At 62.1% G+C, this 57,432-nt stretch carries 51 protein-coding genes (1 of these 51 running past the window's edge); 30 read left to right on the top strand and 21 right to left on the bottom strand.

Going from position 1 to position 57,432, the window contains the following annotated elements:
• The 4 genes from purD to ACWF6P_RS15535 form a co-directional block, all read left to right on the top strand.
• Nucleotides 1-869: the 3' portion of a phosphoribosylamine--glycine ligase gene (purD, locus tag ACWF6P_RS15550; RefSeq protein ID WP_452621577.1), read on the top strand. The gene continues 388 nt to the left of window position 1, outside the view; the window shows 869 of its 1,257 coding nt (coding positions 389-1,257); its start codon lies off the left edge, out of view; it ends in the stop codon at nt 867-869.
• Between the two features lie 152 nt (nt 870-1,021).
• On the top strand, nt 1,022-2,680 hold the full coding sequence (locus tag ACWF6P_RS15545) for a GMC oxidoreductase (RefSeq protein ID WP_452621576.1): 1,659 nt from the start codon (nt 1,022-1,024) through the stop codon (nt 2,678-2,680).
• Nucleotides 2,681-2,790: 110 nt separating this feature from the next.
• Nucleotides 2,791-3,624, top strand: coding sequence for a helix-turn-helix domain-containing protein (locus ACWF6P_RS15540; protein ID WP_452621575.1), 834 nt, complete (start codon nt 2,791-2,793; stop codon nt 3,622-3,624).
• A 140-nt stretch (nt 3,625-3,764) separates the two neighbouring features.
• The gene (locus ACWF6P_RS15535; RefSeq protein WP_452621574.1) at nt 3,765-4,757 is read left to right on the top strand and encodes an ABC transporter substrate-binding protein; all 993 of its coding nucleotides are present in this window, start codon (nt 3,765-3,767) and stop codon (nt 4,755-4,757) included.
• Between the two features lie 6 nt (nt 4,758-4,763).
• Here the strand turns inward: ACWF6P_RS15535 and ACWF6P_RS15530 are convergent, their stop codons facing one another.
• Nucleotides 4,764-5,219 (bottom strand): MarR family winged helix-turn-helix transcriptional regulator, encoded by a 456-nt coding sequence (locus ACWF6P_RS15530; RefSeq protein WP_452621573.1) that lies wholly within the window; start codon nt 5,217-5,219, stop codon nt 4,764-4,766.
• Between the two features lie 146 nt (nt 5,220-5,365).
• On the opposite strand from ACWF6P_RS15530, the gene ACWF6P_RS15525 reads away from it, so the two are divergent.
• The gene (locus ACWF6P_RS15525; protein WP_452621572.1) at nt 5,366-6,403 is read left to right on the top strand and encodes an ABC transporter substrate-binding protein; all 1,038 of its coding nucleotides are present in this window, start codon (nt 5,366-5,368) and stop codon (nt 6,401-6,403) included.
• On the opposite strand, the gene ACWF6P_RS15520 is transcribed toward ACWF6P_RS15525, so the two are convergent.
• On the bottom strand, nt 6,404-7,054 hold the full coding sequence (locus tag ACWF6P_RS15520; protein ID WP_452621571.1) for a DedA family protein: 651 nt from the start codon (nt 7,052-7,054) through the stop codon (nt 6,404-6,406). It lies immediately after the preceding gene.
• Nucleotides 7,051-7,857, bottom strand: coding sequence for a phosphatase PAP2 family protein (locus ACWF6P_RS15515; RefSeq protein ID WP_452621570.1), 807 nt, complete (start codon nt 7,855-7,857; stop codon nt 7,051-7,053). Before ACWF6P_RS15515 ends, ACWF6P_RS15520 begins: the two co-directional genes overlap by 4 nt.
• A 118-nt stretch (nt 7,858-7,975) precedes the next feature.
• On the opposite strand from ACWF6P_RS15515, the gene ACWF6P_RS15510 reads away from it, so the two are divergent.
• A complete protein-coding gene (locus ACWF6P_RS15510) occupies nt 7,976-8,650 on the top strand; it encodes a response regulator transcription factor (protein ID WP_378547829.1) in 675 nt (224 codons plus the stop codon).
• A gap of 3 nt (nt 8,651-8,653) precedes the next feature.
• Here ACWF6P_RS15510 and ACWF6P_RS15505 read toward each other — a convergent pair whose 3' ends face one another.
• Entirely contained in the window at nt 8,654-10,042 is a 1,389-nt protein-coding gene (locus ACWF6P_RS15505) for a sensor histidine kinase (RefSeq protein WP_452621569.1), read from the bottom strand.
• An 82-nt stretch (nt 10,043-10,124) separates the two neighbouring features.
• Between ACWF6P_RS15505 and ACWF6P_RS15500 the strand changes: the two genes are divergently transcribed.
• Nucleotides 10,125-10,934: a COG4705 family protein gene (locus ACWF6P_RS15500; RefSeq protein ID WP_452621568.1), complete on the top strand. Its 810-nt coding sequence runs from the start codon at nt 10,125-10,127 to the stop codon at nt 10,932-10,934.
• A 50-nt stretch (nt 10,935-10,984) separates the two neighbouring features.
• On the opposite strand, the gene ACWF6P_RS15495 is transcribed toward ACWF6P_RS15500, so the two are convergent.
• The 3 genes from ACWF6P_RS15495 to ACWF6P_RS15485 are packed head-to-tail and all read right to left on the bottom strand — an operon-like array spanning nt 10,985 to nt 17,436.
• Nucleotides 10,985-12,382 carry a serine hydrolase domain-containing protein gene (locus tag ACWF6P_RS15495; protein WP_452621567.1) on the bottom strand — a complete coding sequence of 466 codons (1,398 nt, stop codon included), beginning with the start codon at nt 12,380-12,382 and terminating at the stop codon, nt 10,985-10,987.
• A gap of 20 nt (nt 12,383-12,402) precedes the next feature.
• The gene (locus tag ACWF6P_RS15490; RefSeq protein ID WP_452621566.1) at nt 12,403-15,771 is read right to left on the bottom strand and encodes a serine hydrolase; all 3,369 of its coding nucleotides are present in this window, start codon (nt 15,769-15,771) and stop codon (nt 12,403-12,405) included.
• 54 nt (nt 15,772-15,825) lie between these two features.
• Complete coding sequence (locus ACWF6P_RS15485) at nt 15,826-17,436, bottom strand: ABC transporter substrate-binding protein (RefSeq protein WP_452621565.1); 1,611 nt, start codon at nt 17,434-17,436, stop codon at nt 15,826-15,828.
• A 162-nt stretch (nt 17,437-17,598) separates the two neighbouring features.
• Between ACWF6P_RS15485 and ACWF6P_RS15480 the strand changes: the two genes are divergently transcribed.
• The 5 genes from ACWF6P_RS15480 (at nt 17,599) to ACWF6P_RS15460 (ending at nt 22,830) form a co-directional block, all read left to right on the top strand.
• Entirely contained in the window at nt 17,599-18,759 is a 1,161-nt protein-coding gene (locus ACWF6P_RS15480; RefSeq protein WP_452621564.1) for a pyridoxal phosphate-dependent aminotransferase, read from the top strand.
• A 64-nt stretch (nt 18,760-18,823) separates the two neighbouring features.
• Nucleotides 18,824-19,429 (top strand): TetR/AcrR family transcriptional regulator, encoded by a 606-nt coding sequence (locus ACWF6P_RS15475; RefSeq protein ID WP_003945736.1) that lies wholly within the window; start codon nt 18,824-18,826, stop codon nt 19,427-19,429.
• A 55-nt stretch (nt 19,430-19,484) separates the two neighbouring features.
• Nucleotides 19,485-20,906 carry an adenylosuccinate lyase gene (gene purB / locus ACWF6P_RS15470; protein WP_452621563.1) on the top strand — a complete coding sequence of 474 codons (1,422 nt, stop codon included), beginning with the start codon at nt 19,485-19,487 and terminating at the stop codon, nt 20,904-20,906.
• 66 nt (nt 20,907-20,972) lie between these two features.
• Nucleotides 20,973-21,386, top strand: a complete 414-nt coding sequence (locus tag ACWF6P_RS15465) for an HIT family protein (protein WP_452621562.1) — start codon at nt 20,973-20,975, stop codon at nt 21,384-21,386.
• 55 nt (nt 21,387-21,441) lie between these two features.
• Nucleotides 21,442-22,830 carry a DUF1254 domain-containing protein gene (locus ACWF6P_RS15460; protein WP_452621561.1) on the top strand — a complete coding sequence of 463 codons (1,389 nt, stop codon included), beginning with the start codon at nt 21,442-21,444 and terminating at the stop codon, nt 22,828-22,830.
• Between the two features lie 13 nt (nt 22,831-22,843).
• Here the strand turns inward: ACWF6P_RS15460 and fes are convergent, their stop codons facing one another.
• On the bottom strand, nt 22,844-24,079 hold the full coding sequence (fes, locus tag ACWF6P_RS15455) for an enterochelin esterase (protein ID WP_452621560.1): 1,236 nt from the start codon (nt 24,077-24,079) through the stop codon (nt 22,844-22,846).
• 66 nt (nt 24,080-24,145) lie between these two features.
• Between fes and fepB the strand changes: the two genes are divergently transcribed.
• The 3 genes from fepB to ACWF6P_RS15440 all read left to right on the top strand — a co-directional run bounded on the left by fepB (nt 24,146) and on the right by ACWF6P_RS15440 (nt 27,225).
• Entirely contained in the window at nt 24,146-25,141 is a 996-nt protein-coding gene (gene fepB / locus ACWF6P_RS15450; RefSeq protein WP_452621559.1) for a Fe2+-enterobactin ABC transporter substrate-binding protein, read from the top strand.
• A 147-nt stretch (nt 25,142-25,288) separates the two neighbouring features.
• Nucleotides 25,289-26,566, top strand: a complete 1,278-nt coding sequence (locus ACWF6P_RS15445) for a sensor histidine kinase (RefSeq protein WP_452621558.1) — start codon at nt 25,289-25,291, stop codon at nt 26,564-26,566.
• The gene (locus ACWF6P_RS15440) at nt 26,563-27,225 is read left to right on the top strand and encodes a response regulator (protein WP_452621557.1); all 663 of its coding nucleotides are present in this window, start codon (nt 26,563-26,565) and stop codon (nt 27,223-27,225) included. The genes ACWF6P_RS15445 and ACWF6P_RS15440 overlap by 4 nt, the downstream gene beginning before the upstream one ends.
• 93 nt (nt 27,226-27,318) lie before the next feature.
• Here ACWF6P_RS15440 and ACWF6P_RS15435 read toward each other — a convergent pair whose 3' ends face one another.
• Nucleotides 27,319-28,251, bottom strand: a complete 933-nt coding sequence (locus ACWF6P_RS15435) for a tyrosine-protein phosphatase (protein ID WP_452621556.1) — start codon at nt 28,249-28,251, stop codon at nt 27,319-27,321.
• A 250-nt stretch (nt 28,252-28,501) separates the two neighbouring features.
• On the opposite strand from ACWF6P_RS15435, the gene ACWF6P_RS15430 reads away from it, so the two are divergent.
• From ACWF6P_RS15430 to ACWF6P_RS15420, 3 genes are all read left to right on the top strand, one after another.
• The gene (locus ACWF6P_RS15430) at nt 28,502-29,536 is read left to right on the top strand and encodes an ABC transporter substrate-binding protein (RefSeq protein ID WP_452621555.1); all 1,035 of its coding nucleotides are present in this window, start codon (nt 28,502-28,504) and stop codon (nt 29,534-29,536) included.
• 155 nt (nt 29,537-29,691) lie between these two features.
• Nucleotides 29,692-30,585, top strand: a complete 894-nt coding sequence (locus tag ACWF6P_RS15425) for a phosphoribosylaminoimidazolesuccinocarboxamide synthase (protein ID WP_050655449.1) — start codon at nt 29,692-29,694, stop codon at nt 30,583-30,585.
• Entirely contained in the window at nt 30,582-32,696 is a 2,115-nt protein-coding gene (locus ACWF6P_RS15420) for a S9 family peptidase (protein WP_452621554.1), read from the top strand. The genes ACWF6P_RS15425 and ACWF6P_RS15420 overlap by 4 nt, the downstream gene beginning before the upstream one ends.
• Nucleotides 32,697-32,724: 28 nt before the next feature.
• On the opposite strand, the gene ACWF6P_RS15415 is transcribed toward ACWF6P_RS15420, so the two are convergent.
• Nucleotides 32,725-33,414 carry a response regulator gene (locus ACWF6P_RS15415; protein ID WP_452621553.1) on the bottom strand — a complete coding sequence of 230 codons (690 nt, stop codon included), beginning with the start codon at nt 33,412-33,414 and terminating at the stop codon, nt 32,725-32,727.
• The gene (locus tag ACWF6P_RS15410) at nt 33,411-34,997 is read right to left on the bottom strand and encodes an ATP-binding protein (protein WP_452621552.1); all 1,587 of its coding nucleotides are present in this window, start codon (nt 34,995-34,997) and stop codon (nt 33,411-33,413) included. Before ACWF6P_RS15410 ends, ACWF6P_RS15415 begins: the two co-directional genes overlap by 4 nt.
• A 119-nt stretch (nt 34,998-35,116) precedes the next feature.
• On the opposite strand from ACWF6P_RS15410, the gene ACWF6P_RS15405 reads away from it, so the two are divergent.
• A complete protein-coding gene (locus ACWF6P_RS15405; RefSeq protein ID WP_378448841.1) occupies nt 35,117-36,529 on the top strand; it encodes a cation:dicarboxylate symporter family transporter in 1,413 nt (470 codons plus the stop codon).
• A gap of 131 nt (nt 36,530-36,660) precedes the next feature.
• Here ACWF6P_RS15405 and ACWF6P_RS15400 read toward each other — a convergent pair whose 3' ends face one another.
• The 3 genes from ACWF6P_RS15400 to ACWF6P_RS15390 form a co-directional block, all read right to left on the bottom strand.
• A complete protein-coding gene (locus ACWF6P_RS15400; RefSeq protein ID WP_452621551.1) occupies nt 36,661-37,884 on the bottom strand; it encodes an acyl-CoA dehydrogenase family protein in 1,224 nt (407 codons plus the stop codon).
• Nucleotides 37,881-39,158: an acyl-CoA dehydrogenase family protein gene (locus ACWF6P_RS15395; protein WP_452621550.1), complete on the bottom strand. Its 1,278-nt coding sequence runs from the start codon at nt 39,156-39,158 to the stop codon at nt 37,881-37,883. The genes ACWF6P_RS15400 and ACWF6P_RS15395 overlap by 4 nt, the downstream gene beginning before the upstream one ends.
• Before the next feature lie 125 nt (nt 39,159-39,283).
• Entirely contained in the window at nt 39,284-40,108 is an 825-nt protein-coding gene (locus tag ACWF6P_RS15390) for a sucrase ferredoxin (RefSeq protein WP_452621549.1), read from the bottom strand.
• 277 nt (nt 40,109-40,385) lie between these two features.
• Here ACWF6P_RS15390 and ACWF6P_RS15385 point away from each other — a divergent pair, with 277 nt between their 5' ends.
• The 4 genes from ACWF6P_RS15385 (at nt 40,386) to ACWF6P_RS15370 (ending at nt 44,306) form a co-directional block, all read left to right on the top strand.
• Nucleotides 40,386-41,324: an ABC transporter substrate-binding protein gene (locus ACWF6P_RS15385; protein WP_452621548.1), complete on the top strand. Its 939-nt coding sequence runs from the start codon at nt 40,386-40,388 to the stop codon at nt 41,322-41,324.
• 47 nt (nt 41,325-41,371) lie between these two features.
• Nucleotides 41,372-41,869, top strand: coding sequence for a glutathione peroxidase (locus ACWF6P_RS15380; protein ID WP_003945816.1), 498 nt, complete (start codon nt 41,372-41,374; stop codon nt 41,867-41,869).
• 125 nt (nt 41,870-41,994) lie between these two features.
• The gene (locus ACWF6P_RS15375; RefSeq protein WP_378535379.1) at nt 41,995-42,699 is read left to right on the top strand and encodes a DUF2334 domain-containing protein; all 705 of its coding nucleotides are present in this window, start codon (nt 41,995-41,997) and stop codon (nt 42,697-42,699) included.
• Nucleotides 42,700-42,926: 227 nt separating this feature from the next.
• Entirely contained in the window at nt 42,927-44,306 is a 1,380-nt protein-coding gene (locus tag ACWF6P_RS15370; RefSeq protein WP_452621547.1) for an Ig-like domain-containing protein, read from the top strand.
• A gap of 9 nt (nt 44,307-44,315) precedes the next feature.
• Here ACWF6P_RS15370 and ACWF6P_RS15365 read toward each other — a convergent pair whose 3' ends face one another.
• Nucleotides 44,316-44,963, bottom strand: a complete 648-nt coding sequence (locus ACWF6P_RS15365; protein WP_452621546.1) for an MBL fold metallo-hydrolase — start codon at nt 44,961-44,963, stop codon at nt 44,316-44,318.
• Between the two features lie 165 nt (nt 44,964-45,128).
• Between ACWF6P_RS15365 and purS the strand changes: the two genes are divergently transcribed.
• Together purS and purQ are read left to right on the top strand one after the other, a co-directional pair.
• Nucleotides 45,129-45,368, top strand: a complete 240-nt coding sequence (purS, locus tag ACWF6P_RS15360; protein WP_003945817.1) for a phosphoribosylformylglycinamidine synthase subunit PurS — start codon at nt 45,129-45,131, stop codon at nt 45,366-45,368.
• On the top strand, nt 45,365-46,042 hold the full coding sequence (gene purQ, locus ACWF6P_RS15355; RefSeq protein WP_050655460.1) for a phosphoribosylformylglycinamidine synthase subunit PurQ: 678 nt from the start codon (nt 45,365-45,367) through the stop codon (nt 46,040-46,042). Before purS ends, purQ begins: the two co-directional genes overlap by 4 nt.
• Nucleotides 46,043-46,127: 85 nt before the next feature.
• Here the strand turns inward: purQ and ACWF6P_RS15350 are convergent, their stop codons facing one another.
• Nucleotides 46,128-47,348, bottom strand: a complete 1,221-nt coding sequence (locus ACWF6P_RS15350) for a pyridoxal phosphate-dependent aminotransferase (RefSeq protein ID WP_452621545.1) — start codon at nt 47,346-47,348, stop codon at nt 46,128-46,130.
• 137 nt (nt 47,349-47,485) lie between these two features.
• On the opposite strand from ACWF6P_RS15350, the gene ACWF6P_RS15345 reads away from it, so the two are divergent.
• On the top strand, nt 47,486-48,892 hold the full coding sequence (locus ACWF6P_RS15345; protein WP_378448832.1) for an aminotransferase-like domain-containing protein: 1,407 nt from the start codon (nt 47,486-47,488) through the stop codon (nt 48,890-48,892).
• Between the two features lie 55 nt (nt 48,893-48,947).
• Entirely contained in the window at nt 48,948-49,394 is a 447-nt protein-coding gene (locus ACWF6P_RS15340) for a MarR family winged helix-turn-helix transcriptional regulator (protein WP_452621544.1), read from the top strand.
• A 6-nt stretch (nt 49,395-49,400) separates the two neighbouring features.
• On the opposite strand, the gene ACWF6P_RS15335 is transcribed toward ACWF6P_RS15340, so the two are convergent.
• A complete protein-coding gene (locus ACWF6P_RS15335) occupies nt 49,401-50,609 on the bottom strand; it encodes a macrolide family glycosyltransferase (RefSeq protein ID WP_452621543.1) in 1,209 nt (402 codons plus the stop codon).
• 164 nt (nt 50,610-50,773) lie between these two features.
• Here ACWF6P_RS15335 and ACWF6P_RS15330 point away from each other — a divergent pair, with 164 nt between their 5' ends.
• Entirely contained in the window at nt 50,774-51,064 is a 291-nt protein-coding gene (locus ACWF6P_RS15330; RefSeq protein WP_054800678.1) for a YiaA/YiaB family inner membrane protein, read from the top strand.
• On the opposite strand, the gene ACWF6P_RS15325 is transcribed toward ACWF6P_RS15330, so the two are convergent.
• Nucleotides 51,048-52,139 (bottom strand): sensor histidine kinase, encoded by a 1,092-nt coding sequence (locus ACWF6P_RS15325; protein ID WP_452621542.1) that lies wholly within the window; start codon nt 52,137-52,139, stop codon nt 51,048-51,050. The genes ACWF6P_RS15330 and ACWF6P_RS15325 overlap by 17 nt on opposite strands.
• A gap of 11 nt (nt 52,140-52,150) precedes the next feature.
• Complete coding sequence (locus ACWF6P_RS15320) at nt 52,151-52,864, bottom strand: response regulator transcription factor (protein ID WP_452621541.1); 714 nt, start codon at nt 52,862-52,864, stop codon at nt 52,151-52,153.
• A 211-nt stretch (nt 52,865-53,075) separates the two neighbouring features.
• On the opposite strand from ACWF6P_RS15320, the gene ACWF6P_RS15315 reads away from it, so the two are divergent.
• Both ACWF6P_RS15315 and ACWF6P_RS15310 read left to right on the top strand, forming a co-directional pair.
• Complete coding sequence (locus ACWF6P_RS15315; RefSeq protein WP_452621540.1) at nt 53,076-53,726, top strand: DUF305 domain-containing protein; 651 nt, start codon at nt 53,076-53,078, stop codon at nt 53,724-53,726.
• Nucleotides 53,727-53,838: 112 nt separating this feature from the next.
• A complete protein-coding gene (locus tag ACWF6P_RS15310) occupies nt 53,839-55,917 on the top strand; it encodes a heavy metal translocating P-type ATPase (protein ID WP_452621539.1) in 2,079 nt (692 codons plus the stop codon).
• Between the two features lie 18 nt (nt 55,918-55,935).
• Here ACWF6P_RS15310 and ACWF6P_RS15305 read toward each other — a convergent pair whose 3' ends face one another.
• Both ACWF6P_RS15305 and ACWF6P_RS15300 read right to left on the bottom strand, forming a co-directional pair.
• Complete coding sequence (locus ACWF6P_RS15305) at nt 55,936-56,706, bottom strand: alpha/beta fold hydrolase (RefSeq protein ID WP_452621630.1); 771 nt, start codon at nt 56,704-56,706, stop codon at nt 55,936-55,938.
• A gap of 142 nt (nt 56,707-56,848) precedes the next feature.
• Nucleotides 56,849-57,388 (bottom strand): hypothetical protein, encoded by a 540-nt coding sequence (locus ACWF6P_RS15300; protein ID WP_452621538.1) that lies wholly within the window; start codon nt 57,386-57,388, stop codon nt 56,849-56,851.
• Between the last annotated feature and the right edge of the window lie 44 nt (nt 57,389-57,432).

Raw genomic sequence — 57,432 nt, 5'->3', positions numbered from 1 at the left:
ACGACGCGCTCGACCGCTTCGGACCGAACTGGGTGGTCAAGGATGACGGACTGGCTGCCGGCAAGGGCGTTGTCGTCACGACGGATCGTCTCGCCGCGCGCGATCACGCCGCTGAACTGCTCGAGACCGGACACCCGGTTCTCCTCGAGTCCTTCCTCGACGGTCCGGAAGTTTCGCTCTTCTGCCTCGTCGACGGCGAAACCGTGATCCCGTTGCTCCCGGCGCAGGACCACAAGCGCGTCGGCGACGGAGATTCCGGGCCCAACACCGGCGGCATGGGCGCGTACACACCGTTGCCGTGGCTGCCCGACGAGATGGTCACTCAGATCGTCGACGACGTGGTCAAGCCCGTCGCTGCCGAGCTGGTGGCGCGCGGTAGCAGCTTCTCCGGCCTTCTCTACGCTGGTCTCGCGATCGGCGTCGACGGCCCGGCCGTGGTCGAATTCAACTGCCGGTTCGGTGACCCCGAAACTCAGGCCGTGCTTGCTCTCCTCGAAACGCCGCTCGGCGGTCTACTCAATGCAGCCTCGACCGGAACCCTCGATTCGGTCGGTCCGTTGCAGTGGCGCGACGGTTCCGCCGTCACGGTCGTGATTGCTGCCGAGAACTACCCGGCAACCCCGCGCACCGGCGACGTGATCACCGGAGCAGACGCCGAGGGAGTCCTGCACGCCGGTACCAAGAAGCGTGAAGACGGAGCCGTCGTCTCGGCCGGTGGACGTGTGCTGAGTGTTGTCGGAGTGGGCAAGGATCTGACCGAAGCTCGTGACGACGCCTACGCAAAGATCGCCGACGTCAAGCTTCCCGGCGGTCATTTCCGCAAGGACATCGGACTCGGCGCCGTCGAAGGTCGCATCTCAATTCCCTGACTCGTTCTTTCGGAGGGCCGGTGAACTTTCTGTTCATCGGCCCTTTTCATGGAAAATCAACGGTTCCTCGAAGTTACCCACGAGTATGGACTTCTCGTTCGGTTTCTCCCGGTATATCTCAGCGCGGGGGTCACGGAAAGAGAAGGGCACACTTGAGCATTCGCGCTGGATCCAACGAACGGCACGCACGTACCAATTCCACGCTCTCGCGTAGAAACTTCTTGGCAGCAACAGGATTAGCTGTGGGCGCCGCTGCGCTTTCGTCCTCGTGGACTACGGCGGCCGCTGCGCCCAGGCGAGCACTGAGTGACGGAGACCGTGTCCCTGCGCTCGTGATCGGCAGCGGGTACGGCGGAGCCGTTGCGGCACTTCGGCTGACGCAGGCCGGCATCGACACGCACATGGTCGAAATGGGGAAGTCGTGGACCACACCAGGGTCCGACGGCAAGATCTTCTGCCCGATGCTCTCGCCCGACGGTCGGTCCTTCTGGCTCAGAGACCGTACAGTTCAACCGGTTTCACACTTCTCCGGCGGCTCGGTGGACAAGAACATCAGCCGCTACGTCGGTGTTCTCGACGCCGAGGACTTCGGCGGGATCAAGGTCTACCAGGGCCGAGGGGTCGGCGGTGGGTCGCTGGTCAACGGCGGTATGGCCGTCACACCCAAGCGCAACTACTTCGAAGAGATCCTGCCCGGGGTCGATTCCAACGAGATGTACTCGACGTATTTCCCGCGGGCCAACGCCGCGCTCGGAGTCAACAACATCGACCCGGCATGGTTCGAATCGACCGAGTACTACAAGTTCGCGCGGACCGGGCGAAAAACCGCTGAGAGATCCGGTTACACAACAACGTTCGTGCCGAATGTCTACGACTTCAACTACATGAAGCAGGAAGCTGCAGGCCAGGTCACCAAGTCCGCCCTGGTCAGTGAGGTCATCTACGGCAACAACGCGGGAAAGAAGTCTCTGGACAAGACCTACCTCGCTGCGGCATCCGCCACCGGCAAGCTCACCATCTCAGCTCTGCACGTCGTGACCTCGGTTGCCCCGGCCGCGACCGGCGGTGGCTATCAAGTGGTGATGAATCAGATCAACGAGCAGGGAAACACCGTCGGCACCAAGACGGTGACGGCGGACAAGGTCTTCTTCGCTGCCGGCAGTATCGGCACCAGTAAGCTCCTGGTCGCGATGAAAGCGCAAGGGCAGCTGGCGAATTTGCCGGGTGCTGTTGGACAGGAATGGGGTCACAACGGCAACGTGATGGTGGGGCGCGCCAATCACATGTGGGACGCGACCGGTGCGAAGCAATCTGCGATCCCGGTGATGGGTATCGACAACTGGGCCGATGCATCCGCACCTGTCTTCGCGGAAATCGCACCCTTCCCGGCCGGTACCGAACTGTGGGTCAGCCTGTACTTGGCGATTGCCAAGAATCCGCAACGTGCGCAGTTCCAATTCAACTCGGCAACAGGAAAAGTCGGTTTGAACTGGCAGCGCTCGCAGAACCAGCCGTCGATCGACATGGCGAAGAAGCTCTTCGACAAGATCAACAAGAAGGAAGGCACGATCTACCGGACAGACCTCTTCGGCCCGACGCAGACGTGGGGCGACCAGTTGACGTACCACCCCCTCGGCGGTTGTGTGCTCGGCAAGGCGACCGACGGCTACGGTCGTCTGCCGGAGTACCCGGGTCTGTACGTCATGGACGGATCCCTCGTTCCGGGCAACGTCGGAGTCAACCCGTTTGTCACCATCACCGCTCTGGCCGAACGGAATATCGAGAACATCATTGCGAACGACATGAACTAGAGCGGCAACTCGCGGTCAGGTGCGGTGGGATCGACTTCCACCGCACCTGTTCGGCGTGGGTAGCGGTTACAGTCACCTGGACAGACGACGCTCGATCCAGGGATGTAGACGTGAGGCGGACAAAATCCGAGATCGACGGTGACTGGCTCCGGTGGGGCGTGCCGTCGAACGACGAGTTGGTGGTATCCGAACACGAATTGGACGACGAGCCTGAGGATTTGGTTCTGTGGGGTGGTGCGTCGAGTGCTGATCAGCCGGTGACGTGGGAAACCCACGCACACCGATCGAACGAGATTCTGTTTCCTCGTTCCGGCATTGTGGTTGTACGCTCGGGCGCTCAGATGTGGACGTTGCTGCCGGGCAGAGGGCTGTGGATACCGGCACTGGTTCGGCACTCGGTGCGCGTTGCCGCGGGTGCTCAATTCTTGACCGTGTATTGCGCTGTAGGGCAGGGACCTTCGCTCGGGGATCGCCCGGTTGCGGTGCACGGCACGCCGCTTCTGTACGAGTTGTTTCTTCATCTGAGTGCTCGCGAGATGACGGACGAAGCGAGGCGCCGCGCCGAGCGAGTGTTCTTCGACCTCGTTGTTCCTGGCGACGAGCGCGGAGCGATGAAGATTCCCGATTCGGGGCCGGTCGGCCGGATTGCGCGCGACCTGTTGTCCCAACCGGACGATCCACGCAGTTTCGAAGACTGGGCGAACGAGATCGGTGTCAGTACCAGCACTTTGGCTCGTCGATTCAAAGTGGATACCGGCGTCAGTTTCGGCCAGTGGCGCGTTCTGCTTCGGATGAACGTGGCGATGTCCCTGCTCGGCCAAGGCATTGCGGTGACCGATGTGGCAGAGCAGATCGGATACTCGACGCCGAGTAGTTTCGTCGCAGCCTTCAAGCAGTCCACAGGTGTCACGCCGATGGCATTTCGAAAGAACGCGGACCGCTGATCGGATTTCGACATTCATTGACAAAACTCCGCGATTGCGTCAACTCCTGATCCGCTCTACCGTTAGCCATGTAGGCGAGGCTTACTTTACTTTCCGGGTTCGGGGTTCTCCCGAAACCCGCTCGACAGCATGGGGCAGAAGTGATCGATTTTGTTGCGCCGCGTTCCCAACGCGGTAGCAGGGCCATCTTCATGGCTGTGGCAGTGGCACTTTCGACGGTGCTGGCAGCGTGTGGTACCTCGACGACCGACACGAAGTCCGACGGTGAAGCGTGGACGTATGTAGATGCGCGTGGGCAGCAGATTTCGCTCGACAAGGTCCCCGAACGCATTGTGGCGACGGCGGACACCGCGCCGGTGCTACTCGAATACGGCGTCGTTCCGGTCGGCATCATCGGATTCTCCAGGCTCGACGAATCCACGTTGAATGCATTCGACTTCAGCGGAATCGCCCATGTCAGCGAGACTGACACAGATATCAGTGCCGAGAAACTCCTGGCAGTGGACCCGGATCTCGTCATCGACATCTGGAGTTCGTACAACGGTGGAAACTTCGGCAGCATCTGGGGTGACGATATCGCTCGCGTCGAAGAGGTTGCTCCTATTGCCGGCGTCAAGATCACCGACGGGGCGCAAGCGGCGCTGGACAGCTTCAGTTCGTTGGTCCAGGGTATCGGCGGCACCGACACCTCGCAGGTCTACGCGGCGAAGCGGGAAGAGTTGAGTGCGCTCGGTGACCGGGTGCGCGACTTGGCCACTTCGCGGTCGAATATCTCTGTTGCATACGTGATTCCGTTGGAGTCGAGCCTTGACTACGCGGTGCCGGGATGGACTCCGCTCGGAAGTATTCTCGAAACGATGGGCGTCGAATTTGCGAAGCTCGACAGCGAGGACGGTTTCTGGGCATCGGCGAGTTGGGAAGAGCCGGGCGTCTTTCCGGCTGATCTCCTCCTGATTCCGCCGACTTGGTCGGATGCACCGGAGCTCAATTCGCCGACTTTCACCAGGCTTCCGGCTGTGGTTTCGGGCCAGGTTGCGTCGGTCGAACTTCGTACGGGGTACAGCCTGACGGGCATCACGGAGCAGATGAAGCGTTTTGCCGACGTCTACGAGAAGAGCGGGAAAGTCACCTGAGTGGCATCATCGCGGCGCGTGATCTCGCAATGATCGATTGACCCGGTCGAGGATGTCGATGGCAGCGGTCAATGTGTCGAGGTCGCCCTCGTCGAGGGACTTCAGTTCTTCGGCGAGGACGCCGATGCGTAGTTCGGACCGACGGTCCCGTCGCGCGCTTCGCTCGTCCTTCACGTAAAGCGTGCTCACTCGCCCGTCCGTGGGATCGGGCCGTCGCTCGATCAGGTCTTTGTCGGAGAGTGTGCGCACCAGTGTGCTGACGGTGTTCGGGCGTCTGGAGAGGCGATCGGCGACAGCCCCGATGCGAGTGCCCGGATGGTGCGCAACATCGTGAAGTACTTCGGATTGTGCCTCGGGCAACGTCGCGTCGGTGCCCGATGCGTCCATGTATTCGCGCAGCGCCCGACGTAATTCGAAGGCCGCAGCGATGACTGATCTCGATGCTTCTTCTGCGGTGGGCACGCGATCAGAGTAGCGATCAATCCCGTGTGAGCCACGCCCTGAAACTGTATCTGGCACAGATATAGTTTACAGTTCCCTAAAGGGTAGGCTCACCTAACCATGACGAACATGAAGCAGCCATGCTTCACGACGTACGGGACACGATCATGAATTTTCGAATAAAGTCACGCAGTGCACTGCTGATCGGCGCACTGGCCTTGGTGGCGACTCTCAGTGGCTGCGCGAGTGAGGACGCCTCGACCACAGATCCTGAGATCAGTGCGTCGGCGCCGTCGGACTCTGCGTTTGTCGCTCCGCGAGAAGTCCCCGCCGGCATGGGGAGCGGGAAGTCGGACGGCGAATTTCCCCGCACCGTCTCACACTTCAAAGGGGACACCACGATCGAATCACAGCCGGAGAAGGTTGTAGTGATCTCGACCGGACAGGCCGATGCACTCCTGTCGCTCGGTGTCGTGCCGGCAGGTTCGACCCGTGGTGACGGTGCGGACCTGGTGCCGCCGTACCTGTTGGCCGCATACCCCGAATACCGAACTCAGCTAAGTGATGTCGTCGACGCAGGTGGGCGCTTCACACCGAACTTCGAAGCGATCGTCAAGCTCGATCCAGACCTGATCTTGATGAATGTTGCAGGGAAGGATGCTGATTGGCTGTACGACCAGCTTTCGGCGATCGCACCCACCGTGGCAACACAGGGGACCGGCGTCAACTGGAAGCAGGACTTCCTGCTCGTTGCGGACGGAATCGGCAAGACACAGCAGGCGACGGCACTACTGGATACCTTCAACGCGGATGCCGCAGCTCTCGGTGCTTCCCTCTCGTCGCCGCCGACGGTGTCGTTCACCCGCCAGAACGGAAATCGGCTGCGCATCTTCGGCATTCCTTCGTTCACCGGCAGTATCGCCCAGGATGCCGGCCTGACGCGTCCGGAGTCGCAGCAATTCGACGACACCTCCCGAGACATCAGTGAGGAGGAGTTGAACGTGGCGGACGCTGATTGGATCTTCTACGGAGTGCAGGGCGGGGACCCGGCGGCGTTGACGAACGCGCCGTTGTGGGCGCAGCTACATGGTGTGGTTGCCAACCACGCCGTTGCTGTCGACGACGACGTCTTTTACCTCAATACCGGGCCGACTGCGGCTCGTGAAGTGCTGAAAGTTCTGCAGAGCTCACTGCAGCGGCAGTAGTTACTCGGGAATCTCGATTTGTTCAGCCTGGATGGTCGGTACTCGCAGAGAGCGCAAGTAATTCACAGCGATAGGCAGAATCGAGACGACGACGACAGCGATGAGGATAATTTCGATGTGGGCGCGAACGAACTCGATTCCTCCGAGCATGTAGCCGAGTACCGGAACGAGAACTCCCCAAGCGAGTCCTCCGATGACGTTGTATGTCAGGAAGGTTCGATACGGCATCCGTGAAGTACCCGCCATTACTGGGGTGATGGTTCGGATGACGGGAACAAATCGCGCAAGGACGACGGTACGAGGTCCGTGCTTCTCGAAGAATGCTTCTGCCCGCGCAAGTTGATCGGGACCAAGCCGCTTGGCTCCAGGTCGATCGAAAACCGCAGGGCCCGCTGCGCGTCCGACAAGGTAGCCACATTGGTCGCCGATCACAGCGACGATGGGGATGGTCACGAGGAGAACCCATAGCGGAACGAATGGCTGCTCCTGTGCGACGAGGACACCAGCTGTGAACAAGAGCGAATCGCCGGGAAGAAAAAACCCGAACAGAAGACCGGTTTCGATGAATACCGCCCCAAGCAAACCGATCAGACCGAACGTGGAGAGCAGGGTATCGGGGTTCAGAATTCCGCTGGTGAGTACGAGCGTCATACGAGCGCCCGATCGCGAGAGGCAGAGGAAGTGCGGTCGGTCGTCTTGGAGCGGCCTTCGACGAACCGGAAGACGGCGCCGCCCGCGGTGACCGCAAGCGTCGCGAGAATGGCCCCGGCGATGACATCGGTGAGCCAGTGAACTCCCAAATACAGGCGAGTCAGGGCTACGACGATTGTGACTGTCACGGCGAGGAGCATCAGCAGTCTCTTGACGGCGTGTGTGCGGTGCGCGCTCAGAACGAGGACGACGATGCCGAACAGTGCAGCGGTCCCGGTGACGTGACCAGACGGGAACGAGTGGTCGGTCTCGAGAAGCACCTGGATGTTGGTCGGCGGACGTTCGCGACCGACAAGCGCTTTGACTACCGTGCTGGCGACCGCCGCGGCGCCAACGGTTCCGACCACGATCAAGCCCGGGACCACCGAGCGTGCTCGCCACGAGATGAGTGCACCGCAGGCGATCCCGAGCAGTGCAGTGGCGACAGGGCTGCCGAGATCTGTTACTGCCACTGCGATCTGATCAAGGGCGCCGCTCCGGTGATCGACCATCCAGTCGGTCACCGGCCCGTCGAGGCTTGTCAACCACCCGTTTCGATATACCTGGATCGATAGCGTCACCAGTGCCAGCACGAGTCCACAAGCGCGGAGGACTGTCGAGCGAACGCTGGACGCCCGATAGATCGAACCGAATGCGAACAGCGCTGCGGCCACCACGATTGCGGCAACCGCAATCTCCGCGGTGGTGCTCTCGGTCAGGACTTCGGTAACCACGTTTCGCACGGTCGACACAGTTGCAGGCATGAATGCAGTGTGACGATCCGAAGCTGAAGAAACGCTGAACGGAACTCGGCCTTGGGCCAACTCTCTGCTCTACTGGATGCATCCGAACAACTGCGTGTCGACGAAACGGGGGCCGGTGGTGCGAGTACTGGTGGTCGAAGACGAAGTACGCCTGGCCGAGACGATCCGGCGGGGATTAGTCGCCGAGGGGTTCGTGGCCGCCGTTGAGCACAACGGAGACGACGGATTCGCGACGGCCAGCAGCGAGGAATTCGACGTGATCGTCCTCGACATCATGTTGCCTGGCAAACACGGATACGACATCGTTCGGGACCTACGCGCCCGGGAGATCTGGACGCCGATCCTGATGCTGTCGGCGAAGGACGGTGAATACGACCTCGCCGATGCTTTCGACCTCGGTGCCGACGACTACCTGGTCAAGCCTTTCTCGTTTGTCGTGCTTCTCGCTCGGCTGCGCGCATTGGTACGTCGTGGCGCTCCGCAACGTCCGGCGATACTCACCGTGGGCGACCTGTCTCTCGACCCGGCTAAACATCTGGTCAGCCGAGCGGGAAACGAATTGACCTTGACACCAAGGGAGTACAGCGTTCTCGAGTTCTTGATGCGCAACAACGGAGTTGTGGTCACGAAGACCGAGATCGTTCGGTCCGTGTGGGACACCAATTACGAGGGTGACGAGAACATCGTCGAGGTCTATATCGGTTACCTACGTAAGAAGGTCGACCTGCCGTTCGGAACTCACAGCATCGAAACCGTCCGAGGTGTCGGGTACCGGTTTGTCGGCACCGCCTGATCTTCATCCGTTCGGCACCGGAATTGTCACCTCGAATCGACTTCCGCCACCTGCTCTCTCACTGACGGTGATCGTTCCGCGATGCGCCGCAACGATTTCCGACGCGATGGCAAGTCCAAGTCCGGACCCACCTCCCTGCCTCGACCGTGGCTGATCGAGGCGTACGAAGCGCCCGAAGATTCGTTCGCGTTCTGCTGCAGGGATTCCGGGGCCGTCATCCTCGATCACGATATGGGCATCGTGGCCCGCCTCGGAGCACTCGAGATGCACTAGGGTCTCGGTGTGCCGTACTGCGTTGTCGACCAGGTTGCGCACCATTCGTGTCAACGCTCGGGGGTCTCCGGAGACGCGAACCGGCGCCACGGTGGCGGTGACCGCAACCTCGGAGAAACCGTCGATCCTCTTCTTCTCGGCGAACAAGATGTCGTCCAGGTCGACATCGACGGAGGTACCGATCTTTTCGAGTTCGCTTTCGTCCGAGCGCGCGAGAATCAACAGATCCTCGATCAGCTGCCGCATGCGGCGCGCCTCGGGAAGTAGTGCGTCTTCGATCAACGCGTCGTCGAGGAGATCCGGGCGCCGGTGAGCCAGTTCGAGAGCCGTCGTGATCGTGGACAATGGGCTGCGCAGTTCGTGTGAGGCATCGCTGACAAACCGTTGCTGAGCCAGCGCGCCCTCGTCGAGACGCGCAAGCATGTCGTTCATTGTTGTTGCCAGTCGGGCTATCTCGTCGTTCCCCGCCGGGACGGGCACTCGTTCACCTTGACGCCCACTCGAAATCGATGCTACCCGAGCGCGGATGCGTTCCACGGGAGCGAGGGCTGATCCGACGAGGCGGTAGGTGGCAAACGCCGCCAGTCCCAGTACCAGCGGTCCGACGATGGCGAGTAGAACGGCAACGGTCGTCACCACGGTTTCAACAGGTTCGCGGTCGGCGCCGACGAAGACGGTGACCGGTCCGATCGGTGTCTGAGCGCCTCGCCCGATCAGCCAGTAGTCCTCGTCGTCGGACTTCTTGACTCTTCCGAAGGCGTCCGACTGGTCAGGGCCGAGAATACGTTCGGACAGGAGGCTGCTGTCGGTTCCCGGTGACTGGGCGACTATGCGGTGATCGGCGTCGACGATCTGCACGATTCCGATCTGACTGTCTGTGGACAGAAGTGAAGGGTCGAGGTCTGCCGGGTTCTTCCCGCCGAGTTGCTGGACCAATTGCGTGGCGCGAGCTTCGGAGCTGTCCCGTGCGGACAGATGCAGTGAGTTCGCCAGTACGAAAACCAGTGCAAGCCCGGCGATCACCAGGCAGAAGGCGATCACGAGTGTCGATGCCACGGTCGACCGAGCGCGCACGCTCCACCGGGACGGGTGCAGTATCGACGAGGCAAGATGCTCCATGACGTCCAGTCTGTACTCTCCGGCGCAATCGCGGCGAACGTTCTCAGCTTCCTTTCAACAACCGCGTGCCACGCTGGCCGACATGGCGTTCACGCGTGAAATGGCGAGCAAGGTCCCAGAGGTCACACTGTACTTCTGGCTGATCAAGATTTTGGGCACGACGGTGGGGGAGACTGCCGCGGATTCACTCAACGCGGATCTCGGCATCGGGCTGATCGGCACCGCTGCATTGACTTCGGTGGTCTTGGTCATCGCGCTGATCATCCAGTTCACGCGGAAACAGTATGTACCGTGGATCTATTGGCTGGTGGTAGTTCTGATCAGCGTAGTCGGAACGCTCATCACCGATATTCTGACCGACAATCTCGGTGTACCGCTCGAAGTGAGTACGGGAATCTTTGCGGTTGCGCTGGCCGCTACGTTCGGGATCTGGTTTGCCAGTGAACGGACGTTGTCCATCCACAGCATTCGCACACCGAAGCGCGAAGCGTTCTACTGGTTCGCCATCCTGTTCACATTTTCACTCGGAACGGCGGCAGGAGACTTGATTGCCGAACAGGTGGACCTGGGGTATGCGAAGTCTGCGTTGTTGTTCGGCGTCGTGATCGCCGTAGTGGCTGCCGCTCACTTCGGCCTGAAACTCAATGCTGTACTTGCATTTTGGATCGCATACATTGTCACTCGTCCGCTGGGGGCGTCCATCGGTGACCTGTTGACCCAAGATCGAGATGAGGGCGGATTGGGATTCGGGCCGACGGTGGTGAGCATTGTCTTCACGATCGTGATCGTCGCGCTGGTCGTCTTTCTCACTGTCACCAAAGTCGATGTTCTGCCAGAACCGAGCAATGGTCGGCAGCCCGCAGACGCAAAAACGGGTGACGCGGTCCGGTGAGCCGAAAAGATCGATCGCACCTGTTCGGACCGCGTCACCCGTCTACAGGATCACGCCACTCGCTTGGCGGTACGCCCGCCGAATTCGAGCATCACGGCGCGCCCGGTCTCGTCGGTGACGAAGCGGCCCAACGCCCGGGTGGTGTCGGCGCGAGCAGCGAAGTCATGGTCGTTGACGAAGGCGATCGGGATCGCCGGTGGCCAGACGATGTCCTCGTATTCGCCGAGATCCTGCGCGCTACCCATCCGGATGCCGATTCCCTCATCACCGGGGGCGACGGTCATCGTCAGGCTGCCGGCCTGATACTTGCCCAGGACTGCGTCGACGGCAGAGGGTTCGGGCTCGACCACGTCGAGGGATGCCGGCGCGGGTAGTTCAGTGAGGTTGGCCATGGACCAGTCGACGATCTTCTTGCCGATTCCGCCGCCGAGTGCGTTGGTCAGCACGGTGACGGCGAAGTTCTTCTCGGGCACCGTCATGAACTCGGAGACCTGGAGATTGCTGACGTTTCCGCCGTGCCGCACTACCTGCGTGGTTCCGTACCGAGTCAGCAGCCATCCCAGGCCGACTTCCTCGAACATCATCGCTGCGGGACGCTGCGGCTTCTGCATCAGCAACCGGGTGGACTCGTCGAGTGGCTGTCCTTCGCCGGGGTGTGCGCCGGACAGTGCGTAACGTGCCCAGACGAGTTGGTCCCGCACCGAGGACCACATTCCGCCGCAGGGTGTCATGCCGCGGTCCAGTCCGGTTTCGTTGGACACGAACGGGACACCGTCGCGAATGTAGTGACCGAGTGCAAACCGGTGGGTCATCACGTCCCAGGGCAGGAACGCCGAGTTCTTCATCTCGAGGGGGTCCAGAACGCGCTGCTTGACCAACTCTTCGAAGGTCAGTCCGCTGATCTTGGCCACGACATGTCCGGCGAGGACGAATCCGGAGTTGCTGTAGGAGAAGACTTCTCCGACGGGAAATTCTTGGCGCAGTTCCTTCAGCCGCGAAACCGAGCGTCCCAGTGCGTCTTCGCCCCAGCCTGCCGAGAGGCTGGCGTCGCCGGTGAATCCGCCGGTGTGGGTCAGGAGATGACGCATCGTGACTGTGCGGGTGGCTTCTTCGTCGGCGAAGGTCAGTTCGGGTACGTACTCGACCAACGGGGTGTCGAGGTCGAGCAAGCCGTCCTCGACGAGCGCCATGGCGGCCGTTGCGGCGAACACCTTTGTGGTGGAGCCGATCATGAACATCGTCTTGTCGGTGACCGGGAGCTGGGTTTCGACGCTTTCGATACCGCTGGTGACGACGATGTCCTTGTCACCGTGCACGATGCCGACCGAGACGCCGGGGATGTTCGCCTCGACCCTCCACTGATCGACGAGTTCTTGAAGCTGTTCTTGCATCTTTGATTCCTCGAGTTCGCTGGCGTTCTGTGTTTCGGCGTTCTGTGTTTCCGTCATCGTATGTGTATCGGCCGTCGTCACGCGTTAACCCGTGGTAGGAAGCGGAATCCGACGTACACGCCGTCGCGGTGCGGCCGTACCGTCGTCCAACCGGCGGCTCCCGGTTGACGGGTGGTCCAGGTTCCGGGGATCTGCGACGGTACGAGAGTGGCTACCGCTGCAGGCTTCTTCGGAGCTGTTTCGTCTTCCTCGGGATTCGGGATGACGTCGCCGATCACGGTGATCACGGCTTCGTCAGCGGACTCTCCACGACGGAACTCGATTGCTATTCCGCCCGAGCTGTACTTACCCAGAACCGAATCCGGAATCGACTCCACACTCGCGGGGTTCGGGGCCAGGGCTTGCGGAGGTTCGAGTCCGACCAACGCGGCCGCGGCTTCGGTGAAGAGATCGCGGTAGAGGCCGTCTGCTTTGCCGCCACTGGTCAGCAGTGCAATCGCGACATTGTGGCGGGGGAAGATACGCAGATAGGCATGCTGCCCGATGGTGCTGCCGTCGTGCCCGAAAATTTCTTCGCCCGACCAGGTTTCGTGGAACCAGCCCAAGCCCCAACCCGACTTGTCCGGGAACAGATCGCTGATGTCGATTTCGGGTGTACGCATCGCGGCGGCTGATTCCTCCGACACGATCCGCACGCCGTCGACGCTCTGTCCTTCGAGGAGTCCGAGTTCGGCGAACGTGAGTAGATCTCCGATGCTGGCAGTGATGCAGCCGGCCGGCCCCATCGAGCGCGTGATCGGCCAGACGGGCATCACGACAGAGTTTCCCGTATGTCCTGCTGCCACAGAGTATCTCGGAGCATCTCCGGTCAACGTGAGTGTGTGCTCGAGGCCGAGCGGATCGATGATTCGCTCCTTGAGGATGTCGTCCCAGATGCCGCCGCGAAGAACCTCGACGATACGAGCTGCAAGGACGTACGCGGAGTTCGAGTACGCGAAGCCGTCCTCGAGGGGATGAACCTGACGGAAGTCGCGCAGGCCCTCGACGTAGCGTTCGACGACGTCGTCTCCGCGACCCTTGTCGATGAAGAGGTCACCGTCGATTCCGTTGCGATGGTTCAGAAGTGCGCGAACCGTGATGCGGGCGGCTGTTTCCTCGTCTTGCAGTGCGAAGTCGGGCAGGATCGACCGGACGGTTGCGTCCAGGTCGAGCAAGCCCTCGTCGACCAGCTGCATGACCAGCATCGCGGTCCACACCTTGGTGATGGATCCGATCTGGAACAGGGAGTCGGTGGAGACCTCGACCCCGGTGTCTGCATTGATCACGCCGGAAGCCACAGTCGTCCGGGTGATTTCCTTACCGCTGGAATCGAGTGTGAGAATACCGAATTGAGCACCGGTGACGCCGTAACGCTCACAGAGTACGTCCAGTGAACGCTTCCATGCATCGGCTCCGGCAGACGCGTTGGCCAGGCCGGTCTTGGGCAGCTTCGCCGAGGTGTATCGCTTCACCCACTCGATGAGCCGTGTGCTGTAGTCGATTCGGTGTGCGATCGAGCCGTTGACGAGGAAACCGTGGCTTGCGCCGGGATACGCCACCATTCGGGTGGGGACGTGCTGCTGGCGCAGCGCGGCGAACCAGGCCTCGGCCTGACCCAGCGGGCACCGCTCGTCCGACTTTCCATGCAGGATCAGCGTCGGAGTCACCACGTTCTTCACGGAGGCGAGGGGCGAGGCAGCCAGGAGTTTGGCGGAGTTCTCGGGGACAGTCGTTCCGGTGGCCAGTGAGGCGAGGTGCGGACCGAAATCGCAGACTCCGGCCATGGCGTTGAAATCGCAGATCAGCCCGCCGGCCACCGCCGCGGCAAAGCGATCGGTCTGTGAGGTGAGGTGGCAGGTGCTGTATCCGCCGTAGCTGTACCCGGTGATCGCCAGTCGGTCCCCGTCGACAAGTCCTTCGGCGACAAGAGCGTCGATCGGCTCGAGGAAGTCAGCTTGATCCGAGGTGCCCCAGGCGCCGTTGACGGCGTACATGAAGTCCTCGCCGTACCCGTCTGATCCACGTGGATTGAGGGTCAGGATGCGCCAACCCTGCGCTGCGAGAACCTGGTGGGCGGGGTGATAGGTGTCGGCAACGCCCGTCCATGCGTTGTGCGGCCCACCGTGAATGTCGAGCAGAAGTGGTGCGGCGCCATCGGTTTCGGGAGCGGACAGCAACCAACCGTGCACGGTACGGCCGTCGGAGATGGTGAACTCGCGTTCCTCGGCGGCAAACAGGGTCACCTCGGGAAGTGCTTCTGCGGTGAAGCTTGTCAGCGTGGTGACGGCGCCGCTGTCCAGATCGACGAGTGCGACCTCACCGAAGGACTGCTGCGTGGTGACGATGACGGAGGCGACGCGCGCATCACGGGCAACGGAGAGCGCCGCGACGACCTCGTTGGGATTGGCGACGAGGGAGCGGGAGGTGCCGGTTTCTATGTCGACGGCGTACAGATGCGTCCATCCGCGATCGCGCAGGCAGAACACGATCTCGTCGCCGGTGTTCGACAGGGCCGGTGTGCCACCGGGGTAACCGGGTGCGCCGGGCATCACGTTGCGATCGAGATGAGCGGTGAGGGTGACGTCGACCGGTGTCTCGATTGGGCCGGGGACGGACAGACGGATCAGGTCTGCAGTTCCGACACGGACCTCGGGAGTGCCGATGGCGACAACCGAATCTCCGTGCGGGTGCCAGAGCGTCGAGCCCTGCACCCCGGTGGCGTGGCCGAGTTGCTGCGGCGGAACCGACAGATCGTCGACGAGGATTCGGTAGGCGCTGAACGTGAGGTTCAGATCGCTGTCCGGTTCCAGATTCGCGGTGAAGGAGAGAGCCTTGCCGTCCGGTGACCAGGACGGAACGTCTGCATTCCAATCACCGTCGGTGAGGCGTCGAACTGTCTTCGTCTCCAGTTCGACGGTGTGCAGGTGGCGCCGGAAGGTTCCGAGCCAACCGGCACCGTCCACCTTGTATCCGAGTCGATCGGTGACGATGGGCGCGTTCGGATCGGTGGAGTCCGAACGTGAGACCACGGCGGCGAATGCAACGGCTTTTCCGTCGGGGCTCCAGGCCGCTGCGCCGGCCCCGAGGGGGAGTGATGCTGCTGTGGTGAGGGTTTCGGCCTCGCCGCCGGCGAGCGGGATCAGGTGCAGCTGCGCGGAGTCTCCGACCTTACGGAGGAAGGCAATCGAGGTTCCGTCCGGAGAGAACCGAGGTGCCGAATCCGCGGGCCCCGCAGTGAGGCGGTGAGCCTGGGAATCGCGGGACACCGCCCAGAGCGATGTAGTTGCCTTTCCGGCAACAATTTCCGAGCGAACGAAGACGACCACGGTGCCGTCGGGAGAGATTGAGGTCTCAGTGGGCGTGACCACGCGGTGGAGGTCGTCGAGAACAAATGGACGGTCAGTCATGTAGATCCTTCGAATCGGAGAAATAGATGCAGACGTAAAGCTTTGTCTTCCGGCTTATTTCAGAACGCGGATGCCAGGGCCGGCCAGGGTGCCGCCAATCGGTGCATACAGGGCCGTCGCGCCGTTGAAGAACATGAAGTTCGGCGATGTGGACACCGGAATGACGTCGGACGAGGTGAACAGTGCTTGTTCCGCTTCCTTCCAAACCGAGCAGGATTCCTGCCCGGGCAGAACCGAGGCCTTCGCTGCCAGTTCGGTGTACTTCGGATTGTCGATCGATGCGAAGTTGACACCCGACGGTGGGGTGGGGCCGGCGAAGTACGGAACGAAGATGCTGGGGGTGTCGCTCTGGACGGTCAGTCCGATCGAGATCGACCATGACGTCAGGTCTTTTGCCGCGAATGTGTTGGAGATGATGAAGTTGTTGTCACCTCCGCGAAGCTCTACCTTCGCGCCGAGTTCCTGCCACTGCTTCATTGCGTATTCGGCTGCTGCAGAGGTGGTATCGCGGTAGTTGGCAAAGATGACCGTCAACTGCAGCGCTTGACCGTCCTTGGTCAGGACACCGTCGGATCCGCGCTTCCAGCCGGCGTCCGCGAGAGTCTTCTTCGCCGCGGCCATGTCGAACTTCGGAACTACACCGGTGACGCTGTCGAAGTCGCACGCCCGCGGATCGACTACTGCCAGTGCCGTAGCGCGTGAGCCTTTGCCACCGGTGTTGATGTCTGTGTAATCGTCGAGATCGATCGCCTGCACCAGTGCGGTGCGTACGGCCTCGTCCTTGGTGGGGAGAGCCGCATTGTGGTTGAAGATGAACTGTCCGCTCAGGGTGTTGGACGTCATCGATTCAAGGCCGGAAGCTTCCACACGTTCGATATCCGAGCCGGCAACCGGGGCCGCGTTGACCGTTCCGGTGAGGACCAGGTTCGCCGTCGTCGCGGCGTCGGTCACGACCTTGATCGTGACCGTCTTGGGCACTCCGAGCGTGTCCGATGTGGTTTCGCCGTTCGGTCCCCAGTTGTATCCGTCGCGGCGTTCGAGGGTGACGTGATCGTTGGCCACTACTTCGGTGACCTTGAACAGTCCGGTTCCGTTGCTACTGCCTCGAACACTGGCAGGGTCGTCGAGCGCTGCCTGGCACGCCAACTTGAGAGCGCCGATGCGTTCGAGGAGGAAGGGCGCGGGTTCCGTTGTTTTGATCGTGAGTTCGTCACCGTCAGCGGTTGCTACCGCAGTTTCGGGTACGGATGCTCCCAACCACGGCGAGCCGTTGGTCTTGTCGACGACCCAGTTGATGTTGTTCGCTGCGGTTTGGGCAGTGAAGGTCGTGCCGTCTTCACACGTGATCCCCTTTTTGAGGGTGAAGTTCAGCGAAGTTCCGTTCTCGCTCCATTTTTCGGCTAGATACTGGCCCGCTGCGCGGGTTTTGGGGTCGATGGCCAACAACGAGTCGTTGGTATAGCTGTTGATCGCCTGCGTGGCAGTCAGATTGGTGATCAGGGGATGAAGGTTGCCGGGGTCGGTGTTCACGATCGTCGTGAAGCTGCCGTCCTTCGCGTAATCGCCGGAAGAATTGCCGCCAGGATCAGAGGTGCTTCCGCACGAGGCAACCGTGAGAACGCCGATCGTGACCAGAGCCGCGGTGGGCACTGAGCGAGCTTTCATCTGATGCACCTTTTGATCGAAGGATGTCGTTGATCAATGTTGCGCGACTGACGTGGCCCAGGTCTCGTTGAATCGACTCATGCTGAGTGCCTGAATCTGTCGGATCGTCACAATGGGTGGTCGTCGTTTCTTGCCGCACCACGGTTCGGCTACCGTCGGAGTGTGCGCTCAGAATCTCGTCGATCAGATATCCAGACCTTCCATGTCATGGATGTATGGAAGGCCGCGACCGAACGTCAGCGGACACATGGTGACGTTCTGACGTTGGCTGCCGGTCAACCGTCGACGCCCGCTCCCGCACCGGTACTACGTGCGACGCGAGAGATTCTCGGCACCGAACTACTCGGATACACCGAGACTTTCGGGATCCTGCCGCTGCGCGAAGCTATTGCGCGCTACCACAGTGAGCGCTCGGGAATCGCCGTCGACGCCGAAGACGTGGTGGCGACGACCGGTTCGTCCGGGGCGTTCACCTTGCTCTTCCTCGCCGCGTTCGACGAGGGCGACACCGTGGTGGTTGCTCGCCCCGGATATCCCGCGTACCGCAATACCCTTGCCGCTCTCGGCTGCAACGTCGTCGAACTCGACTGCGGCCCGGCAACTCGATACCAGCCGACGGTGGAAATGCTCGAGGCTTTGCCGTCGCCGCCAGCCGGACTGATCGTCGCCAGCCCAGCAAATCCGACGGGCACTGTGATCTCGCCCGAGGAGCTCGCTGCATTGGCGACGTGGTGCGAGCAGCACGGCACCCTCCTGATCTCGGACGAGATCTACCACGGCATCGGGTACGGCGATCAGCACACGTCGAGCGCCTGGGAGACGTCACGCGAATCCGTTGTGATCGGATCGGTGTCCAAGTACTTCTCGATGACCGGTTGGCGGCTCGGCTGGATGTTGGTGCCGACTTATCTGCGGCGTCCGCTGCAGAGACTTGCGTCGAACATGACGGTGTGTCCGCCGGCGATCTCGCAGTACGCCGCGATCGAGGCGTTCTCGGACGAGGCGAAGGTCGAGTTGGACGGGCACGTTCAGCGGTACGCAGTCAATCGTGAACTGCTGTTGACCGGACTGCCGAAACTGGGCATCTCGGAGTTGGCCCCCGCCGACGGTGCGTTCTACGTCTACGCGGACATCGGCCACCTGTGTGGTGGCGAGGGCGCCACCGCATGGTGTGCGCGGTTGCTGACAGATACCGGGGTCGCATTGGCACCCGGAATCGATTTCGACACCGTCCACGGAAACCGGATGGTCAGACTTTCGTTCGCGGGCGCGACAGCCGACATCCAGGAGGCGCTGATTCGCCTCGAGAAGTGGCTCGGGTAACAAACAGCAGGGTCTTCGAGCTGTTTCGCCATGCGGAGGTGCCCTCTGCTGGCACGATGTCGTGGTGTCTTCTGCAGCTACGCCCAAGGGCGAACGACGTCGCCAAGCTCTGGTGGCGTCCGCTGCTGAACTTTTGCTGGAGGGCGGGTTCGACGCCGTTCGTCACCGAGCGGTGGCAACCAGGGCCGACCTACCACTGGCCTCGACGACGTACTATTTCGACTCACTCGACGATCTGATCGCGTGCGCCGTCGAGCTCAACGGCAACGCCGACATGGAAGCGATGCGCGCCAGAGTGGCTGCGGTGACCCAACGTCGGCGGGGCGCCGAATCAACCGTCGAACTGTTGGTCGAACTGCTGCTCGGCGACGAAGAGAAGCGTCCGGAGAGCCGCGAGCGCTTGATCTCGCGTTACGAACGATTCGTAGCGTGTGCCCGTCATCCCGCGCTTCGTGACGTGCAGTTGCGCCTACGCGCTCAACTTGACGACCTGTTGACCGATGCGCTTCGACGCTCGGGCCGCTCGGCTCCCGAGGGGCAACTGCGTCGTCTCGTCGCGATGGTCGACGGCGCGATGATCACGGCTCTGGGGGAGTACGACCCGGACCCACGGGGGTTGGCCAGGGGAATGCTGTTGGAATCGATCGACGTGATGGCGCCGCCGGTCTAGCTCGGTCACTATCGGGGGTAACAGCACTGCTTGGCCCCCGTTAGACTGGGGCCTCGTGAGCCGCATTCCGAATGTCCTTGCCAACCGTTACGCCAGCCCCGAGCTTGTTGCTCTGTGGTCTCCCGAGTACAAGATCGTGCTCGAGCGTCAATTGTGGGTGGCGGTGTTGCGTGCGCAGGCAGAGTTGGGCATCGACATTCCGGCCGGCGCCATCGACGACTACGAGCGCGTCATCGACAACGTCGACCTGGCGTCCATCGCGGACCGCGAGCGGGTCACCCGCCACGACGTGAAGGCACGCATCGAGGAATTCAATGCACTCGCCGGCCACGAGCAGGTCCACAAGGGCATGACCAGCCGTGACCTCACCGAGAACGTCGAGCAGCTGCAGATCGTGCGTTCACTCGAACACGTTTACAACCACGGCATCGCCGTCGCCGCCCGCCTGGGTGAGCGCGCTGCCGAGTACTCGTCCATCGTGATGGCCGGTCGCTCACACAACGTTGCAGCTCAGGCCACCACCTTGGGCAAGCGTTTCGCTTCCGCCGCCGATGAGCTGCTCGTCGCGCTGACACGGCTGCGCCAGCTGATCGACCGCTACCCGCTGCGCGGGATCAAGGGTCCGATGGGTACTGCTCAGGACATGCTCGATCTGCTCGACGGCGATGCGGCCAAGCTCGATCAGCTCGAAGCGAAGGTCGCCGCGCACCTCGGATTCGCGCACGTACTGACCAGCGTCGGCCAGGTGTACCCGCGTTCCCTCGATCACGACGTCATCTCCGCGCTCGTCCAGGTCGGCGCGGGCCCGTCGTCGTTTGCACACACGATCCGCCTGATGGCCGGCCACGAGCTGGTCACCGAAGGCTTCCAGCCCGGCCAGGTCGGCAGCTCGGCGATGCCGCACAAGATGAACACCCGCTCGTGCGAGCGCGTCAACGGACTTCAGGTGATCCTGCGCGGATACGGCTCCATGGCAGCCGAGCTCGCGGGTGCACAGTGGAACGAGGGCGACGTCTTCTGCTCCGTCGTGCGTCGCGTCGCTCTGCCGGACGCGTTCTTCGCGATCGACGGCATGTTCGAGACCTTCCTGACCGTGCTGATCGAGATGGGTGCCTACCCGGCCGTCATCGAGAAAGAACTGACGCGGTACCTGCCGTTCCTCGCCACGACGCGCGTGCTGATGGCTGCCGTGCGCGCCGGCGTCGGACGCGAGACCGCACACGAGGCGATCAAGGAGAATGCCGTCGCAGTTGCACTGGCGATGCGTGAAGAGGGCAAGGAACCCGATCTGCTCGATCGCCTCGCCGCCGACGACCGTCTGCCGCTCGACCGCGCCGCACTCGACGAGGCTTTGGCCGACAAGGCAGCCTTTGTCGGCGCTGCGTCTGCTCAGGTCGACGCCGTTGTCGCCGAGGTCCGGAAACTTGTCGACGCCAACCCCGAAGCTGCGGCGTACGCGCCGTCGCCGATTCTGTAAGGGCTACGCCCCTGTGCGCCTTTCTGGTAGTCACCACTACCAAAAAGGCGCACAGGGGCGGAGACCATGAACTGCATCTTCTGCTCCATCATCGCCGGTGAGGCCGAGGCGAGTGTCGTCTACGACGACGCGAATGTCCTTGCCTTCATGGATATCCGGCCGTTCACGTCCGGTCATCTCCTGGTCGTGCCCAAGCGTCACGCAAGCGGATTGTCCACGCTCGATGCCGACGACGGTGCCAGGATCTTTGCGGTCGCGCAGAAGATCGCCGCGGCGATGCGTATTGGGTCTCTCCCCATCGACGGAGTGAATCTGCACCTCTCCGACGGAGCAGTTGCGGGGCAGGAAGTCTTCCATGTTCATCTGCACGTCATTCCGCGAAATCGCGGCGACGGCTTCGGCCTGCGCGCACTACCTCGCACACCCAATCGGACAATTCTCGACAGCACGGCAGCTGTCATTCGCGACGCACTGAACTAGCGGTTCACCCGGCGCGGGTGATTCGCGCCGACGTTTTTCCCCGCACCATCTGGTTATGGCCGACATCGAACTGACGTATTCCTCCGGAGTTGTCCCCAGGGACGGAGAGCTTCCCGCTCGCGAAAACATCGCAACGGTGTTCGACGAACTCGACTTCCAGACAGCAGTGCAGGCGTACCTCTGGGCCATCCCCATCGTGTCTTGGGCGCAGTGGATGGACGTGCATACCAACATCTTCGGAGCAACTGCGTCCGATATCGTCGTCTACCGCTCCTATCGTGACCGACTAGGCCTGATCACCGCCAACGCGACGACGCCGTACATCTTGAACTTTTTCGATCTCGGTACAACGGGTCCGTTGGTGATCGAGTTGCCGGCGGGACCGACCGCCGGGGGCATCGCAGATTTCTGGCAACGAGAATTCGCGGTGCTCGGTGAGATGGGCCCCGATGCAGGCAATGGCGGCAAGACCCTGGTAGTCGGCCCAGGCCAGAGTGCCGAGGACACAGGTGAATACACCGTTGTCCACTCCCCGATGATGCACATCATGTTCGGCCTCCGGACGCTCGATCCTGATCCGGTGCGCTCGGGCGAGTTGGTCGATGCCGTGCGGGTATACCCCTACTCCGATCGCGAGAATCCGACTCCCACACGACTGGTCTCACCGGACGGCAAGCCCTGGAGCGGAATTCAGCCGCGCGACCTTCGGTACTGGGAGCTCCTGCACGACATCGTGCAGGACGAACCTGTCGAAGAGCGCGACCGGTTCCCGATGGCGTGGCTTCGGCAGTTGGGGATAGAGAAGGGCAAACCGTTCGCCCCGGACGATCGCTTGCGGAAGATCTTGCAGCGGGCAGTCGAAGTGGGGGAGGTGTTCGCTCAGGCAAATGCGTTTGTCAAGCGATTCCCCGGTTCGCGTTACTGGCCGGATCGTCAGTGGGACTTGGCGATTGTTCTCGACAACTCTGCTCAACGAGGGGACAACTACGACGAGTTCTACGAACGCGCGTCGTGGTTCTACGAGGCGGTCAGCTTCTCCAAGGCGATGAAAAGTACGACGCCTGGACTCGGTCAGGCATATCTGGGTAGTTACTCCGACACCGACGGACACTGGTTGGACGGCGGAAAGCACTACACACTCCACGTACCCGCCGATGTCCCGGCAAAGCTGTTCTGGTCCGCGACGGTCTACTCGATCGACACGCGGTGCCTGATCGACAACGAGCAGGGCCGAGGCGACCGAGGCTCGCGAGATCCCGATCTTGTTGTCAACGATGACGGTTCGGTAGACCTCTACTACGGACCTTCCGCTCCGAACGGAAAGGAATCCAATTGGGTTCAAACCATTCCGGGTGAGCACTGGTTCTCGTACTTCCGCTTCTACGGACCGCTCGAACCATATTTCGATCGGACTTGGAAGCTTGGTGACATCGAGCCGGCGTAGAGCGTGGTCTGTCTCACGGACTGCCGATCAGTTCGACAACGGAGTCCAGAAGGGCACTGCGCCAGCACAACCAGTCGTGGCCGCCGTCAAAGATCCGGTACGACACTTGCGCTCCGGCGGCCTCCAACGCCTGCGCGACGGCTGCGCTGTGCCCGACCATGTCGGACTCATGCCTACCTACTTCGAGGACAACCCGTAAACCGTCCGGTGCACCGTCGCGCTCGATGCGCGCGGCTATGTCTCCACCCGCCGGACCGTCCTCCCCGCGCTTGAGTCCGGTTGGCCACCAGAATGAACCGGATCCACTGGCGACCAGCGCGAAGTGTTCGGGAAACTCGAGTGCTGCGAACATCGAGGCCAGTCCGCCGAAGCTCTGCCCCGAGACCACGGTTCGCGTTCGATCAGACGAGAAGGGCGCGACGGCGCGCACTTGCGGAAGCAGTTCGTGGACCACTGCATTCCAGTATTCGCGGTTGCACGGCAATTCTTGCGAACGGCGTTGATTGTCAACGGAATCGATGGCCAACAGAACACAGGATTTCAGTTTTCCGGTCTGGACCGCGCGATCGAAGGCGGCGCCGGCAGGCATGACCTCGGCCCAGTGGCGACCGTCGAGAAGTATCACGAGTGGACGTTCTTCGAGCGGGGTCAATCCGTCGTCGACGGTCTCGTAGATCCACACCGGCCGTTCGACGCCCAAAGTCGAGCTGTTCCAGGTGAGCTGTACGGATTTCCTGAAAACCGGAGCATCCCAGCCGAACTGGACCGGCGCCGAGGGCATCTCGGCGACGGAGCGTCGTGTGTCCACACCCGCGGAGAGCGGATTGAGTGGGTCGGCAATGCGGTATTCGAGCAGCCCCAACCAGCGGGTGCGGCGGGTCGTGTCCTCCTTGCCTGCTCCCGGATAGTCGAACTCGTCGACTACGGACTTCGGTACCGGGATGATGCTGTAACTGCTGCGCCAGGTGTTCGAGACTTCGGCGGTGTAGAACCACACCGGACTGTCGCCGATCCGCTGCATGACGCTCAGTTGTTCCGCGTGATGGTCGGTCAGCGAATTTGCATCCAGGTAGACGCGTTCGATCTCCGTCTCCTCGGGCTGACGCCAGAGGAAGGTGACTCGAACAGTCTGTGTATCAACACTTTCGATGACCGGCGTGCCTTGTTGCACTATCCGATTCCAGGACGTCTCGATGTCGGGCGAGGCCGCGAGGGTAGCGGACAATTCAGTCACCGCCTGAGTTAGCATGAGCACAGCCTAACCTAATTTGATGGGCTTTTGAATTCGAGGAGTGGTCCGCCAGTGGGCGTCACAATGAAAAAATCGCGCACCGTGAAGGTGCTCTCCGCAGTCTTGGTGGCAGGGTTCGCTCTCGCCGGGTGTAGTTCTGCGGATGCCGATTCCGATCCTGATTCGGCTGCATCGCAGGGTAATTGGCCGCGCACGGTGGAGACACCGAAAGGGCCGGTCGAGATTACGTCGAAGCCGGAGAGGATCGTCTCGACCAGTGTGACGCTGACAGGCACGCTGTTGTCGATCGACGCACCGGTGGTCGCTACCGCATCGACCGGACCGAATACCGACGTGTCGGATGCGCAGGGGTTGTTCACACAGTGGGGCGACATAGCAGAAGAACGCGGACTCGCCGTGTTGCCGATGGGTGGCGCGAACGCGGAATCCGTTCTGGCTCAAAACCCGGACCTGATCGTCGTCTCGGCGACAGGAGGCGACTCCGTCGTCGATCTGTACGAACAGTTCACGGCCATCGCTCCGACGATCGTGGTGGACTACGGCGGAAGCAGTTGGCAGGAAGTGGCCGCTGTGTTGGGTAAGGCGACGGGTCTCGAAGACAACGCCGCGGCCACGGTCGCGAAGTTCGACAGCGCAGTAGAGTCCGCCAAGGCCAAGATCACACTTCCCCCGCAGCCGACCACTGCGCTGGTCTACTACGAGGACGGCAGCGGTGCCAATATCTGGACGCACGAGTCCGGACAGGCGAAGTTGCTCACGGCGATGGGTTTCACGGTCGCCGACATTCCAGAGTCCGCGAAGAGCAGTGAATCGATGGGTAAGCGTAAGGACATCATCCAGGTCTCGTCCGAGAATCTTTACGACGGAATCGCGGGCAACACCCTGATCTTGGTCAGCGCCGACGACGGTGCGGTGAAAGCGGTCGAGGGACTTCCCCTGTTGGCTCAGCATCCGGCGATTCGTGATCATCATGTCTATGCCGTGGGACTCGATACCTTCCGTCTCGATTACTACAGTGCAACCAATATGGTGAACCGCTTGGTCGAGCAGTTCAGCTGATCCGTAAGTACTAGTACTTCCACTCCGAACTAGTCCTTTGGTAGGAACCGAGAATCGAACATTCCCTTCACGTTCGTCGAATGTGTGACCAAGTGGTGCGGGCATGCCACCATGAACGTCAATCATCGGATGCGGAATGGGGAGTGGATGTTCGACTCGGCTGGTCAGAATGCCCCGGGGCAAGCCCTGGCGTCGCGAGGCTGGGGACGTTTCAGCCTGAGCAACCCGGCTACTGCGGCCGTGATCGTCGGTCTGTTGAGCGTGCCCTGGGTGTTTGGCCTCGCCAGTCTCAAGTCGGAATCCGAGACGAGCAATCGAGTGCTGAGCGATCCGGCAACCGTTGTCGGCATCATGGGATTCCTGACGGTGTTGACCATCGTGGCGTGTACGCGCCGTCGGTACCCGATCGCGTACTACCTTCTGACGTTGGCAGGATCCGGCGGGTTGATGCTCTTCCTCGGCAGTCGATCGCTCGGGGCCACACCGCTTTTCTGGTTCGCGATCATGGCAGTGTCCATCCGGGTGACAGGCATGCGCCTGGTCGGACTGCTGGTCCTCGGAATGGCGATGGACGTGATCATAGCGATGTACACCACCGAACGGGACGGGCTGACGGTCGCCGAGGTTCAGGTGGGGGAGTTGCCCCACATGTTCCTCGAGCCGGCGGCAAATACCGTGACGAGTTTTCTGGTCGTCGCAGCCATGGGAAAGATCGTCGCGCGTCTGCGAAAGCAAGCAGTGGAGAACAGTCAGGCAGTAGCGGATCTGCACCGGGACCGCGAACGCAAGATCGCGAATGCCGTTGTCGCCGAACGGCAGGACATGGCACGCGAGTTGCACGACGTCGCGGCTCACCACATGACCGGCATGATCATCCAGGCCCGTGCCGCCGACAAGTTCTTCTCGAGCAATCCCGAACAAGCCCAAGCCCTGCTGGGCGGCGTCATCGAGCAGGGACAGCGGGCACTCAACAGCTTGCGGCAGATCGTGGGGATCCTTCGCCTGGGCGAGGAAGACCCCGACTTCCCGACGCCCATGGTCTCCGACATCGACGAGTTGGTCGATGACTGCCGGCGCACCATCTCGTCGATCTCGCTGGAGAAAGTCGGCCGCTTCGACGACCTGGACAGCGGAGTTCAGTTGACCTGCTACCGCATCGTGCAGGAAGCGCTGTCGAACGTCCTTCGCCATGCGCCGGGCAGTGAGTCGAAGGTGTGTCTGAGCCGAGAAGCCGGCGCGGTGAGGGTGCGGGTGATCAATACTCTGGGAAATTCTCGCCCGGCGTCCGACGGGCAAAACCTCGGAATTGTGGGAATGCGCGAACGCGCGACGCTCATGGGTGGTCAACTGGACGCCGGACCGAATTCGGAAGGTGAGTGGGCTGTGCAGGCACTGGTGCCGGTGAACGGGAGGATCAACGCATGATCGATGTCCTTATTGCGGACGACCAGCAGGTGGTGCGGCAGGGGTTCGAGCTGTTTCTCTCCGGGCACCCCGAGATTCGCGTCGTCGGGCATGCCAAGACGGGAGTCGAGGCGTACGAGCAGGTACGTGCGCTGCGTCCGGACGTCGTGCTGATGGATATCCGAATGCCGCACGGCGACGGGTTGACAGCGACCCGGGAGGTTCTTGCCGAGTTTCCGGCGACCCGCGTCATCGTGATCACCACGTTCGATCTCGACGAGTACGTTTTCGAGGCGCTCGACAGCGGCGCCGCAGGGTTCTTGCTCAAAGACGCCGATCCCGAAGAGCTCTCGTCGGCAGTGTTGACCGTGGCCGAGGGCGGCTCGGTGCTTTCGCCAAGATTGACGTCGAGACTGATCGTGGAGTTCGCGAGGCGCAAGCCGGCACCGATGTCCTCAGCGCGCTCCGGATCGGATCACGGTCTCAGTGCGCGCGAAATGGATGTGGTGCAACTGTTGGCACAAGGCTTGGGAAACAACGACATCGCAGATTCCCTCAGCCTCGAGCAGAGCACGGTGAAGTCGCACATCAGCAACATCTGCAAGAAGCTACAGGTGCGAACCCGGGTGCAGATCGTCATCTGGGCGTACCGAAACAACGTGATCGCCGTATCTCGCTGACGCACGGGACGCTGCGCATCCGGCACGGCACGGGCAGAGAAGCACACGTGCCCCAGGTTCGGCCCCTCGTCGAACCCGGGGCACCTGTGTCGCTCAGCCCAGAAGCTTGGCTTTGAGCGTCATGACCGTCGCCGGGCTCAGGCCCAGGCCCTCGGTCAGATAGCGATCGACCGAGCCGTAGGTCTGGTCCAACTGAGCGAGGCCGGCATCGAGATAGCTTGCCTCGACACCCAATAGAGGCTCCATGTTGACAGCCATCTGCTCGCCCAAGCTCGCCGCGATGCCCGCGCGCGTGGCCTTCATGCCTTCGGCGGTGTACTCGTTGGTCAGCAGGTAGTCGTTCAGAATCACCGAGCGGTCGACGCCGGCGATGCTCAGCAGCAGAAAGGACGTCCAGCCGGTGCGGTCCTTACCTGCAGTGCAGTGGAAGACCTGTGCACCTTCGGTTTCCGCGAGGCCGGTCAGCAACTGCGCGAACCCGGCTCGCTCCGTCGCTCCGGTGACGAAGGCGCGGTTCATGTCCTGCATCATCGATCGTGAGTCCTCGGGGGACTTGATCTTCGCGACCATCTCGGCGATGTTCCCGGACAGGATCGGAATGTTCTCGTACGCAACACCGTCGGGCAGGACGTCCGGCTTGCTGGCGATCTCGGGTGCCGTGCGAAGATCGTAAACCTTTGTCAGTCCGAGCTTTTCGAGAATTGTCATGTCATCGCCCTTGGGCGTGATCGCGTTCGCGCGGTAGAAGACTCCCTTGTTCACGGGTAGACCGAAAGTTCCCGAGTATCCGGCGCCGGTGCCTGCGACATCGCGGAAGTTGTCGATCCCGGTCAGCCGCGGGGCATCTGCAGTTTGCTCGGCACTGCCGAAGCTGCTGGATCCGAAATCCAGTGAGCCGAACTGTGGAGCCGAGGGAGCAGGTTCGCCGTGTGCGATCGAGGCGCCGAAACCGGTGATGAGAAAGCTACTGGTCAAGGCAATGGCCGCGGCAGACCGTAGTGAGCAGGTGCGCGTGGATCGGGACATGTCTGAGCCCTTCGTCGAGCGGTGAGAGTGGCGAGTCGATGAGGTATCGCGAAGGCAAGGTAGCGAGTTCGAGTGTCCGATTCGAGAGGAATCTCGCTTTGCTCCCTCTCAGTGGGAGGCGTGCTGCTCTGAGCGTGAGCGACTCGGGAGGCGCAGTTCATTCCTCGAGACCTGTGTTTGTGCAAACTCTCGCCGCCCTGATATTGGTTAGCCTCACCAAATCAATTCCGGAGTAGTCCGGTGCGTTCAGATGGAGTTCAACATGCGGGTTCAAGGTCTGTCGCGGATTCGCCGCGCAGTGGTGATCGGTGCAGCAGCTGCGCTGGCGGTCGGCGTCGCCGGCTGCAGCAACTCGGAGGAGGCGTCGTCCGAATCGTCGACGACAGCCGCGAGCTCGCAGACCCGTGTCTTCGAAGCACAGAACGGATCCATCGAGATCCCGAGCGACCCGCAGCGGATCGTGGCCTGCGGATACGCAGTTCTGCCGTTGATCCAGGCAGGAGCGAACCTGGCTGCGGTATGTGAGTGGACCCGTGAACTCGGCAACATGGACGACAAGACCAAGGCCGCTTACGAAGCTCTGCCCAAGGTCGCGCCCGACGGCAACGTCTCCCAGCTCAACTACGAGGGAATCGTCGCTGCCGAGCCCGATCTGATCATCATGGGCGTTCCCGCTCGAGTCGAAAGTCAGTTGGACATGGTTCAGCTCAAGGCTGCTGCTCCGGTCGTCTTCCTGGGGCCGACGGTTCCCGCTGATTGGCGAGTGCTAGGCGAGCAGTTCGCCGACGCCGCCAATGTTTCCGACACTTACGGTGAGTTCAAGGGCGAGTACGACGCTCGCACCGCCGAATTGGCCGCGAAGTACAAGGACAAGCTCGGCTCGCTGACCTTCGGAGGCGTGTGCAACGTCTGCAAGCCCGAGGCTGGAACGTTCTCCCGCGAGTACGCGTCTTCGTACACAACCAACCTCTTCGACGGACTCGGCCTGCAGTTCCCCGGCACCCCTGCCGACCCGGCTGACGTCCACGTCGAACAGGTATCCATCGAGAAGATCGGCGAGAATCTCGGAAATGTCGACGTGATCGTCTACGGCCTCAACGCCGACGGCTCGATGTCTCCGCAGCTTCAGGAACTGGTCAATTCCGAGCTGTGGAAGGAACTGCCCGCAGTGAAGGCCGGCAACGTCGTCCAGGTTCAGCATTCGTTGGCAGCGACCTATCAGACGGCTCTTCTGACGCTGGATTCGATCGACGAGGGCCTGTCGAAGCTGCCCGCAAACCAGTAGTTCATCGACTGTGACGGTGGCCTCTCGCCCAGTGGCGAGGGGCCACCTGCATATCCGGATGAGCAGGGCGGACAGCTCTCCGAACGGCGAGGACGCTCACCTGTCCCGGCTACCGGGGTTCTGTACGAACTGCGAACGCCCGATAGGGTGACCGGGTGCGTCCTACACTTGATTCCTACACTCATCTGGCCGGTGGCAAGGTCCGTGACCTTTACACGATCGACGACGAGCATCTGCTGCTTGTCGCGAGTGATCGGATCTCGGCCTACGACCACGTGCTCAGCACGCCGATCCCGGACAAGGGCCGCGTTCTCACCGCGATGAGCGTGTTCTTCTTCAACGTCCTCGGTGGCACCAACCATCTGGCCGGCGAGCCCGACGACGATCGCATCCCGGAAGAGGTGCTCGGCCGGGCTCTCGTCGTGCGCTCCCTCGACATGGTTCCCGTCGAATGCGTCGTCCGTGGCTTCCTCACCGGCTCCGGCCTGGTCGACTACAACAACACCGGCGCAGTGTGCGGCGTCGCGCTGCCCGAGGGCCTTGTCGAGGCGTCGCGGCTGCCCGACCCGATCTTCACCCCGGCGTCCAAGGCGGCCCTCGGCGATCACGACGAGAACATCAGCTTCGAGCAGGTAGTGGAGAAGGTCGGCCTGAAGCTGGCCGTGCAGCTTCGCGAGGACACTCTCGACGTCTACGCCCGCGCCTCCAACTTCGCGGCCGATCGCGGAATCATTCTCGCGGACACCAAGCTCGAATTCGGTCTCGACTCCGCTGGAAACCTCGTGCTCGCCGACGAGGTGCTCACCCCCGACTCGTCCCGCTACTGGCCCCTCGAAGGTTACGAGGCAGGCAAGGTGCAGCCCAGCTTCGACAAGCAGTTCGTCCGCGACTGGCTCACGAGCCCCGAATCCGGTTGGGATCGAAGCTCGGACACGACTCCGCCGCCGTTGCCGCAGGAGATCGTCGATGCGACTCGCGCACGCTACATCGAGGCGTACGAACGCATTTCCGGGTTGTCCTTCGACGATTGGGTCGGTCCCAGCGCATGAGCCTCGTCCCGCCGGTCGCAAAGAAGGTCCCCACCGAACGTACCCATCACGGACACACGTTCGTCGATGACTACGAGTGGCTGCGGGACAAGGACAATGCCGAGGTAGTCGCGTACCTCGAAGCCGAGAACGCGTACACCGACGAGCAGACAGCCGCTCTCGAGCCGTTGCGCGAGAAGATCTTCCAGGAGATCAAGTCGCGGACGCAGGAAACCGACATGTCGGTACCCACACGCATGGGCAAGTGGTGGTACTACTCGCGCAGCGTGGAAGGCAAGTCGTACACCGTCCAGTGCCGGTGTCCCATTGCCGGTGAGGACGACTGGACTCCACCCAACCTGACGCCTGGCGTCGAGCTGGCCGGCGAGCAGATCCTCATGGACGGCAATGTCGAAGCCGAAGGGCACGAGTTCTTTTCACTCGGCGCGTTCTCCATCAGCGAGGACGGCACGTTGCTGGCGTACTCGGTCGACATCGTCGGCGACGAGCGGTACACCTTGCGGTTCAAGAACCTCGAGACCGGCGAAATGCTGGCTGACGAGATTCCCGACACCGCACCCGGTGCCACCTGGGCAATCGACCACAGCCACGTCTTCTACATGACCGTCGACGACTCCTGGCGTCCGGACACCGTGTGGCGTCACAAGCTGGGAACGCCGCAGAGTCAAGATGTTTCGGTCTTCCACGAGCCCGACGAGCGCTACTGGGTTTCCGTGGGTTCGACTCGCAGCGAGAAGTACCTGATGATCTGGGTCGGATCCAAGGTGACCAGCGAAGGCTGGATGCTGGAATCGGCGAATCCGGAAGGCGACTTCCGCGTCATCATCCCGCGTCGCGAAGGCGTCGAATACGGGGCCGAACACGCGGTGATCGGGGGAGAGGACCGCTTCCTCATCCTCCACAACGACGTCGTCGACGGAGTCAAGGCCGAGAACTTCGTGTTGGTGGAAGCTCCGGTATCGGATCCGACGAACATGACGACGCTGATCGAGCACAGTGCCGACGTTCGTCTGGAAGAAGCCGAAGCCTTTGCCGGGCACCTCGTCCTGAGCTACCGCCGCGAGGCTCTCACTCGGGTTGCCGTATGGCCGTTGACGGATGACGGGTACGGCGAACGTCACGAGATCGACTTCGACGAAGAACTCTTCAGCATCGGGATGGGGTCCAACCCGGAATGGGCGCAGCCCACCATCCGGCTCGGCTTCACGTCCTTCATCACTCCCGGGCAGGTGTACGACTACTACGTCGCCAGTGGTGAACTGGCACTGCGTAAGTCGCAGCCCGTTCTCGGTGACTTCGATGCGAGTAATTACGAGCAGCGCCGCGACTGGGCAGTGGCCGACGACGGCACCCGCATTCCGCTCTCGATCGTGAGGCGCATAGGTGCACCCGAGGGTCCGGCGCCGTTGTTGTTGTACGGCTACGGTTCCTACGAGGCGAGCATCGACCCGTCGTTCTCGGTTGCGCGGCTGTCGTTGCTCGATCGCGGTGTCGTTTTCGTGGTTGCGCACGTGCGCGGTGGCGGCGAGATGGGCCGTCACTGGTACGAAAACGGCAAGACGCTCACGAAGAAGAACACCTTCACCGATTTTGTCTCTTGCGCAAGGCATTTGATCGACACCGGAGTCACAGCCGCTGATCGTATGGTTGCCGACGGTGGTAGTGCGGGCGGACTGCTGATGGGCGCTGTCGCCAATCTCGCTCCGGAACTGTTTGCCGGCATTCTCGCCAATGTTCCGTTTGTCGACCCGCTGACGTCGATTCTCGATCCGTCATTGCCGTTGACGGTCATCGAGTGGGACGAATGGGGAGATCCGCTGCACAACAAGGATGTCTACGACTACATGCGCTCGTACAGCCCGTACGAGAACGTGGAAGCCAAGGACTATCCCGCGATTCTCGCAATCACGAGCATCAACGACACCCGTGTTCTGTACGTGGAGCCGGCCAAGTGGGTCGCAAAACTGCGCGCCACGAAGACAGGTGACGCTCCGCTACTTCTCAAGACGGAGATGAGCGCCGGACACGGCGGTGTCAGCGGTCGTTACGAGAAGTGGAAAGAGGTCGCGTTCGAGTTCGCCTGGGTGCTGGACACCGTGGGCGCGAACTAGCTTCTGTGTCAATCAGGTTCTGTGTCAATCAGGTTCTGCGGTAACGAACCTGAGGTCGCCCAGCGCGCCCGTACTCGGTCTCCCGGGTGAGCATGCCGTCGTCTGCCAGTTTTTCGAGGTAGCGCCAGGCTGTCACCCGGGACACCCCGACCGATGCTGCCACCTCGGCGGCGGTCACGGGACCTTCCGAATCTCGGACGGACGCAGCGACGAGTCCGAGCGTTTGAGACGCAAAGCCTTTCGGTGCCGCTGCTCGATCGTCGGATGTTCGTAGTGCGGACATCGCTCGGTCGATGTCGTGCTGGCTGACCGCAGACTCGCCGGCGGGAAGTGCTGCACGATATTCGAGGTAGCGCTCGAGCTTGTCGCGGAACGCTGCGAAGGTGAACGGCTTGAGGAGATAGAGCACGATCCCGCGAGCCACGGCGCTTCGAACCACCTCGAGATCGCGCGCCGAGGTGACCGCGATGATGTCCGGACTCGGGCGCAACCCACCGAGGGCGGAAGCCACGTCGAGGCCGCTGGCGTCGGGCAACCCGATGTCGAGCAGGACCAGGTCGATGCGCTGGTCGGTGGCGTTTGCCGCCGTAACTGCACGCACGGCGGCGTTCCCGGAATGAACCACACCGTGGACCACGAACTCCGGCACGCGTTCGACGTAGGAACGGTGCGCCTGCGCGATCAACGGTTCGTCGTCGACTATCAGGACGCGAATCATCGGGGTGCTTCCGCAACGGGCAGCGGGATGCGGACCACCAGCATCGAGCCCATCGCCGGTTCACTGGACAGCGTGCCGCCGTGCCGTTTCACCACTTGAGAGACCAGTGCGAGTCCGAGTCCGCGAGAGCCGGATTTTGTGGAGTAGCCACGGCCCTTGGCCTTTTCGAGAGCTTCGGGTGTCATTCCCGGGCCGCTGTCGGCGACGGCAACAACCATCATCGAATCCTCTTCCATTACCGTCACTTCCACCCACGGAGACTCGCTCGCGCGTGATGCGTCAATAGCATTGTCCACGAGATTGCCGACCAGCGTGACCAACTCGCGTGCATTGAGTGAAGGCACCGGACCGAGTGCGGTGTCTTCCGTGATGGTCAGGTCGACCCCGCGCTCGGCCGCTTCGCTCATTTTTCCGAGCAACAGTGCGGCCAGCGCCGGCTCGTGAACCGCATTCATCAGACGATCGATCAGCTGCTGAGACACCCGCAATTCGTTGGTGGCGAAGGCCACTGCGTCTTCGTTTCGCCCCAACTCGACCATCGTGATGATCGTGTGCAGACGATTTGCACTCTCGTGGGCTTGAGAGCGAAGCGACTCGGCAAAACTACGTACCGAATCCAGTTCCCCGAGCACGTTCTGCAGTTCGGTGTGATCGCGAATTGTCAGCACGGTGCCAATTCTGTTGCCCTCCCACTCAACCGGGTGTTGGTTGACCACCAGCACACGCTTGTCGGTGAGGTGCACTTGATCCTTGGCGGGCGATGCGTCGTCGACTCGCAAGGTCTCGGGGATGGACGAAAGCGGGACAGGTCCTTCCGGCAGGTCGAGGAGTCGACGTGCTTCGTCGTTGACGATGTCCACTTTCGCGTCCTTGCCCCGGCCTCGGCCGATCACCACCAAACCCTCACCGATGCTGTGCAGGACGGCGTCGTGGTGCTCGAACATGGTGCGGAGTTCGTCGGGAGCCATTCCCAGGGTCTGTCGCCTGATTCGCCGACTCACCAGAAGCGAACTCAAGAGCGCGGCAAGAAGACCGCCGGCAGCAACGAACAGGATGACCGGAACACTTTGGGCGAATTGCTTGCTGATCTGTTCGCGGGTGACACCGGCAGAAACCAGACCGACCAGGGTTCCGCCGGAATCGTAGACGGGAGTGACTGCGCGGATCGACGGCCCCAGCGACCCGGCGTACGTCTCCGTGAAGGTCGCGCCGGCGAGTGCGCGGTCGATGTTCCCGGTGAACAGTTGACCGATCAGTTCCGGGCTCGTGTGGGTGAACCGAGTGCGATCCGGCGCCATCACCACGATGAAATCGACGCCAGTTGCCTGTCGGATTTTCTCGGTCTGTGGTTGCAGAATCGCGGTCGGGTCTGCACTCGTCAGGGCTGCCGCCGTCGAATCCGACAGGGCGAGAGTCTGCGCTATCGAGCTCACCTGCCTGCGTATCGCGTCGTCGCTGTCTCGGCGTTCGTCGACAACTGCGAGCGCGGCCCCCACACCGATGACCAGCGCCAACAACGCCAATTGCAGGATCAGGATCTGTCTGGCGACGCTCATACGTCGGCCGGTCTTTCGTTCGACCATCGAGCGCCTCCTGAACGTAATGAACACAAACTTCCGGGCCCACCTGTTTGCAACAAGAATTCTCCACGACTCGAAGTGATCCCGATCACTTCACAGATATCCGATCCAAAGGACACCCCATGAGCAGCACGGCAACAGGGACAGTAGACGGTTCCCCACAGCCCGAGGGCACCAAGGCAAAGCGCGACAAGACGCATTGGCTCTACATGAGCGTCATCGTCGCGGTCATCGGCGGCATCCTCGTCGGTTGGCTCGCACCCGAGTTCGGTAAGTCCGTCGGTGTACTCGGCACGTTGTTCGTCAGCCTGATCAAGATGATGATCAGCCCGGTCATCTTCTGCACCATCGTGCTCGGCATCGGCTCGGTTCGAGCAGCGGCCAAGGTCGGCAAGGTCGGCGGCCTCGCACTCGCCTACTTCATCGGGATGTCCACCATCGCACTCGCGATCGGTCTGGGCGTCGGCAACCTGCTCAACCCGGGCAGTGGCCTGAACATCACGCCCAACGCGGCCTCAGTGGCCAAGCTTGCAGATCAGGCACACAGCGCCGGCGGCACCTGGGACTTCGTCGCGTCCATCATTCCGACGTCGATGCTGTCCTCCCTCACAGCCGGCAGCGTGCTGCAGACTCTGTTCGTCGCTCTCCTGGTCGGCTTCGCGATCCAGTCGCTCGGCAAGTCGGGCGAGCCGATCCTCAAGGCTGTCGGATACATCCAGAAGCTCGTGTTCAAGATCCTGACGATGATTCTCTGGCTCGCCCCGATCGGCGCCTTCGGAGCCATCGCCAGCGTCGTCGGCCAGACCGGTCTGAACGCCGTCGTCCAGCTCGGAACCCTGATGATCGGCTTCTACCTGACCTGCCTGATCTTCGTCTTCGGTGTTCTCGGAACGCTGCTGCGCGCGGTCACCGGATTCAACATCTTCAAGCTGGTCAAGTACTTGGCCCGTGAGTACCTGCTCATCTTCGCCACCTCGTCCTCCGAATCGGCACTGCCGCGTCTGATTGCCAAGATGGAGCACGTGGGCGTCGAGCGCACCACGGTCGGCATCGTCGTTCCCACCGGCTACTCGTTCAACCTCGACGGCACCGCGATCTACCTGACGATGGCGTCGATCTTCATCGCCGACGCCATGGGACAGCCGCTCGCCTTCGGTGAACAGCTCTCGCTGCTGGTGTTCATGATCATCGCCTCCAAGGGTGCTGCCGGAGTCAGTGGCGCCGGTCTGGCCACGCTGGCCGGCGGACTGCAGAGCCATCGCCCCGAGCTTCTCGACGGCGTCGGACTCATCGTCGGAATCGACCGCTTCATGTCGGAAGCGCGAGCGATCACCAACTTCTCGGGCAACGCAGTCGCGACTCTCCTGGTCGGCGCGTGGACCAAGACGATCGACAAGGAACGCGTCATCGAGGTACTCGACGGGAAGATCCCGTTCAACGAAGCCACGATGCTCGACGACGAAGACGAGGAAGAGCAGCACAAACTCGAAACGGCTCCGACCGGCACCAAGCAGTCGTTTGTGAGCCATCACTAGATCCGTCCGCTCTGCTGAACGTTTGACTGCGCTGCAAGCGCGGAACCCGATCTACGATCAGTGATCCTGGTCGTAACGATGAAAGAGACCGCCGCACCAACCGTGCGACGGTCTCTTTCTGTTCGTGGCCGCTATGTGTACCAGGTGGGTTCGGGAATCTCGCCGGTCAGATACTGGCTACCGACTTCACGGCGCTTGTACGCGAGTGGATCGTGAAGGGTGTGCGTCCGGATGTTGCGCCAGTAGATGTCCAGGCCGACGTCGTTGGAAGTGGCTCTGGCGCCTGTCAGTTCGAAGATCTTGTTGCTGATCTCCAAGGACACGTCGGCGGCGCGGAGTTTGGCGGCCGCGATACGTACGGCGAGGTCGCCGCGAGCCTGCTCGGTGAGGTTTTCGCGAGCAGCGTGGAGTACGGTGTCGGCCTCGCGGCTGACCTGGTCCACGAAGGCCTCCGCTGCCCACAGCTTGGATTGCAAGTCGCCGTAGCCCTCACGGAGGTACCACTCGTCGGTCGCGATTTCGCGGTTGTCACCTCCGTACGGCCATGGACGCGTACGGGTTCGGGTGTACTCGGCTGCAGTGTCCAGCGCGCCACGGGCGATCCCGAGGTAGAAGTTCGCGAACACGATCTCGATTGCCGGGAAGTTCAGGGTGTTGTAGACGAGGGGTTGGAATTCCTTGTCGACAAAGCCTGCCGCGCTTGCCCAGTCGACCTCGACGTCGTTGATCTCGACACTGCCGGAATCGGTGAGGCGCTGCCCGAGGTTGTCCCAGTCTCCGCGGAAGACTATGCCGTCCTGAGCAGTCGGCACGATTGCGAACACATGCGTCGCAGTTCCGTCGATGATTCCTTCCAGCACCGTGAGGTCGGTGACTCGGCCGCCGGTGGAAAACGACTTCACACCGTTAAATACCAGGGTGTCTCCGCGATCCACGACGGTGAGGTCGGTGTCTCGAGGATTCACCGCGCCGCCGAAGAAGAATCGGTTGCTCGTGTACAGCTCCTCGACAGCGGAGATCTGCGGATCGGTTCCGACCAATCTGGCAGCCCAGGCCCACAGGTAGTGGTATCCGAGCAACTGTCCGATGGAGCCGTCGGCGCGGGCGATCTCCCGAACCACCTTGTACGCGGTCTCCCATCGCTGCCCGCCGCCGCCGAACTCGACCGGACCCAGCAGTGTCACCAGACCACTGTCCTTGAGTAGCTGAACTTCTCGGAACGGCGGTTCACCGGCTCGATCACGCGCGAGTACGTCGACGGAGAGGATGTTGCTCACCTCGCGAGCCCGGTCGATCCAGCCCTCGGATGTGTCGGGAATGCCGACGAAGACTTCGGTTTCACTGGTCACGGTCATGCCTGTACATCCTTTTCTGTCGGTGCAGTCCCGATGGCCCACACGTAAATCGGTTCGGTTCCGTTGATTTCGTAGTCGCCGACAACTTTGGATTTGAAGACGACCGGGTTGTGACTGGCCACGGTGCGGGCGTTGCGCCAGAACCGATCGAGATCGAGGTCCCGGCTCACTCCGGAAGCACCAAGTGCGTCGAAGATCTTGGCCGTGGCCGGCACGACCAGTCCGATCGAGGCGACCTGGCCTCGCCCTGAATCGATTTCGGCCGCGATGTTGGCGGCCTTCTCTTCCTCCGGCGAGCCGGAGAACGCGGCTTCGTAAGCCCATTGGGACGACTGCGCGGCGTGCAGTGCAACGGCCTCGGCGGCAAAGGCGGCAGAGGACACTTCACCGACCACTTGCTGGATCTGCGAGTCTTGCGCGTACCTCGGTGCGTTGCCGTGACTGAAGGTTCGCGTGCGAGCGGCAACTCGGCGAGAAATCTCGGTTGTCGCAGCCTTGGCGATGCCGGCGAGAGTGGCGAGATGGAACAGTTGATAGAACGCGGTCTGGTATTTGAATCGCGTCGAGAAGTCGAAGATGTTCTCCGGCTGGACAATCGCATTTTCGTAGACGGATGAGCCGGACCCCGTCGTCTGCTGGCCGAAGCCGTTCCAGTCGTCGCTGTGTGTGACACCGGGTTGCCGCGCCTCGACCGCGGCGATCACGAATGCGCCAGTGTCGGTGCGCTGCGAGTACAGGTCGATCCAGTCGGCGAAAATGGAACCCGTGCTGTAGAACTTGGCCCCGTTCGCCAGGAAATGATCGGCATCGGGTGCGGGCGAGATCTTGGTGTTGGCTTCGCCCAATGCAACATCGCCGATTTCGGTCCACGCGTTCCCGACCAACTGTCCCTCGGCAAAGCATCGGAGCCAGGTATCGCGTTCAGGTCCGGGGTCGGCGACCAGTCGGTCTTCGACAAACGCGAAATGACCGCGCAATGCCTGGGTGATGTTGGAATCGGCGCTCGACAACTCGACCAACAAACGGATCAATTGTGGGATGCTCGCGCCGGATCCGCCGTGCGTGGTCGGCACCCGAACGGCGCCGAAGCCTGCCTTCTTGAGTGCGTCGATCTGTTGGAACGGAAGCACATGGTCGCGTTCGCGTTCGACGACGGATTGTGCGATGTCCGCGAAGATCGGACGAAATTTCTCTGCCAGTGTTTGGTAGTCGACCTCACTCTTGATCGGATCTGCAGACCGGGCTACGGCATTCGGCGTCAGTGCGGTGGTCATGGGAAGAATGCAAGCTGTAATCACCAGGGGCGTCGATCCTTCATCGCGACCTGATTCGAAGTGTTGTCAGTCAGCGTAAATCTCGGTTCGATGGCCTGCCGGGCAGTCGTACCGAAACTGAGTGGTCAGTGCGATTGCTCGTGAAGATGCTCGACGATCCATCCGTTCCATTCGACGGTGCCACCGGAACCACAATCATGTCGGAACGGTTGCCCTGGAGGGCCGGGGCGTACGACCACGCGAAAGTCTCTCGCTCCCAACCGGAGATCGACAGTCGTGCGTACTCCGTCCACTCTCTCGGTGACACTCTCGAGTGCGCCCGAAGCGACAATGTCGGTGGCGCGCCGGACAGCGTGCTCGGCGGCCTGAGCGGCCTGCGACAGCGCTGCCCGGCCGCGCAGGTGCGTCAGGGACAGTTCTCCGTTCAGGTACTTCTCGGCTGCATCCATCGCAGAGTTGCCGTCCAGTCGGCTGAAATAGACTGCGGCGGGCCACGCAATCATGTTGGCGGCGAAACGATCTCCACCGATGTGACTGCACTCCCACACGTCCGCGATCTGGGCCGCGTCCAGCGCCGCCACAACCGGACGGCCGAGTTCGGCGCAGCACGCATCCTTTTTCCCATGTGTGCAGACTCCGAAGAGCGGTTCCGTACGGGCGCGGCCGAAGGCGGGCTCCACTCCGGTGGCCATCGATCCGAACGGTAGTGCCGACAGGTCCTCGTATCGGTCCACCGACCCTTCCCTCATCCAGTGGCGCGTGCCGTCCGTCCACGCGAGAACGCAGGTCGGGGTGAGGACCTGGCGGTTGCGGGGACGCCGGATCAGCACAACGCGGATACGCCCCTGCGCTGAGTAGATTTTTTCGGTGAGCGCGTCTGGCAGAACGTCGTCCGGGGCGGACGCCGGCCAGGGCCCGGGGTGCTCGATCAACACCCACAGATGTGTCATGCCGGCGCGACCGACCATAGGTTCGCCGGCAGTCGACGACTGCCGTGTGCAGGCGTGAGGGCGTCGACTGGTTTGAGGATTGGCGAAAAATTCCGAAAGGCACTGCACAGGTGCCTTCCCCACGACACCGTCGCTGTGGCAGGGGAGGGAAGACACGAAAAGGCTCCAGTTTCGTAGGTTAGGCTCACCAGGCTATTGGATGGTGAATCCTTTGCTCAGCCGTGGTGAATACGCGTGGCTGTGACGGTCGGAAGCAGTCGGTGACAGGAGTGTGTGAATGAAGCGCAGTAACTCGCGTACGAGGTACGTGCTGGGTGGTTTTGTCCTCGCCGCCATCTTGGCAACTACGACTGCTTGTGGCAGTGACGACAAGACGGATGCCGACAGTCAGTCTGCCGACACTGTGCATGCGGTCACCCACGCCCGCGGAACCACCGACGTGCCGATGGATCCGCAGAGAGTTGTCGTGCTCGAGCCGGTTCAGCTCGACACGTCGGTAGCGCTGGGCGTGATTCCCGTGGGCACCGCGGTACTCAGCGAGACGACGGGCGTTCCGGCGTACCTCGGTGAGAAGGCGGCAGAGATCGAGATGGTCGGAACCGTCGCGGCACCGAACCTCGAGAAGATCGTCGCGCTGAGCCCGGATCTGATCATCGGAACGGAAACACGGCACGGGGATCTGTACGAGCAGCTCGCTGCCATCGCGCCGACCGTCTACATGGCAACTCAGACCGATCCGTGGCAGGACAACGTCCAGTTCGTCGCAGAAGCGTTGAACAAGACCGATCAGGCGGGCGAACTGCTCGGTGACTACACGGAACGCTGCGAGGAAGTGGCGAGCAAGCACAGCACCGAGGGCAAGACCGCTCAGCTCATCCGCCCACGCGACGACGTTCTGACGCTGTACGGACCCACGTCGTTTGCCGGAAGCACACTCGAATGCGCAGGGCTCACCATTCCCGCCCGCGACTGGGAGAACTCGATCTCAGTCGACCTCTCCCCGGAATTCGTCTCCGGATCCAGCGCCGATCTCATCCTGGTCACGTCCGTGAATCCTGCCGATGCCGGCACGATGCCGAAGGCCGTGGCGGACAACGCCGGATTCTTCCCGAACCCACATCTGGTGGACATGTCGTACTGGATCACCGGCGTCGGACCGCTCGGCGGCCTCACCGTTCTCGACGACCTCGATCGCATTCTCGGAGCATCGAATTAGCAGTGCGCGAAGTAGCAGTGCGCGAGAGAGTCGCTAAGTTGGAACCTATGACAACTCCAGTACAGAACATCGCGATCAACACTCTCGGTGGCGTGCCCACCTCGTTGGGCGAATACGACGGCCGTGCCGTGCTCGTGGTCAACGTCGCATCCAAGTGTGGACTGACCCCGCAGTACTCGGCTCTCGAGAAGCTGGCCAGTGAATACGCGGACCGCGGTCTGACCGTGATCGGTATCCCGTGCAATCAGTTCATGGGCCAGGAACCAGGCACCGCAGAAGAGATCGAGACGTTCTGCTCCACGACCTACGGCGTCACGTTCCCGCTTCTGGAGAAGATCGAGGTGAACGGCGAAAACCAGCATCCGCTGTACGCCGAACTCACCAAGGCCGCCGACGCCGAAGGCGCTGCGGGCGACATTCAGTGGAACTTCGAGAAGTTCCTGATCGGACCGGACGGCACCGTCGTCAACCGATTCCGTCCGCGGACCGAGCCTGACGCACCCGAGGTCGTCGCCGCGATCGAAGCTGCGCTTCCCAAGAACTAGTAGCTGCGCTTCCCAAGAATTAGTAGCTGCGCTTCTCGAGAACTGGTAGCTCGTTGTTGGAAACTGCCGCCGGATGATCATCCGGCGGCAGTGTGCTGTTCACCCACAGCTGCCACTATCGGAGTATGTCCGCAGAACTGATCGTGTCGGTATCCGGAATCAGAGACGAGACATGTTATCTCGCTGCCGGATTCGCTGACGAGATGGACGCTCGAGGCGTCCGTTTGTCGCTCCTGGTGGCGCCGCGACTCAAGGACAAATATCGACTTGCCGACGACGCGGTGACGACGGCCTGGCTGCGTGAGCGTCGTGAGCACGGCGACGCCATCGTTCTGCACGGCTACGACCAGGCCGCGACCAAGCGTCGTCGGGCCGAGTTCGCCACTCTGTCCAAGCACGAAGCAAAACTGCGACTACTCGCTGCGGATCGGGTCCTCGAACAGGCAGGCCTCAGGACCCGGGTGTTCGCACCGCCGCGCTGGGTGGCGTCGCCCGGTGCCATGTCGGTGTTGCCGGAGACCGGCTTTCGGACGATGGCAGGACTCGGCGCCGTGCACGATCTGACCCGTGGAACCTTGCAGCGGGGAAGGGTTTTCGGTATCGGCGAGGGCTTCAAGGCCGAACCGTGGTGGTGCCGTGCGTTGGTTCTCGGAGCCGGGCGCGCCGCCAAGCGTGGGGGACTGGTCAGGTTGTCGATCACCGCCAAGCAGTTGGGAAACGAGGGACCGCGCCAGGCAGTTCTCGACGCCGTCGATCTTGCTCTCTTTCACGAAGCCGCCTCGCAGGTGTATCGGTGGAACTCGCCGTCTCGAGAACTCGGCGCTGCCTGAGTTCGGCGGTTGGCAACTATTTGATAGCTAGGAGGCGGCGTCGTCTGCCCGGGTTGTCCGAGCAGACGCACTCTTCGTATGTCTCCGCTTCTTGGCTGGTAGTGGTCCATCGAGGGGTTAATTCGGATATATCGGACGCTGAAGTGGAGAGTGGAGTCTGCCGGCTTTCTCGCTGCTAGAGTGCGTGCAGTTAATGTGCCGCTAGTAGACGAGGTTGGGACTTCACCATGCGCGCAAGAGTGTTCTCCAAGTCGGCCGAGGGTCTTGTTGCCGTGGCTGTTGGCGCAGTTGTCTGTGCTGCGTTCGTTCCGGCACTCGCGTCTGCCGCTCCGGCCGGCGCGGTTCACACGCTGCCGACGGGCAGTATCGACGGTGGATCGAGCGGATCGAGCGGATCGAGTGATGGCGTACGCACCGCAACCGTCGACGATCAAGGTGAGCAACTCACTCTGCGGCTGCACAAGATGGATCTGCGGGGATCAGACTTCTCGATGGCCGTACAAGAAAGCGGCGGCAAGCTGTCCGATGTGGTGATTCCGGCGCCCCGTTCGTACATCGGCAGCGTGGAGGGGCATCCGGACGCAATAGTCTCGGCCATCGTCGACTCGGCCGGAACTCTGCGCGGGCAGGTGATTTTCGATCGTGGTGCTTCGATCGAGTTCGTCGGATCCGACGTGGTCGGTCGAAGTACAGCGCCGATCGATGCGAAGCCGCAGTGGCCGACGGCCTCTGTCGCGCCGGCTTCGGCAGCCGGCGTCGGCAAAACCGTGAAGCAGTTCGTAGTGGGGTTGGACCTGAGCGGTGAGTGGTACTCCGCGCACGGCGAAGGCAGTCCCGCCGTTGCTTTGGATCGGGCCGAGGAATCCATGGCCAGAACCGCTGCCATCTGGATCAGAGACGTCGGAATTCGGCCGATCCTCGGTCGCGTCGTCCTTCGGGCCGATGCCGCCAGTGACCCGTACTCGAGCAGCTGTGAAAACCTCGAGCAGTTGGAAGATCTGTGGTCCGATCAAGTCGGGACGAGCGTCGATCAGGCGACTGTCGTGTGCAGGTCCGGTGGCGGAAATGCCTACTACTCGAAGTTCGAGGTTGATCACAGCTACGCGCAGGTCGGCGCCGAGTCCGACGGCAACTTCAGCCGCGTCCTCCGCCACGAGTTGGGCCACAACTTCTACGCCGACGACTATCACGGCGGCGGCGCCGAGGGCCGAACCATCATGAACGGCAACGACCTCTCGCGCTTCGACGGCACCGAATTCGCAGCCATCGTCGATGCCGCGGACGTTGCCTCGGCTCGACTCGACGACATCGGTCGGTACACGGCAACCCCGATCCCGCCGTACGCCGCACTCGACACCGCGCGGGTCAGTTCGGGTGGCACAGCCACTGTCGACGCTGTCGCGAATGATCATGACAGCAACGGAGATTCGATCAAGGTGACCGGTTTCGAGGCGACCTCACTTCTCGGCGGTACCGTGAAACTCGACGGCGGCAAAGTTGTGTACACGGCGGGTACGAAGACGGGGGTCGACCGGATCCGCTACGCACTCACCGACGCAGCCGGTGGGACGAGCACCGGCTGGATCATCGTCGATGTGAGTGCATGAAGGGTTGAATCAGGCGACCTCGACGCTCGACTCCTCGTCGAGGACGCGGAACTCCGTACCGTCGGCAGCCATTTCCGAGTAGCGGCCGTAGAAAATTCCGGCGGCCTCGTCGCGGATAATCGCTTGATGGATGGGAACCGCGACACGCGGCGCCACCGCGCGGAGGTAGTCGATGGCCTCGGAAATCTTGAGCCACGGTGCGGCGGCAGGAAGAGCAAGAACGTCGACCGTCTGTTCGGGAACGAAGAGGGAATCGCCGGGATGCATGAACTGCGCCGGGTTGGTGGCGTCGCCGAGGAGGAACGCGGTGTTGTCGATTATCGGTAGGTCCGGGTGGATGATCGCGTGCTCACCGCCGGTTCCGGTCACTTCGACGTCGCCGATGCTGAACCGGTCGCCGGGCCGGACTCCGGTCCAGCGCCCACCGAGCTTTTCAGCCGTCTGCGGATCGCTGTAGAGCAGGGCATCGGGGTTCGCTTCGGCCAGTTCGGGCAGGCGAGCCGGGTCGGCATGATCGGGATGTTGATGTGTCACGAGGATGGCGTCGAGGCCGGTGATGCCTTCGAATCCGTGCGAGAAGTTGCCGGGATCGAAGAGGATCTTCGAGCCGTTCAACTCCACGAGCACACAGGAATGGCCAAAATGTGTCAGTCGCATGATTTCGAGTATGCGCCGACGCGGAAGGGCTCGCAGGCGAGTCCCACAGGTGTTGGCCGTCACGCCCCGATCACTCGATGCGAACCATCTCGGGTGCGCCCGGTAAACTGGCCATCACCCGAGCGTTTCACTCCGGGTTCGCGCACTAGTACCGAGGAGCAGCACGTGGCCCGTGTCGTCGTCGAAGTCATGCCCAAGGCCGAGATTCTCGACCCCCAGGGACAGGCAATTGTCGGGGCACTGTCTCGCCTGGGCTTTGCAGGAGTATCCGATGTCCGTCAGGGCAAGCGGTTCGAGTTGGAGATCGACGGCAGTGTCGAAGACGCCGAACTCGAGAAGATCGCCGAAGGCCTGCTGGCCAACACGGTGATCGAGGATTGGACCGTCAGGCGAGTCGAGGCATGAGCGCACGTATCGGGGTTATCACGTTCCCGGGCACGCTCGACGACATCGACGCTGCTCGGGCCGTCAACCTGGCCGGCGGTGAAGCTGTTGAACTCTGGCACGGCGATGCAGACCTCAAGGGCGTCGACGCAGTCGTCGTCCCCGGAGGATTCTCCTACGGCGACTACCTTCGCTGCGGCGCAATCGCCCGGTTTGCTCCCGCGATGGGCAAGGTCGTCGAAGCAGCCAAGGGCGGCATGCCGGTCCTCGGCATTTGCAACGGTTTCCAGATCCTCTGCGAAGCCGGTCTGCTTCCCGGTGCCCTGACCCGTAACCAGGGTCTGCACTTCATCTGCCGCGACGAGTGGTTGACGGTCGAAGCCAACAACACGGCGTGGTCCTCACGCTACGAGGCCGGCGCCCAGATCCTCATCCCGCTCAAGTCGGGTGAAGGCCGCTTCCAGGCGTCCGAGAAGGTTCTCGACGAACTCGAGGGCGAAGGCCGCGTCGTCTTCCGTTACTCGGAGGAGAACCCCAACGGCTCGCAGCGTCGTATCGCCGGTATCTCCTCGGCCAACGGCCGCGTCGTTGGTCTGATGCCGCACCCCGAGCACGCCACCGAGGCTCTCACCGGCCCCAGTGACGACGGACTCGGCTTGTTCTACTCGGCACTCGACGCGATCGTCACTGCCTGATCGCCTGCTGATTTTCACCACTGAACGCCGACCGGAAATCCGGTCGGCGTTCAGTCGTTTGTGGAGGTGTCCCGGTGCCCGGGGATTACTGGCTGTAGGAACTGAGGAAGTTACCGAGGCGCTCGAGGGCGATCGACAGATCGTCGGTGTTCGGCAGAGTCACCAGTCGGAAATGATCAGGCTCGATCCAATTGAACGCGCGGCCGTGACTGACAAGAATCTTCTCCGATTCCAGTAGATCGAGAACGAACCTCTCGTCGTCGACGATGCCGAACTTGTCGACGTCGAGTTTCGGGAACAGGTACAGCGCCCCGTCGGCCTGCTGGCAACTGATCCCGTCGATGCTGTTGAGCGTGCTGTGCGCGAGATCGCGCTGGGCCGTCAGTCGACCTTGTGGAAGCAACAGGTCCTCGATGGACTGGCGTCCGCCGAGTGCGGTCTGGATGGCGTGCTGCGCCGGCACGTTGGCACACATACGCATGTTGGCCAGCAGTTTGATGCCTTCGATGAAGCTCGACGCCCGTTCGAGTGGTCCGGTGATGGCCAGCCATCCGGCTCGGAATCCGCAGACGCGGTAGGCCTTGGACAGTCCCGAATACGTCAGACACAGGACGTCTCGCCCGGTCATCGTCGCAAGGTTTGTCATGGATTGGCCGTCGTAGACGATCTTCTCGTAGATTTCGTCTGCGAAGAGCATCAGATCGTGTTTGCGCGCAAGGTCCACGAAGCGTTGCAGCACCTCCGTCGAGTAGACGGCGCCCGTCGGATTGTTGGGATTGATGACGACAATCCCTCGGGTGCGCGGAGAGATCCGAGCTTCGAGATCGTCGAAGTCCGGTGCCCAGCCTTGGCTTTCGTCGGTGAGGTAGTGGACCGGCGTACCGCCGGCAAGCGACACCGAAGCCGTCCACAATGGATAGTCGGGAGCGGGAATCAGGATCTCGTCCTCTGGATTGCAGAGGGCCTGCATCGTCAGGGTGATCAGTTCGGAGACACCGTTTCCGAGGTAGATCTCGTCGACGGTGACGTCGGTGATACCCCGCGTCTGGTAGTACTGAACCACCGCAGTGCGCGCCGAATACAGTCCGCGTGAATCGCAATATCCCTGTGCGGTAGGGAGATTACGGATCATGGCCATCATGATTTCGTCCGGTGCTTCGAACCCGAAGGGGGCCGGATTGCCGACGTTGAGTCGCAGGATCGTGTGTCCCTGATCCTCGAGTTCTTCGGTCTTGTCGAGAATTCGCCCTCTGATGTCGTACCTGACATTCTCGAGCTTGCGGGCCTGATCGATGGGTGTGTTCACGCGGTTACGTACCTCTCCGGTTCGGTGGACGAGTGGTGTGTCGGACGAGAAGGGCGCCTTACGGTTCGGCCTGGAAACGGACATAAATTCGCGATAGCGCTAGCGTTGGCGAGAGAGTAGCGCTACTATGATTCGACATGTCCAATGATAGCAGTTCGCGGATAGTCGCAGCTTTACGCGAGTGGATCGCGACGGCTCCTCCAGGTGCGAAGCTTCCGTCCACTCGGTCGCTCGTCAGCACGCACGGGGCGAGTCCGGTCACTGTGCAGAAGGCGCTGCGAACACTGGTATCTCAGGGGGCTGTGGAGGCTCGTCCCGGTGTGGGGACCTTCGTACGCGCCGCACGCGTCGTGCGACCCAACGACTACGGGTGGCAGACGGCGGCGCTCGGATCGCCGAACTATCGGCTGCAACTGCCTATTGCGCTGCAGTCCACCTCCAACGACGTGATCGCGCTGCATTCCGGCTATCCGGCCCGAGAGCTGTTGCCGGAAGGACTGGTTCGTGCAGCCTTCACCAGGGCAACGCGAACCGACGCCGTCTTCAATCGGCCACTCGCTGCCGGGCTTCCGGAACTGCAATCCTGGTTTGCCTCCGAATTGGGTTCGGCCACTCCTGCCGGGATCACGCCGCCGGGGCCGAACGACGTGGTTGTACTTCCCGGCAGTCAGGGTGGACTTGCGACGTCCTTCCGTGCGCTCGTGGGGGAGGGGCGTCCGTTGCTCATGGAATCGCCGACGTACTGGGGTGCGATCCTTGCTGCCGCCCAGGCCGGTGTCACGGTCATTCCGATCTCCAGTGGTGCCAACGGTCCTGATCCGGAAGAGCTTTCGCGTGCATTCGAACAGACCGGCGCTCGGGCGTTCTACGCACAACCGAGTTTCGCGAGTCCGACGGGGGCGTTGTGGTCGCCGACATTGGCTGACAAGGTGCTCGAGACCGTCCGTCGGCACGGAGCCTTCCTGATCGAGGACAGTTCGGCGCTCGACTTCGGCATCACCGCCGATCCCAGCCCTATTGCTGCTCGAGACGACAGCGGACACGTTGTCTACCTCCGTGCGCTGACCAAGAGTGTGTCCCCATCGGTGCGAGTTGCCGGCTTGATCGCTCGCGGCCCGGCTTATGAGCGAATTCTTGCTGATACACAAGCAGATTCGATGTACGTCAGCGGAATGCTGCAGGCCGTTGCCCTCGACGTCGTTACCCAACCGGCCTGGCGAACGCACCTGCGCAGGCTTCGTCACCAACTCGAGGCCAGACGCGACCTCCTGGTGTCGAGTCTGCGCGAGCATGCGCCGGACGCTCACCTCGACGCCGTACCGCAAGGTGGACTCAACCTCTGGCTTCGGCTTCCGGACACCACGAATCTCGAACGCGTCGTGCAGGACTGCCGGTCGGCCGGCGTGATCGTCGGGGCCGGAGACGATTGGTTCCCGGCGGAACCGACCGGAAAGTTCCTGCGGCTCAACTACGCCGGTCCGAACCCGGGCGAATTCCCCGACGCCGCCCGCATCATCGGCGGAGCAATCACACAACATATGTAGAACTCACCGCCTTGGGGTTGACCTGAACTTCCATTGAGGTTTTATCGTCGTGTCCATGACCAAACAGCCAATGCAGCCACCGGCGAATCAGCCGATCGGATTCTGGACCGCGCGTGCAGGCGAAGCGATTCGCGCACGCACGCGCGGGGCACTCGAAGCAATCGGTGTGACTCAGCCGCAATGGTGGATCCTGCACCAACTTTCGCTGCACCCGGAAGGGGTCGAGCGAGCTGTCCTCCTGCGGACGATCGGTCCGAACGAATCAACTGAGGTCATCGACGACGCCGTCGACTCTGCCCTCGAACTGGGGTGGGCGCGTGAAGACGGGACTGTCCTTCGCCCTACTGATGCCGGTTCGGAGCAGTTCGATCGTGCAGCGCGGGTACAGCAGACGTTGCAGGAGGAGCGGATGCAGGGAATCAGCGAAGATGAATTCGTCACCACCATCACGGTCCTGCAGCGAACCATCAAGAACGTGGGCGGCGACGCCTGGCACTGGTAGAACTCATCATCTCGGCCCGCTGCCGGGTAGGGCGGCTTCGATCAACTCGACTGCACGCGATACGCCGCCCGCCGCTGCGAGTTCTTCTGCCAACTCTGCGCTGCGTCGGCGGAACTCACTCGAACTCACGCGCGTCAGCGCCTCACGAAGCTCTTCTGCCGTGACGGTAGCGCCGTCGACGCGTACTGCGACGCCGGCGTCGACAAGTGAGTCGGCGTTGCCGAACTGGTCAACGGCTTGTGGCACCGCGATCATGGGCGTACCGGTGACGAGTCCCTCGCTGGATCCGCCCATACCCGCGTGGGTCACAAATGCGTCGGCCTGCTGCAGAATCGCGAACTGCGGTACCCAGCGGTGTATTTCGACGGTCTCGGGCACCGATCCGAGATCTGAGATCTGTACCTGCTTTCCGATTTGGAGGACGACGCGCCAGCCGTCCATTTCGCCGAAAGCTTCGACGCAGGTGCGGTAGAAATCCGGGTGATCGGTGAAGGCAGAACCCAGCGAAATCAACAAGAGCTTGCGTTCCGGATCCGGGTTCACCCAGGATTGACTGCTCGGTTCGAGTGCGGGGCCGACAAACGTGTAGACGTCGCGGTTCACTCGATCGGCGTTGAGCTGCATAGATTCTGCGATCAGAACGATCGCACGCGGTGGGCGTCCGGTGAACTCACGAGGATCGACCTCGACGCCTTCGCTGCGGAAGAACCGGGCCTCCCGATCGAGCAGGTCCACGCCTCTCGGATCGGAACGAATCTCGTCGTACATCGGTGCGGCGTCGGCTTCGTAACCGTCCCAGGCAACGTACGTCGGCGACAACTGGACGATGGGAACATTCCACTGCTGGGCCAGTATTCGTGCCGGAATGCCGGCGATGTCGTAGAGAAAGAGGTCAGGTCGATCGTCTTCGTAGATTCGGCGCAATTGCGGCAGCATCGACTCGTAGTCGTCCTGGAACAGGGTCAACTGATCGATCAGATCCCCGTCCCAGCTCTTCTCCGGTGCGGCGCCGTCAGGGGAAGGAGCGAGGCTGGGCAGCGTGGATACGTACTGTGCGAATTCGGCCCCGGTCGCCTCGATGATCTCACGCATCGACTCGTCGTTGGCATAGGTGACGCGGTGACCGGCGGCCACGAGACGCGCGATGATCGCCAGGCTCGGATTGACGTGGCCCGGTGCGGGAATGCTCACCATGGCGATATGTCTGCGGGTCATCGATAACTCCTGCCGTCTGACTGTTCTCGAACATCTCCGTCTACCGAACCGAGACTATCCACCACGATGGGCGACGGCATCTGATTTTTGCCGGGGGAAGTACCGCGGGCTCTCGAGTAGGACTACGCATCCGAGTGTTGCGGCGACAGGCCAGACTTCGAAGCATGAGCGCACCGACAACACCTTCGAAGACCACTGCAGCCTTCTACCTGCAGGCCGGAATCGCCTTTGCCGTCAGTTTTGTCGGCACCCTCCTCGGAATTGCCTATCTTCCGATCGATGCGTGGCAACGCGGATTTCTCGGAATGTCCTTGCTGTTCTTGGTCACCAGCACGTTCACGTTGGCCAAGGTGATTCGTGATCAGCAGGAGGCATCGACGGTCAGAGTTCGGGTGGACGAGGCTCGACTCGAGAAGCTGATCGCCGAACACGATCCGTTCAAAGCGGCTGCGTGAAACCTGCCGGCAAGGTCAGGATCAGCGTGCTGCCGAGAGGTTGCTCGTTTCGGCGTGCCGACAGATCGCCGCCGTGGGCGAGCGCGAGGCTGCGCGCAATCGTGAGCCCCAAACCCGAACCGTCGGATCGATCACCACGATGAAAACGGTCGAAGACGGATTCGAGCTGGTCTGAGGGAATTCCGTCGCCGGTGTCGGTGACGGACACCGAGAGGTGAGCCTCTCCCCGCGCGAGTGTCACCGTCACCGAACCTCCGGTTGGAGTGTGCCGCAACGCGTTCTCGAGAAGGTTGGCGAGGATCTGTTCGATTCGTTGGCGATCGACCTCGGCCGTGATTGTGTGCGGAGGCAAGACGGTCGTCAATTCGACTCCACGATCGACAAATCGCGGCCGCGCTGCTGCCGTTGCGCCGGCGACGATGTCGTCGAGATCCTCGGCCCGTCGATCGAGTTCGAGTGCGTGCTCGTCGGCAGCGGAGACATCCGCCAGATCGCGCGAGAGCCGACGAAGTCTTTCGAGTTGGTCACGCATCACCGACCATGAAGTCGTGTCCGTGGGTAGGACGCCATCCTCGATGCCGTCCACGTACGCAGCCAAAGTCGATACCGGAGTGCGCAGTTCGTGGGCGAGGTCGGCAAGCAGTCGTTTGCGAACCCGATCCGAATGATCAAGGCGTGCAGCCATGTCGGCGAAGGCAGTTTCGAGACGCGTGAAATCTGCATCCACGTCAGACCTGTCGATAGTCACGTCGAAGTTCCCGTCGGCGACGCTTTGCGCCGCCTCCGCCAGCGTTGTGATCGGGGCCGTGATGCGCCGGACGATGTAGACCGCGGCGATGCCTGCACCCACCAATGCGACCGCGATCCCGCACAACAGTGCGATGGTCATGGTCTGAGCGAACGCTTCTTCGGTGTGGGTACGAACATTCGAGTCTTCGATGCCGGCCATCATGAGGTGGTTGTGAAAGAGCGGGGCAGCCACGGCAATGGCAACGGCGGCGATGGCGAGGCAGGAAACGAACAGGACGACAAGCTGCGCGAGCAGCAGTTTTCCGCGTAGCCCGAGTTTCTTCATGACGACCCCGTTCATGACGACCTCAGCGAGTATCCGACGCCCCTGACGGTTCTGATGAACCGCGGATCGGTCGCGTCGTCGCCGAGTTTGAGGCGTAGTGCACGGACATGGACGTCGACGATGTGCTGGTCCCCGAACCAGGACGACCCCCACACCGAGGCGATGATGTCTGCTCGACTCCAGGCCGCGTCAGGTCGGGTAGCGAGGGCGGAGAGCAACGCGAACTCGGTGGGAGTGAGATCGACAGGGCGGTTGTCGACATGCACGGTGCGGGCGAGGACGTCGATGTCGAGACCGGGTGGCGTCGGCAGCGCTTCCGGCAGCATGCTCGACGCGCGTGGCCGTCTGAGCAGTGCTTTCACTCGCGCAACCAACTCGCGGGGGCCGAAGGGTTTGACCACGTAGTCATCTGCGCCAGCTGCCAGTCCGGTCACCTTGTCCGACTCGTCACCGCGGGCGGAGAGCATCAGGACGTACGCGTCGGAAAACGTGCGGGTCCGCCGGCAGACTTCCAGACCGTCGAAGCCCGGGAGCATCAGGTCGAGCACGATCAGTGCGGGCTCGAATTCGCGGACCGCACGTACCGCGCTCGGACCGTCGTGTGCGATCCGAACGGTGAAGCCCTCTCGGCTCAGGTAGTTGGAGACAACCTTCGCGAGCGCAGGTTCGTCGTCGACGACGAGTACGCGCCCAGGCTCCTCGCTCGGTCTTAGTTCGGCGCTCATCAGTCCGAGGTTAGTCGACTGCGCCGCCTTGTTACCGCCGCCTGATGGTTTCGTTCGACTGTGAAGATTCGATGAAGGAACATCGTATGGGCCGGTTATCGGGTCTCTCGGCGGCCTTGCGCCGGTAGTGTGGCAAATGTGCAGTAGCACCCACAGGAATCAAATCAGTTGTGGGGCAATGTATATCAATTCAATTTCTGGGAGTGAAAACATGTCTTCGACGTTCAAGCGGAGCGCCGCGCGGTTCGTTCCAGCGGTGGCAGCGGCAGCACTGTTGATTGCCGGATGTTCGGACAACTCCGGGGAGAGCGTCACCCATTCTTCCGAAACAACCAGCGTCGCAGCACAGTCGGCGATTCCGGCGGGTGTCAATGCAGCCGACATCGAGTTCCTCGAAGGGATGTACCCGCATCATGCGCAGGCATTGGACATGGCCCGGATGGTGGAAGGCCGAACCGACAATGCCGAACTTCTCTCTCTTGCAGCGCAGATAGAGGCAGCGCAAGGCCCGGAGATGGCTCAGATGACCGAACTGCTGACGAAGTGGGGACGCCCCGACCCTGCGTCGAGTTCGATGGAAGGAATGGATGATTCGGCGCATGCGGGTCATGGCGTCGGGATGGCCGACATGCCGGGCATGATGTCGGCCGATGACATGACGGCTCTCACCGACGCGAGCGGCGCGGAGTTCGACAAGATGTGGCTGACGATGATGATCGAGCACCACAAGGGCGCCATCACCATGTCCGAGACCGAAATCGACAACGGGCTCGACCCCTCGGCGGAGGCGATGGCAGAAGCGATCATCGCTGGTCAGCGGGCAGAAATCACTCAGATGGAAGCGATGTTGAAGGGCAGCTGAACAGGAGACCTTGGCCGCGTGACCTTGCTCGGGTGACTGCCTGGGCATACGTTCGAGCCTGATGGCTTGACTGGTGCTGTGCTGCAATCACACGCGAGGGGATGACCGCCACATGGATCACAGTCAGATGGACCACGGTCAGATGGACCACGGTCAGATGGACCACAGCCAGATGGAGCATGGCGCACACGGTGGTCACGGGGATCACGTCGCACAGTTCCGGAAATTGTTCGCGGTCATGCTGGTCATCGCCGTTCCGGTTGTTGCGGCAGACGCGATGTTCGCTGATCTGGTCGGGTACACCTTGCCGGAAAACTCTCTGGTGGAATGGATCTCACCGGTACTCGGCACGGTGATGTACTTCTGGGGCGGTAAGCCGTTCCTCACCGGTGGCGTGTCCGAAATCCGTTCTCGGCAACCGGGAATGATGCTGTTGATCGCGCTCGCGATCACGGTGGCCTTCTTTGCGTCCTGGGCTGCGAGTCTGCACTGGGTGGATCACACTCTCGATTTCTGGTGGGAACTCGCGCTTCTGATCGTGATCATGTTGTTGGGCCACTGGATCGAGATGCGTTCGCTCAGTCAGACCTCGAGCGCCTTGGATTCGCTTGCCGCGTTGCTGCCCGACGAGGCGGAACGGGTGGCGGGCGATTCGGTGGAAACCGTGCCCACCACAGCTCTGGTCACCGGTGACCTGGTGATAGTTCGTCCCGGCGCCCGCGTTCCCTCGGACGGAACGGTGGTCGAGGGCAGTGCTGACATGGACGAATCCATGATCACAGGCGAGTCGAAGACAGTTCGGCGCACTGTCGGTGACCAGGTGGTGGCCGGCACCGTAGCCACCGACTCGGCGCTGCGGCTGCGAGTCACCGCGGTGGGCGAAGACACCGCGCTCGCCGGTATCCGTCGCCTGGTCGAGCAGGCCCAGAATTCGTCGAGTCGTGCCCAGGTGTTGGCGGACAAGGCCGCTGCCCTGCTCTTCTGGTACGCACTCGGCGCGGCAGTGTTGACCGCGATCGCCTGGAGCATCTGGGGCACACCGGAAAGCGCGGTGACCCGTACGATCACCGTTCTGGTGATCGCCTGCCCGCACGCGCTCGGGCTGGCGATTCCGCTGGTCGTGTCGATCGCGACCGAGCGGGCGGCTCGGGCTGGGATTCTGATCACGGACCGCATGGCCCTCGAGGCGATGCGCAACGTAGACACCGTTCTCTTCGACAAGACCGGCACTCTCACCAAGGGGGAGCCGGCAGTGGTCGGTGTGCGCGGTGTCGACGGGTATTCCGATGACGAAGTTCTCGGCGCTGCCGCAGCCGTCGAATTCGACAGTGAACATCCACTCGGACGCGCCGTTGTTGCAGCAGCGCGGGAGTTGTCACTCGAATTCACTGCGGGTTCGGACTTTCAGGCGCACAACGGGATCGGGGTTGCGGCGGACGTCGACGGTGCACGCTTAGGCGTCGGCGGACCGGGAATGTTGAGATCGGTCGGTGCCACGCCGATCCCGGGGACCGAAGAGTGGCTCAGCGACGGGTCGACGGTTCTGCACGTGGTGCGTGACGAGAAGGTGATCGGTGCATTGGCATTGGCCGACGAGATCCGCCCGGAATCAGTATTGGCTGTCGACGCCCTCCACTCTCGCGGTGTGCGCGTAGCCATGGTCACCGGAGACGCGGAGGCCGTGGCACATTCGGTTGCCCGCACGCTCGGGATCGACGAGGTCTTCGCCGAGGTGCTTCCGCAGGACAAGGGGGCGCAGGTATCGGGGCTTCAGGCTGCGGGCCACCGCGTGGCGATGGTCGGCGACGGGGTCAACGATGCGCCGGCGCTCGCCCAGGCGGATGTGGGCATCGCGATCGGTGCCGGAACGGACGTGGCGATCGCGTCGGCGGGAGTTGTTCTGGCCAGCGATGATCCGCGATCGGTGAGCTCGGTCATCGAGCTGTCCCGCGCCACCTACCGGAAGATGGTCCAGAACCTTTGGTGGGCAGCGGGATACAACGCGATCTCGGTTCCCCTCGCTGCGGGAGTGCTGGCGCCCGTCGGGTTCGTGCTGCCGATGGAGGTCGGAGCAATCCTGATGTCGGTGTCCACCGTGGTAGTTGCCGCGAATGCGCAGTTGCTGCGGCGCTTGGACTTGCGGCAACCACCGGTGACTGCACTCGAGTCGAAAGTGCTCACACCTCAGTAGCAGTCGGGTGTAGCCGGACTACTGACGGCTCAGGAACGGAATGAGCGCACGCAGCACAGCTTCGGAGTCCGCGACTGCGCTCGCATGATCAGCGCCCTCGATCACGGTCAAGGCACTGTCCGGGATCATCGACGCGAGATGCTCGGTATCCGGTAGGCGCTCGCGATCTCTCGATCCGACGAACAACAAAGTCGGCGTGGTGATCCGTTGAAGCACCGCGTCGTCGACGCCCTTCTCCTTCTCCGCTCGCCGCATGTATGCCGCGAGTGCGAGTGCGTCGTTGATTCGAAACGCGGTCGCAGTCTGGGGATCCACCGGTTTTCCGCGCCGAGCGCCCCAACCGGACAGGAACCCTTCGATACCGCCGCTTTCGAGTGCCTCGATGCAACCGGGAAAGAACAATGCGTCGAACGCACCCGTCATCGGTCGGCTGCTACCGCCCCCGACGGTCAACGACCGCACCCGTTCGGAGTGCTCTACTGCCAGTGACATCACCGAACGCCCGCCGAACGAGTATCCGAGGACGTGAGCCGGTTCGAATGGAGACTCCGTATCGAGAATTTCCAGGAGGTCAGCGATCACCAGATCCATTGCATACGAATCGGAGTCGTGTGGTTTGTCACTGCGTCCGTGACCCCGCATGTCGACGAGGATCAGACGGTACCGGTCCTGGAGTGCCTTGACGTACCCGAAGCCACGCCAGATGGAGCGCGACAACGCCGTGCCGTGCACCATCAACAGGGGTGGGCCATCACCCACGATCTGATAGGCGATTCGCGCACCGTCCACCGGATTTCTCACGTCGTGCAACACCCGTCCAGTATGGGTGCCAGTTGCTACGCACGTGAACTCGAGTAGTCCTCCGGACCCATTCGACGGATGCCGTGGACTATCACGAACAGTCGGGCCATCAACTCGGCCTCCCTCAGAGCTACCGGTCACTGCCCGGCGGGGCAGTACCCACTGTTCCAAGCAGTGCATCGGTGAAGGGGTCTGCAGTGCTGACGCCTGCGGCTATGCCCCGAATCAGAGCCTCGAAATCAGCGGCGACGATGGTGACCTCCTCGAACTCCGGCTCTCCCCCACGGACAACCTGACCGCCCGGTGCGAGCGCCAAGTACTCGTACCCATTGCGTACAGACATCAGGACCGGGAGGTGAGTGGACCAGAAGGCGTTGATCGCCGCGCGCTCAGCCGGCCCGGAAGCGACCGCCAGGCTCTCGTGCCGGAACGCATTCCAGGGAAACGCCTCATCGCTGACGCCAACTCCACCGGCATAGTTCTCCGCCGAGAGAAACCACACCTGGTCGTCGGAACTGGCAAGTACGGAGAACGAACTCGCCCACACTATGAGTTGGTCACAACCGCCGACCAGTGGTTGCGGAACTGGGGCAGAGGCCGATCGAGTAGGTTCTTCGCGAACCCAACCTGCGAGCGACAGCGCAGCGGTTGCGTCGAGGTGAAGGTACATCGCCCCACGGTAGGCCAGACCGTCAAGCACCGTTGGCGCCGGTC

It is taken from the genome of Rhodococcus sp. NPDC055024 (assembly GCF_053608585.1).
The sequence above is the reverse complement of the archived record's forward strand: the minus strand, read 5'-3'. Positions and strand labels throughout refer to the sequence as shown.

Bases quoted from the DNA above. Each gene is read 5' to 3' on its own strand.
- ACWF6P_RS15525 (WP_452621572.1), top strand. From the start codon at position 5,366: ATGAATTTTCGAATAAAGTCACGCAGTGCACTGCTGATCGGCGCACTG.
- ACWF6P_RS15520 (WP_452621571.1), bottom strand. From the start codon at position 7,054: ATGACGCTCGTACTCACCAGCGGAATTCTGAACCCCGATACCCTGCTC.
- ACWF6P_RS15515 (WP_452621570.1), bottom strand. From the start codon at position 7,857: ATGCCTGCAACTGTGTCGACCGTGCGAAACGTGGTTACCGAAGTCCTG.
- ACWF6P_RS15505 (WP_452621569.1), bottom strand. From the start codon at position 10,042: ATGGAGCATCTTGCCTCGTCGATACTGCACCCGTCCCGGTGGAGCGTG.
- ACWF6P_RS15500 (WP_452621568.1), top strand. From the start codon at position 10,125: ATGGCGTTCACGCGTGAAATGGCGAGCAAGGTCCCAGAGGTCACACTG.
- ACWF6P_RS15495 (WP_452621567.1), bottom strand. From the start codon at position 12,382: ATGACGGAAACACAGAACGCCGAAACACAGAACGCCAGCGAACTCGAG.
- ACWF6P_RS15490 (WP_452621566.1), bottom strand. From the start codon at position 15,771: ATGACTGACCGTCCATTTGTTCTCGACGACCTCCACCGCGTGGTCACG.
- ACWF6P_RS15485 (WP_452621565.1), bottom strand. From the start codon at position 17,436: ATGAAAGCTCGCTCAGTGCCCACCGCGGCTCTGGTCACGATCGGCGTT.
- ACWF6P_RS15465 (WP_452621562.1), top strand. From the start codon at position 20,973: ATGAACTGCATCTTCTGCTCCATCATCGCCGGTGAGGCCGAGGCGAGT.
- ACWF6P_RS15460 (WP_452621561.1), top strand. From the start codon at position 21,442: ATGGCCGACATCGAACTGACGTATTCCTCCGGAGTTGTCCCCAGGGAC.
- fes (WP_452621560.1), bottom strand. From the start codon at position 24,079: ATGCTAACTCAGGCGGTGACTGAATTGTCCGCTACCCTCGCGGCCTCG.
- fepB (WP_452621559.1), top strand. From the start codon at position 24,146: ATGAAAAAATCGCGCACCGTGAAGGTGCTCTCCGCAGTCTTGGTGGCA.
- ACWF6P_RS15445 (WP_452621558.1), top strand. From the start codon at position 25,289: ATGTTCGACTCGGCTGGTCAGAATGCCCCGGGGCAAGCCCTGGCGTCG.
- ACWF6P_RS15440 (WP_452621557.1), top strand. From the start codon at position 26,563: ATGATCGATGTCCTTATTGCGGACGACCAGCAGGTGGTGCGGCAGGGG.
- ACWF6P_RS15435 (WP_452621556.1), bottom strand. From the start codon at position 28,251: ATGTCCCGATCCACGCGCACCTGCTCACTACGGTCTGCCGCGGCCATT.
- ACWF6P_RS15430 (WP_452621555.1), top strand. From the start codon at position 28,502: ATGGAGTTCAACATGCGGGTTCAAGGTCTGTCGCGGATTCGCCGCGCA.
- ACWF6P_RS15420 (WP_452621554.1), top strand. From the start codon at position 30,582: ATGAGCCTCGTCCCGCCGGTCGCAAAGAAGGTCCCCACCGAACGTACC.
- ACWF6P_RS15415 (WP_452621553.1), bottom strand. From the start codon at position 33,414: ATGATTCGCGTCCTGATAGTCGACGACGAACCGTTGATCGCGCAGGCG.
- ACWF6P_RS15410 (WP_452621552.1), bottom strand. From the start codon at position 34,997: ATGGTCGAACGAAAGACCGGCCGACGTATGAGCGTCGCCAGACAGATC.
- ACWF6P_RS15405 (WP_378448841.1), top strand. From the start codon at position 35,117: ATGAGCAGCACGGCAACAGGGACAGTAGACGGTTCCCCACAGCCCGAG.
- ACWF6P_RS15400 (WP_452621551.1), bottom strand. From the start codon at position 37,884: ATGACCGTGACCAGTGAAACCGAAGTCTTCGTCGGCATTCCCGACACA.
- ACWF6P_RS15395 (WP_452621550.1), bottom strand. From the start codon at position 39,158: ATGACCACCGCACTGACGCCGAATGCCGTAGCCCGGTCTGCAGATCCG.
- ACWF6P_RS15390 (WP_452621549.1), bottom strand. From the start codon at position 40,108: ATGACACATCTGTGGGTGTTGATCGAGCACCCCGGGCCCTGGCCGGCG.
- ACWF6P_RS15385 (WP_452621548.1), top strand. From the start codon at position 40,386: ATGAAGCGCAGTAACTCGCGTACGAGGTACGTGCTGGGTGGTTTTGTC.
- ACWF6P_RS15380 (WP_003945816.1), top strand. From the start codon at position 41,372: ATGACAACTCCAGTACAGAACATCGCGATCAACACTCTCGGTGGCGTG.
- ACWF6P_RS15375 (WP_378535379.1), top strand. From the start codon at position 41,995: ATGTCCGCAGAACTGATCGTGTCGGTATCCGGAATCAGAGACGAGACA.
- ACWF6P_RS15370 (WP_452621547.1), top strand. From the start codon at position 42,927: ATGCGCGCAAGAGTGTTCTCCAAGTCGGCCGAGGGTCTTGTTGCCGTG.
- ACWF6P_RS15365 (WP_452621546.1), bottom strand. From the start codon at position 44,963: ATGCGACTGACACATTTTGGCCATTCCTGTGTGCTCGTGGAGTTGAAC.
- purQ (WP_050655460.1), top strand. From the start codon at position 45,365: ATGAGCGCACGTATCGGGGTTATCACGTTCCCGGGCACGCTCGACGAC.
- ACWF6P_RS15345 (WP_378448832.1), top strand. From the start codon at position 47,486: ATGTCCAATGATAGCAGTTCGCGGATAGTCGCAGCTTTACGCGAGTGG.
- ACWF6P_RS15340 (WP_452621544.1), top strand. From the start codon at position 48,948: ATGACCAAACAGCCAATGCAGCCACCGGCGAATCAGCCGATCGGATTC.
- ACWF6P_RS15335 (WP_452621543.1), bottom strand. From the start codon at position 50,609: ATGACCCGCAGACATATCGCCATGGTGAGCATTCCCGCACCGGGCCAC.
- ACWF6P_RS15330 (WP_054800678.1), top strand. From the start codon at position 50,774: ATGAGCGCACCGACAACACCTTCGAAGACCACTGCAGCCTTCTACCTG.
- ACWF6P_RS15325 (WP_452621542.1), bottom strand. From the start codon at position 52,139: ATGAAGAAACTCGGGCTACGCGGAAAACTGCTGCTCGCGCAGCTTGTC.
- ACWF6P_RS15320 (WP_452621541.1), bottom strand. From the start codon at position 52,864: ATGAGCGCCGAACTAAGACCGAGCGAGGAGCCTGGGCGCGTACTCGTC.
- ACWF6P_RS15315 (WP_452621540.1), top strand. From the start codon at position 53,076: ATGTCTTCGACGTTCAAGCGGAGCGCCGCGCGGTTCGTTCCAGCGGTG.
- ACWF6P_RS15310 (WP_452621539.1), top strand. From the start codon at position 53,839: ATGGATCACAGTCAGATGGACCACGGTCAGATGGACCACGGTCAGATG.
- ACWF6P_RS15300 (WP_452621538.1), bottom strand. From the start codon at position 57,388: ATGTACCTTCACCTCGACGCAACCGCTGCGCTGTCGCTCGCAGGTTGG.